The sequence below is a fragment of the Geobacillus sp. PK12 genome (assembly GCF_004123125.1).
Taxonomy (GTDB): Bacteria; Bacillota; Bacilli; order Bacillales; family Anoxybacillaceae; genus Geobacillus; species Geobacillus zalihae.
In genome coordinates this window covers 1-54,669 of the sequence record NZ_SDKL01000048.1, presented here as the reverse complement: position 1 = coordinate 54,669, position 54,669 = coordinate 1, and the positions used below count along the sequence as shown (strand labels likewise).

Annotated in this window: 67 protein-coding genes and 1 pseudogene (1 of these 68 only partly in view); 17 read left to right on the top strand and 51 right to left on the bottom strand. The window is 54.4% G+C overall.

The annotated features are described in order from the left end of the window. Both ETR37_RS14670 and ETR37_RS14665 read right to left on the bottom strand, forming a co-directional pair. A protein-coding gene (locus ETR37_RS14670) for a hypothetical protein (protein ID WP_011232390.1) crosses the window boundary here: on the bottom strand, positions 1-71 show its start. Its footprint begins 181 nt before the window's first position; 71 of the gene's 252 nt are visible here — the first part of the coding sequence; its start codon is at positions 69-71; its stop codon lies off the left edge, out of view. A gap of 57 nt (positions 72-128) precedes the next feature. Then, the gene (locus ETR37_RS14665) at positions 129-629 is read right to left on the bottom strand and encodes a GNAT family N-acetyltransferase (RefSeq protein ID WP_015375705.1); all 501 of its coding nucleotides are present in this window, start codon (positions 627-629) and stop codon (positions 129-131) included. Positions 630-728: 99 nt separating this feature from the next. On the opposite strand from ETR37_RS14665, the gene ETR37_RS14660 reads away from it, so the two are divergent. Continuing rightward, complete coding sequence (locus ETR37_RS14660; RefSeq protein ID WP_129447451.1) at positions 729-1,904, top strand: MFS transporter; 1,176 nt, start codon at positions 729-731, stop codon at positions 1,902-1,904. A 272-nt stretch (positions 1,905-2,176) separates the two neighbouring features. On the opposite strand, the gene ETR37_RS14655 is transcribed toward ETR37_RS14660, so the two are convergent. Continuing rightward, on the bottom strand, positions 2,177-2,365 hold the full coding sequence (locus ETR37_RS14655) for an H-type small acid-soluble spore protein (protein ID WP_013144368.1): 189 nt from the start codon (positions 2,363-2,365) through the stop codon (positions 2,177-2,179). Positions 2,366-2,476: 111 nt separating this feature from the next. On the opposite strand from ETR37_RS14655, the gene ETR37_RS14650 reads away from it, so the two are divergent. After that, positions 2,477-3,472: a potassium channel family protein gene (locus ETR37_RS14650; protein ID WP_033006333.1), complete on the top strand. Its 996-nt coding sequence runs from the start codon at positions 2,477-2,479 to the stop codon at positions 3,470-3,472. Here ETR37_RS14650 and ETR37_RS14645 read toward each other — a convergent pair. The 3 genes from ETR37_RS14645 to ETR37_RS14635 form a co-directional block, all read right to left on the bottom strand. Beyond that, complete coding sequence (locus tag ETR37_RS14645) at positions 3,469-3,873, bottom strand: YugN-like family protein (RefSeq protein ID WP_013144366.1); 405 nt, start codon at positions 3,871-3,873, stop codon at positions 3,469-3,471. The genes ETR37_RS14650 and ETR37_RS14645 overlap by 4 nt on opposite strands. A gap of 275 nt (positions 3,874-4,148) precedes the next feature. Then, positions 4,149-5,498: a glucose-6-phosphate isomerase gene (locus tag ETR37_RS14640; protein WP_011232395.1), complete on the bottom strand. Its 1,350-nt coding sequence runs from the start codon at positions 5,496-5,498 to the stop codon at positions 4,149-4,151. Positions 5,499-6,012: 514 nt separating this feature from the next. Next, complete coding sequence (locus ETR37_RS14635) at positions 6,013-7,176, bottom strand: iron-containing alcohol dehydrogenase (RefSeq protein WP_129447450.1); 1,164 nt, start codon at positions 7,174-7,176, stop codon at positions 6,013-6,015. Between the two features lie 148 nt (positions 7,177-7,324). Here ETR37_RS14635 and ETR37_RS14630 point away from each other — a divergent pair, with 148 nt between their 5' ends. Beyond that, positions 7,325-7,558, top strand: a complete 234-nt coding sequence (locus ETR37_RS14630; protein WP_011232397.1) for a DUF378 domain-containing protein — start codon at positions 7,325-7,327, stop codon at positions 7,556-7,558. A gap of 103 nt (positions 7,559-7,661) precedes the next feature. Here the strand turns inward: ETR37_RS14630 and yugI are convergent, their stop codons facing one another. The 4 genes from yugI to ETR37_RS14610 all read right to left on the bottom strand — a co-directional run bounded on the left by yugI (position 7,662) and on the right by ETR37_RS14610 (position 10,120). Further along, positions 7,662-8,027 (bottom strand): S1 domain-containing post-transcriptional regulator GSP13, encoded by a 366-nt coding sequence (yugI, locus tag ETR37_RS14625; RefSeq protein WP_015375709.1) that lies wholly within the window; start codon positions 8,025-8,027, stop codon positions 7,662-7,664. Between the two features lie 105 nt (positions 8,028-8,132). Continuing rightward, positions 8,133-9,305, bottom strand: a complete 1,173-nt coding sequence (locus tag ETR37_RS14620) for an aminotransferase (RefSeq protein WP_129447449.1) — start codon at positions 9,303-9,305, stop codon at positions 8,133-8,135. Next, positions 9,302-9,802: an Lrp/AsnC family transcriptional regulator gene (locus tag ETR37_RS14615; protein WP_129447448.1), complete on the bottom strand. Its 501-nt coding sequence runs from the start codon at positions 9,800-9,802 to the stop codon at positions 9,302-9,304. The genes ETR37_RS14620 and ETR37_RS14615 overlap by 4 nt, the downstream gene beginning before the upstream one ends. A 54-nt stretch (positions 9,803-9,856) precedes the next feature. After that, positions 9,857-10,120: a YugE family protein gene (locus tag ETR37_RS14610; protein ID WP_013524508.1), complete on the bottom strand. Its 264-nt coding sequence runs from the start codon at positions 10,118-10,120 to the stop codon at positions 9,857-9,859. Between the two features lie 154 nt (positions 10,121-10,274). Here ETR37_RS14610 and ETR37_RS14605 point away from each other — a divergent pair, with 154 nt between their 5' ends. Then, a complete protein-coding gene (locus tag ETR37_RS14605; protein WP_060788712.1) occupies positions 10,275-11,435 on the top strand; it encodes a MalY/PatB family protein in 1,161 nt (386 codons plus the stop codon). A gap of 245 nt (positions 11,436-11,680) precedes the next feature. Here the strand turns inward: ETR37_RS14605 and ETR37_RS14600 are convergent, their stop codons facing one another. The 3 genes from ETR37_RS14600 to kapD form a co-directional block, all read right to left on the bottom strand. Continuing rightward, positions 11,681-12,205, bottom strand: coding sequence for a superoxide dismutase family protein (locus tag ETR37_RS14600; RefSeq protein ID WP_013524510.1), 525 nt, complete (start codon positions 12,203-12,205; stop codon positions 11,681-11,683). Positions 12,206-12,260: 55 nt separating this feature from the next. Next, positions 12,261-12,476 carry a hypothetical protein gene (locus ETR37_RS14595; protein WP_013144358.1) on the bottom strand — a complete coding sequence of 72 codons (216 nt, stop codon included), beginning with the start codon at positions 12,474-12,476 and terminating at the stop codon, positions 12,261-12,263. Between the two features lie 76 nt (positions 12,477-12,552). Next, positions 12,553-13,173, bottom strand: coding sequence for a 3'-5' exonuclease KapD (gene kapD / locus ETR37_RS14590; protein ID WP_033006327.1), 621 nt, complete (start codon positions 13,171-13,173; stop codon positions 12,553-12,555). Positions 13,174-13,528: 355 nt separating this feature from the next. On the opposite strand from kapD, the gene ETR37_RS14585 reads away from it, so the two are divergent. From ETR37_RS14585 to ETR37_RS14570, 3 genes are all read left to right on the top strand, one after another. Further along, positions 13,529-13,966 carry a hypothetical protein gene (locus ETR37_RS14585; protein ID WP_060788707.1) on the top strand — a complete coding sequence of 146 codons (438 nt, stop codon included), beginning with the start codon at positions 13,529-13,531 and terminating at the stop codon, positions 13,964-13,966. 20 nt (positions 13,967-13,986) lie between these two features. Beyond that, the gene (locus tag ETR37_RS14580; protein ID WP_020756143.1) at positions 13,987-15,309 is read left to right on the top strand and encodes an ArsB/NhaD family transporter; all 1,323 of its coding nucleotides are present in this window, start codon (positions 13,987-13,989) and stop codon (positions 15,307-15,309) included. Positions 15,310-15,429: 120 nt separating this feature from the next. Further along, positions 15,430-15,780, top strand: coding sequence for a YuzC family spore coat inner layer protein (locus ETR37_RS14570; RefSeq protein ID WP_020756145.1), 351 nt, complete (start codon positions 15,430-15,432; stop codon positions 15,778-15,780). Between the two features lie 335 nt (positions 15,781-16,115). On the opposite strand, the gene ETR37_RS19215 is transcribed toward ETR37_RS14570, so the two are convergent. From ETR37_RS19215 to ETR37_RS19210, 3 genes are all read right to left on the bottom strand, one after another. Next, positions 16,116-16,292 (bottom strand): hypothetical protein, encoded by a 177-nt coding sequence (locus ETR37_RS19215; protein WP_164978008.1) that lies wholly within the window; start codon positions 16,290-16,292, stop codon positions 16,116-16,118. Between the two features lie 21 nt (positions 16,293-16,313). Beyond that, positions 16,314-16,973 (bottom strand): hypothetical protein, encoded by a 660-nt coding sequence (locus ETR37_RS14565; RefSeq protein ID WP_240673909.1) that lies wholly within the window; start codon positions 16,971-16,973, stop codon positions 16,314-16,316. Positions 16,974-17,946: 973 nt separating this feature from the next. After that, a complete protein-coding gene (locus tag ETR37_RS19210; RefSeq protein WP_013524517.1) occupies positions 17,947-18,105 on the bottom strand; it encodes a hypothetical protein in 159 nt (52 codons plus the stop codon). Positions 18,106-18,278: 173 nt separating this feature from the next. Here ETR37_RS19210 and ETR37_RS14555 point away from each other — a divergent pair, with 173 nt between their 5' ends. After that, a complete protein-coding gene (locus tag ETR37_RS14555; RefSeq protein ID WP_053413977.1) occupies positions 18,279-18,884 on the top strand; it encodes a biotin transporter BioY in 606 nt (201 codons plus the stop codon). A gap of 109 nt (positions 18,885-18,993) precedes the next feature. Here the strand turns inward: ETR37_RS14555 and ETR37_RS14550 are convergent, their stop codons facing one another. The 3 genes from ETR37_RS14550 to ETR37_RS14540 form a co-directional block, all read right to left on the bottom strand. After that, positions 18,994-19,992 carry an inorganic phosphate transporter gene (locus ETR37_RS14550; protein ID WP_015375716.1) on the bottom strand — a complete coding sequence of 333 codons (999 nt, stop codon included), beginning with the start codon at positions 19,990-19,992 and terminating at the stop codon, positions 18,994-18,996. 17 nt (positions 19,993-20,009) lie between these two features. Further along, positions 20,010-20,630: a DUF47 domain-containing protein gene (locus tag ETR37_RS14545; RefSeq protein WP_033016305.1), complete on the bottom strand. Its 621-nt coding sequence runs from the start codon at positions 20,628-20,630 to the stop codon at positions 20,010-20,012. Between the two features lie 270 nt (positions 20,631-20,900). Beyond that, positions 20,901-22,394 carry a leucyl aminopeptidase gene (locus ETR37_RS14540; protein WP_129447453.1) on the bottom strand — a complete coding sequence of 498 codons (1,494 nt, stop codon included), beginning with the start codon at positions 22,392-22,394 and terminating at the stop codon, positions 20,901-20,903. Positions 22,395-22,577: 183 nt separating this feature from the next. Between ETR37_RS14540 and ETR37_RS14535 the strand changes: the two genes are divergently transcribed. Next, positions 22,578-23,390 (top strand): cobalamin-binding protein, encoded by an 813-nt coding sequence (locus tag ETR37_RS14535; RefSeq protein ID WP_129447447.1) that lies wholly within the window; start codon positions 22,578-22,580, stop codon positions 23,388-23,390. 17 nt (positions 23,391-23,407) lie between these two features. Here the strand turns inward: ETR37_RS14535 and ETR37_RS14530 are convergent, their stop codons facing one another. From ETR37_RS14530 to ETR37_RS14515, 5 genes are all read right to left on the bottom strand, one after another. Further along, a complete protein-coding gene (locus tag ETR37_RS14530; RefSeq protein ID WP_033006734.1) occupies positions 23,408-24,046 on the bottom strand; it encodes a 3D domain-containing protein in 639 nt (212 codons plus the stop codon). A 358-nt stretch (positions 24,047-24,404) separates the two neighbouring features. Beyond that, on the bottom strand, positions 24,405-24,728 hold the full coding sequence (locus ETR37_RS14525) for a YuiB family protein (protein WP_063193230.1): 324 nt from the start codon (positions 24,726-24,728) through the stop codon (positions 24,405-24,407). Between the two features lie 126 nt (positions 24,729-24,854). Further along, positions 24,855-24,992, bottom strand: a complete 138-nt coding sequence (locus ETR37_RS19205; RefSeq protein ID WP_013144343.1) for a YuiA family protein — start codon at positions 24,990-24,992, stop codon at positions 24,855-24,857. Between the two features lie 123 nt (positions 24,993-25,115). Next, positions 25,116-25,619: an NUDIX domain-containing protein gene (locus ETR37_RS14520; protein ID WP_041470750.1), complete on the bottom strand. Its 504-nt coding sequence runs from the start codon at positions 25,617-25,619 to the stop codon at positions 25,116-25,118. Between the two features lie 119 nt (positions 25,620-25,738). Then, the gene (locus tag ETR37_RS14515) at positions 25,739-26,962 is read right to left on the bottom strand and encodes an NAD(P)/FAD-dependent oxidoreductase (protein ID WP_033006735.1); all 1,224 of its coding nucleotides are present in this window, start codon (positions 26,960-26,962) and stop codon (positions 25,739-25,741) included. A 276-nt stretch (positions 26,963-27,238) separates the two neighbouring features. On the opposite strand from ETR37_RS14515, the gene ETR37_RS14510 reads away from it, so the two are divergent. Next, positions 27,239-28,237 (top strand): NAD(P)/FAD-dependent oxidoreductase, encoded by a 999-nt coding sequence (locus ETR37_RS14510; protein WP_011232424.1) that lies wholly within the window; start codon positions 27,239-27,241, stop codon positions 28,235-28,237. Positions 28,238-28,398: 161 nt separating this feature from the next. Here the strand turns inward: ETR37_RS14510 and ETR37_RS14505 are convergent, their stop codons facing one another. From ETR37_RS14505 to ETR37_RS14490, 4 genes are all read right to left on the bottom strand, one after another. Continuing rightward, a complete protein-coding gene (locus ETR37_RS14505) occupies positions 28,399-28,701 on the bottom strand; it encodes a LapA family protein (RefSeq protein ID WP_011232425.1) in 303 nt (100 codons plus the stop codon). Between the two features lie 218 nt (positions 28,702-28,919). Next, positions 28,920-29,285 (bottom strand): HesB/IscA family protein, encoded by a 366-nt coding sequence (locus ETR37_RS14500; RefSeq protein ID WP_011232426.1) that lies wholly within the window; start codon positions 29,283-29,285, stop codon positions 28,920-28,922. A gap of 151 nt (positions 29,286-29,436) precedes the next feature. Further along, positions 29,437-30,309, bottom strand: coding sequence for a diaminopimelate epimerase (gene dapF / locus ETR37_RS14495; RefSeq protein ID WP_129447446.1), 873 nt, complete (start codon positions 30,307-30,309; stop codon positions 29,437-29,439). Positions 30,310-30,442: 133 nt separating this feature from the next. Then, the gene (locus tag ETR37_RS14490) at positions 30,443-30,682 is read right to left on the bottom strand and encodes a YuzB family protein (protein ID WP_011232428.1); all 240 of its coding nucleotides are present in this window, start codon (positions 30,680-30,682) and stop codon (positions 30,443-30,445) included. A 171-nt stretch (positions 30,683-30,853) separates the two neighbouring features. Here ETR37_RS14490 and ETR37_RS14485 point away from each other — a divergent pair, with 171 nt between their 5' ends. Next, entirely contained in the window at positions 30,854-31,924 is a 1,071-nt protein-coding gene (locus ETR37_RS14485) for an NAD(P)/FAD-dependent oxidoreductase (protein ID WP_011232429.1), read from the top strand. Between the two features lie 38 nt (positions 31,925-31,962). On the opposite strand, the gene ETR37_RS14480 is transcribed toward ETR37_RS14485, so the two are convergent. Further along, positions 31,963-32,316 carry a YuzD family protein gene (locus ETR37_RS14480; RefSeq protein ID WP_011232430.1) on the bottom strand — a complete coding sequence of 118 codons (354 nt, stop codon included), beginning with the start codon at positions 32,314-32,316 and terminating at the stop codon, positions 31,963-31,965. An 84-nt stretch (positions 32,317-32,400) separates the two neighbouring features. Between ETR37_RS14480 and ETR37_RS14475 the strand changes: the two genes are divergently transcribed. Then, on the top strand, positions 32,401-32,643 hold the full coding sequence (locus ETR37_RS14475) for a NifU family protein (RefSeq protein ID WP_011232431.1): 243 nt from the start codon (positions 32,401-32,403) through the stop codon (positions 32,641-32,643). A gap of 236 nt (positions 32,644-32,879) precedes the next feature. Here the strand turns inward: ETR37_RS14475 and thrB are convergent, their stop codons facing one another. The 6 genes from thrB to ETR37_RS19200 form a co-directional block, all read right to left on the bottom strand. Continuing rightward, positions 32,880-33,794, bottom strand: coding sequence for a homoserine kinase (gene thrB / locus ETR37_RS14470; RefSeq protein ID WP_020753743.1), 915 nt, complete (start codon positions 33,792-33,794; stop codon positions 32,880-32,882). Continuing rightward, positions 33,791-34,852, bottom strand: a complete 1,062-nt coding sequence (thrC, locus tag ETR37_RS14465) for a threonine synthase (RefSeq protein ID WP_021321785.1) — start codon at positions 34,850-34,852, stop codon at positions 33,791-33,793. The genes thrB and thrC overlap by 4 nt, the downstream gene beginning before the upstream one ends. Beyond that, positions 34,852-36,150 carry a homoserine dehydrogenase gene (locus ETR37_RS14460; protein ID WP_060788232.1) on the bottom strand — a complete coding sequence of 433 codons (1,299 nt, stop codon included), beginning with the start codon at positions 36,148-36,150 and terminating at the stop codon, positions 34,852-34,854. Before ETR37_RS14460 ends, thrC begins: the two co-directional genes overlap by 1 nt. 92 nt (positions 36,151-36,242) lie before the next feature. Next, positions 36,243-37,217 carry a 2-hydroxyacid dehydrogenase gene (locus ETR37_RS14455; protein ID WP_129447445.1) on the bottom strand — a complete coding sequence of 325 codons (975 nt, stop codon included), beginning with the start codon at positions 37,215-37,217 and terminating at the stop codon, positions 36,243-36,245. A gap of 144 nt (positions 37,218-37,361) precedes the next feature. Next, positions 37,362-38,363, bottom strand: a complete 1,002-nt coding sequence (yutH, locus tag ETR37_RS14450) for a spore coat putative kinase YutH (protein ID WP_020753747.1) — start codon at positions 38,361-38,363, stop codon at positions 37,362-37,364. After that, a complete protein-coding gene (locus ETR37_RS19200; RefSeq protein WP_020753748.1) occupies positions 38,344-38,484 on the bottom strand; it encodes a hypothetical protein in 141 nt (46 codons plus the stop codon). Before ETR37_RS19200 ends, yutH begins: the two co-directional genes overlap by 20 nt. A 174-nt stretch (positions 38,485-38,658) precedes the next feature. Between ETR37_RS19200 and ETR37_RS14445 the strand changes: the two genes are divergently transcribed. Beyond that, complete coding sequence (locus ETR37_RS14445; RefSeq protein ID WP_011232437.1) at positions 38,659-39,156, top strand: phosphatidylglycerophosphatase A family protein; 498 nt, start codon at positions 38,659-38,661, stop codon at positions 39,154-39,156. An 83-nt stretch (positions 39,157-39,239) separates the two neighbouring features. On the opposite strand, the gene ETR37_RS14440 is transcribed toward ETR37_RS14445, so the two are convergent. Continuing rightward, positions 39,240-40,010 carry a TIGR01457 family HAD-type hydrolase gene (locus tag ETR37_RS14440; RefSeq protein ID WP_020753752.1) on the bottom strand — a complete coding sequence of 257 codons (771 nt, stop codon included), beginning with the start codon at positions 40,008-40,010 and terminating at the stop codon, positions 39,240-39,242. A gap of 24 nt (positions 40,011-40,034) precedes the next feature. Continuing rightward, a complete protein-coding gene (gene hepT, locus ETR37_RS14435) occupies positions 40,035-40,472 on the bottom strand; it encodes a type VII toxin-antitoxin system HepT family RNase toxin (protein ID WP_047758247.1) in 438 nt (145 codons plus the stop codon). A gap of 98 nt (positions 40,473-40,570) precedes the next feature. Between hepT and ETR37_RS14430 the strand changes: the two genes are divergently transcribed. Together ETR37_RS14430 and ETR37_RS14425 are read left to right on the top strand one after the other, a co-directional pair. Further along, complete coding sequence (locus ETR37_RS14430; protein ID WP_011232440.1) at positions 40,571-40,843, top strand: DUF3055 domain-containing protein; 273 nt, start codon at positions 40,571-40,573, stop codon at positions 40,841-40,843. A 58-nt stretch (positions 40,844-40,901) separates the two neighbouring features. Beyond that, on the top strand, positions 40,902-41,186 hold the full coding sequence (locus tag ETR37_RS14425; RefSeq protein ID WP_047758248.1) for a hypothetical protein: 285 nt from the start codon (positions 40,902-40,904) through the stop codon (positions 41,184-41,186). A gap of 38 nt (positions 41,187-41,224) precedes the next feature. On the opposite strand, the gene ETR37_RS14420 is transcribed toward ETR37_RS14425, so the two are convergent. After that, complete coding sequence (locus tag ETR37_RS14420; RefSeq protein ID WP_013144326.1) at positions 41,225-41,500, bottom strand: YutD family protein; 276 nt, start codon at positions 41,498-41,500, stop codon at positions 41,225-41,227. Between the two features lie 112 nt (positions 41,501-41,612). Here ETR37_RS14420 and ETR37_RS14415 point away from each other — a divergent pair, with 112 nt between their 5' ends. Then, a complete protein-coding gene (locus tag ETR37_RS14415) occupies positions 41,613-42,299 on the top strand; it encodes a YhcN/YlaJ family sporulation lipoprotein (RefSeq protein ID WP_033004697.1) in 687 nt (228 codons plus the stop codon). Positions 42,300-42,417: 118 nt separating this feature from the next. Here ETR37_RS14415 and lipA read toward each other — a convergent pair whose 3' ends face one another. After that, on the bottom strand, positions 42,418-43,314 hold the full coding sequence (lipA, locus tag ETR37_RS14410; protein ID WP_015375731.1) for a lipoyl synthase: 897 nt from the start codon (positions 43,312-43,314) through the stop codon (positions 42,418-42,420). 166 nt (positions 43,315-43,480) lie between these two features. On the opposite strand from lipA, the gene ETR37_RS14405 reads away from it, so the two are divergent. Further along, on the top strand, positions 43,481-44,470 hold the full coding sequence (locus tag ETR37_RS14405; RefSeq protein WP_081132914.1) for a M23 family metallopeptidase: 990 nt from the start codon (positions 43,481-43,483) through the stop codon (positions 44,468-44,470). On the opposite strand, the gene ETR37_RS14400 is transcribed toward ETR37_RS14405, so the two are convergent. The 12 genes and pseudogenes from ETR37_RS14400 to ETR37_RS19405 form a co-directional block, all read right to left on the bottom strand. Beyond that, the gene (locus ETR37_RS14400) at positions 44,467-44,640 is read right to left on the bottom strand and encodes a hypothetical protein (RefSeq protein ID WP_223810851.1); all 174 of its coding nucleotides are present in this window, start codon (positions 44,638-44,640) and stop codon (positions 44,467-44,469) included. The two genes, ETR37_RS14405 and ETR37_RS14400, sit on opposite strands and share 4 nt — an antisense overlap. A gap of 78 nt (positions 44,641-44,718) precedes the next feature. Further along, entirely contained in the window at positions 44,719-45,426 is a 708-nt protein-coding gene (locus ETR37_RS14395) for an ABC transporter ATP-binding protein (protein ID WP_011232446.1), read from the bottom strand. Between the two features lie 2 nt (positions 45,427-45,428). Beyond that, positions 45,429-46,208: an ABC transporter ATP-binding protein gene (locus tag ETR37_RS14390; protein ID WP_011232447.1), complete on the bottom strand. Its 780-nt coding sequence runs from the start codon at positions 46,206-46,208 to the stop codon at positions 45,429-45,431. Further along, a complete protein-coding gene (locus ETR37_RS14385; RefSeq protein WP_020753764.1) occupies positions 46,183-47,157 on the bottom strand; it encodes a branched-chain amino acid ABC transporter permease in 975 nt (324 codons plus the stop codon). The genes ETR37_RS14390 and ETR37_RS14385 overlap by 26 nt, the downstream gene beginning before the upstream one ends. A gap of 16 nt (positions 47,158-47,173) precedes the next feature. Next, complete coding sequence (locus ETR37_RS14380; RefSeq protein ID WP_060788234.1) at positions 47,174-48,052, bottom strand: branched-chain amino acid ABC transporter permease; 879 nt, start codon at positions 48,050-48,052, stop codon at positions 47,174-47,176. Between the two features lie 105 nt (positions 48,053-48,157). Continuing rightward, a complete protein-coding gene (locus ETR37_RS14375) occupies positions 48,158-49,351 on the bottom strand; it encodes an ABC transporter substrate-binding protein (protein ID WP_020753766.1) in 1,194 nt (397 codons plus the stop codon). A gap of 612 nt (positions 49,352-49,963) precedes the next feature. Further along, positions 49,964-50,710, bottom strand: a complete 747-nt coding sequence (gene yunB / locus ETR37_RS14365) for a sporulation protein YunB (RefSeq protein ID WP_129447443.1) — start codon at positions 50,708-50,710, stop codon at positions 49,964-49,966. 52 nt (positions 50,711-50,762) lie between these two features. Beyond that, the gene (locus ETR37_RS14360; RefSeq protein WP_011232452.1) at positions 50,763-51,065 is read right to left on the bottom strand and encodes a YunC family protein; all 303 of its coding nucleotides are present in this window, start codon (positions 51,063-51,065) and stop codon (positions 50,763-50,765) included. 61 nt (positions 51,066-51,126) lie between these two features. Then, positions 51,127-52,509 carry a bifunctional metallophosphatase/5'-nucleotidase gene (locus ETR37_RS14355; RefSeq protein WP_129447442.1) on the bottom strand — a complete coding sequence of 461 codons (1,383 nt, stop codon included), beginning with the start codon at positions 52,507-52,509 and terminating at the stop codon, positions 51,127-51,129. Between the two features lie 20 nt (positions 52,510-52,529). Next, positions 52,530-53,417: a sulfite exporter TauE/SafE family protein gene (locus ETR37_RS14350; RefSeq protein ID WP_081132913.1), complete on the bottom strand. Its 888-nt coding sequence runs from the start codon at positions 53,415-53,417 to the stop codon at positions 52,530-52,532. 23 nt (positions 53,418-53,440) lie between these two features. After that, a complete protein-coding gene (locus ETR37_RS14345; protein ID WP_031205997.1) occupies positions 53,441-54,289 on the bottom strand; it encodes a DUF72 domain-containing protein in 849 nt (282 codons plus the stop codon). Between the two features lie 158 nt (positions 54,290-54,447). Then, positions 54,448-54,669: pseudogene (locus ETR37_RS19405) on the bottom strand (hypothetical protein); the annotation flags it as partial.

Sequence of the window (54,669 nt, the reverse complement as noted above, 5' to 3'; positions counted from 1 at the left end):
CATTGAAACGCGTCAGCGACAAATCCTTCCCCATCTTGGATCGTAAACAGCCGAATCGGCATGACGTTCATATCCTTCCCTCTTTCCGTTCATCCTCATTACTTATGACTTCCCCGCCTCCCCCCATTCTATACAAGCCGTTTGCCGACAATGACCAAATCGCGTTCCACGCCGTCCAATTCCGCCACGCGCGGAAAATATCCCCATCGTTCAAATCCGAAGCGGGAGAAAAGCCGCAAACTTGGTTCATTATGCGCAAAAATAAAGCCGAGCAGCGTCTTGATCCCAAGTTCGGGCGCCCGTTCGACCGCCCGCTCGAGCAGCTTCGTCCCAAGCCCCCGGCCGCGGTGCGTTTCGGCGATATAAATGCTTACCTCCGCCGTATGGCGGTACGCCGGGCGGCCGTAAAACGACTGAAAGCTGAGCCAGGCGCAAACCGCGCCGTCGTCCTCGACGACCCAAAGCGGACGATTGTGCGGGTCATGGGCCTCAAACCACGCCCGCCGGCTTTCGACCGACACCGGCTCCAAGTCCGCCGTCACCATCCGGCTTGGGATCGTTTCATTATAAATGCGGACGATGTGCGGCAAATCCGCCGCGGCCGCATCGCGGATCAAACATGATTCCATCTTTCCATCTCCCCTTTTGCAAACAGTCATTTTATTTCCATCAGTGAAAAAAGCGAGAGTATAATGATACATATGTACAAACAAAGAAAGGGGAAAGAGATGAAACGCCAGCTTGTCGTCTATCTTGTGTCGCTCGCCGCGTTTCTCGGCCCGTTTACGCAAACGATTTACACTCCTATTTTACCAGAAGTGCGGGAGGCGTTTGCGACTTCTTCGTTTTTGATCAACTTGACGATTTCCATTTTCACGTTCTTCCTGGCGATGATGCAAATCGTCTATGGTCCGCTCACCGACCGGAAAGGACGGAGGACGGTGCTGCTTGGCGGCATCGTCATCTACATCGCCGCTTCGCTCGGCTGTTTTTTCTCGACATCCATTTCCGCACTTTTGTTCTTCCGCGCCTTGCAAGCCGTTGGCATCGCGGCCGGGTCGGTCGTCGCCGCCACGGTCATCGGCGACTTGTTCACCGGCAAAGAGCGCGGGCGGGCGATGGGGACGTTTCAAATGATGGTCTCACTTGGCCCTGTCGTCGGGCCGATCGTCGGCGGCTTTTTGGCAGAGCATTTTCCATTTCGCACCGTCTTTTTGGCGCTCGTGGCCGTCGGCGGCTTAGTTGGTGCCGGCAATTTCCTGCTGCTGAAGGAAACGAAACCAGAAACGGCCGTTTCGTCCCCGTTTCGCCTCTCCGACTTCGCTTCAGTGCTCCGCCGCCGTGCCGGGTCGTCGATCGTTCTGCTTGGATTTGTTCAATATTACTCGCTGTATAATTTTCTCGTCTTTTTGCCCAGCATCTTGACGGATCGGTACGGTCTGTCGGCGCAGGAAAAAGGGACGGTGTACTTGGCGATGTCGTCCATGATCGTCATCGGCAGCTTCCTCGGCGGGCGCCTTCAAGGACGCTTCCCGGAGCGGCGCATCCTCTTGGCGGCATCGTACTTGACCGTGCTGTCCATTTTCTTTTTCTTGATCGCGGCCCAACGATCGCTTTCGCTGCTTGTTTTGGCCATCGCCTTGTTCGGCTTGTTTTTAGGCCTTTCGCTCCCAGTGCAGACGACCGTACTGACGAACGTTTTTCAAGCGAACCGCTCGACAGCGATCGGCGTGTACAACTTTTTCCGCTATATGGGCATGGCGTTCGGACCAATGATCGGCAGCGCGCTGTTTGCCGCTGGAGGGTATCATCTCGTCTACGGAATCGATGATATTCTCTTTTTCGCCTGCGCCTTGCTGTTGACGGTGCGCGTTGCCCGGACGCGCCGCCAATCCGCTGTCTGACAAAACGAAGCCGCTTGCCCGACATGTCGTTCGGCAAGCGGCGGATTTCCCCGTCTTTCGCTCCATCAACGTTTCATCCGATGTCTACGTCCTTGCACCGACTCCCTCTGATTGTCGTCTGAAAAGCCGTCTTGTTCACGAAACAGACGGCGAACAACAACCGTTTTCTTGCGGGCCGCCCGGACGCTTCATGCCGGAAAACTCCTTTACTCGAACCAAGCGCGCTCGGGAAACGCAAGAAGGCTCCCGCACTGTCAGCCGGCCTCCCCTTTTCACTCCCGCTCTTCCGTCAATTCCGAAACCGGCACATCCCGGCGCTCATGAAGCCGGCCATCGCGCAAATGGACGGTCGCCGTCTGTTTTTCTTCATCATACCCGTCAATCCATACCGACACGCCGTTGTAATATACCGGGATATCGGCAGGGGAAGAAACGATTTGTTTGACACGGTTCATATCCATGACCACTGTCCCCTTTCTGTGATGTTCCGTTTCCTAGTATGGGAAAAAACAGGAATGTTTATGCAAAAACGGCTCACACTAAAAAAGACAAAAGCAAAAGAGGGGTGGACGATGAGAACAAGGAACGTGCTGTTATCGTATTGGCGCTGGCCGCCCGTGCTTCGTCTGTTTGTCTCGGCAAGCGCGTTGATCGTGCTGTTTGGCGCGCTGATGCGCTTCATTGAACCAGAGACGTTCCGCACGGTGTTCGACGGCGTGTGGTGGGCGATCGTGACGTCGGCGACAATCGGCTACGGCGACATCGTCCCGAAAACGGTCGCCGGAAAACTCGCGGCCATTGGGCTTATCATCCTTGGCACCGGCATCCTCACCGCTTATTTCGCTTCCGTCTCCGCCGCGGCCGCCGCCCGGGAAACCGCCTTTACAAGCGGACAGCTCCGGTATACAGAGCGCGGCCATGCGGTGATCGTCGGCTGGAACGAGCGGGCGCGCGAGGTGCTGCTCCGCCTCGCGCGGCACGACGCCTCCATGCGCTTCGTTCTCATCGACGCCACTGTTCCGTCCCACCCGCTTCTGAACGCGCCGGTTCATTTCATTAAAGGAACGGCAAGCGACGATGCGGTGCTGGAGAAGGCCAATATTCAAGAAGCGCGTTTTTTGCTCATCACCGCCGATCCGCATAAAGCGGAAGCGGAAGCCGATAAAGATACGATTGTCACGCTGCTTGCCGCCAAAAGCCTCAACCCGTCGGTGTACGCCATCGTGGAAATCCTAACGGGCCGAAACGTCCAGAACGCCTTCCGCGCCGGGGCGGATGAGGTGATTCAGACAAACTTGCTGGCGAGTTTCGCCATGGCCGCCAGCCTTCGCTCGCCGGGCGCCGCCAGCGTGTGGGAGACGGCGCTTTACCGCCTGGACGGACAGACGCTCTGCCTTCTCGAGCCAGACGAACAGCAAATCGGCCAGCCATTCGCCGCCGTTCAACAGCAGCTGCTCAAGCAAAACGTGACGCTGCTTGGCGTCATCCATGGAGATCACGGAGCGATTTCCGTTGCACCGGACCGCCCGATTCAACAAAGCGACCGCCTGTTTGTGCTTGCCCCTTAATCGAGCAGGCGGCGCTCCAGCTCTTGGACAAGCGCCTTTCCGACGGAAATGTATCGCTCGGGTACGGTCGCATCCGGGTCTTGCGGCTCGGCAAACTGATTGAATGAGGCGCTGATGTTGCCGACATCGGCGAAATCATCGATGCCCCGTTGGTATTTATGCGCAAGCAAAAACGGCCGCCCAAGCTCCACCGTCGTTCCGTGCGAATCAAGCTGCCCGTCGACCGCCCGAAACGGCACGCGCAAAAACTGATAGCCCGCGTCATCGGCGATTTTGTAGTCGAAATAGCCGTGATCGTAGTCCCACCCGCCGCCGATTGTATATCCCATTGGTTTTAATTGCTCTTCCAAATGGTACAGTTGAAATTGTTTTCCTTCCAAACGCGATGGCATTTCAATCATGCACAATCCCTCCTTTCTTTTATCGTTTCCCGTTCGGCGGGGATTATTTGTCCGCGGCAGCTTCAGACGCTTGGCGAAAAACGGCAGGGAGCAATAAACCCTCGTCCGGGCATTGTGAGGCCGGACGATCCGGTATGTATAACAAAACACCTCTTCCCCCACAAAAGGGAAGAGGCGCTTTTTCCGTCGTTCCGTCCGCCGTTTCGGGCGCGACTCGGGTCGAGCCGCGAGTCATCTCCCCCGAGAAAACAGCGGCTTGGCGATGGAACACGTTGTTATTTCAACCGTTTCTCCAGTTCTTCCTTCAACTGCTCATAGCCTGGTTTGCCGAGGAGGGCGAACATATTCTTTTTGTATGCTTCCACTCCCGGTTGGTCAAATGGATTCACCCCGAGCAAGTAGCCGCTCATGGCGCATGCTTTTTCAAAGAAGTAGACAAGGTAGCCGAACGTATATTCATCAAGCTTCGGCAACGTGATGACCAAGTTCGGCACGCCGCCGTCCGTATGGGCGAGCAGCGTCCCTTCGAACGCTTTTGTGTTGACGAAATCAACCGTTTTTCCCGCCAAATAGTTCAGCCCGTCGAGGTCGTTTTCTTCGGCTTCAATGATCAGCTCATGACGCGGTTCTTCCAGCTTCAACACTGTTTCAAACAAATCGCGGCGCCCTTCTTGAATGTATTGGCCGAGCGAATGCAAATCGGTCGAGAAATCAGCGGAAGCCGGGTAAATGCCTTTTTGATCCTTCCCTTCGCTTTCGCCGAACAGCTGCTTCCACCATTCGGCGAAATAGTGCAGCGCTGGTTCGTAGTTGACGAGCAGCTCGATCGTTTTCCCTTTGTTGTACAAAATGTTGCGGATGGCGGCGTATTGGTAAGCGGCGTTTTCCTCAAGCTCCGAGGAGCTGAAATCGTCACGCGCTTTGGCCGCTCCTTCCATCATGGCGTTAATGTCCGCGCCGCTTGCGGCAATCGGCAGCAACCCGACCGCCGTCAGCACCGAGTAGCGGCCGCCGATGTCATCCGGAATGACAAACGTCTCGTACCCTTCCTCATTGGCGAGCGTCCGAAGCGCGCCGCGCTTGCTGTCGGTCGTCGCGTAAATGCGGCGGCGCGCTTCCTCTTTGCCGTATTTCTCCTCAAGCAGCTTGCGGAAAATGCGGAAGGCGATCGCCGGCTCGGTCGTCGTCCCCGATTTGGAAATGACGTTGATCGAGAAGTCTTTCCCTTCCAAGAAATCGATGACGTCTTTCATATACGTCGAGCTGATGTTGTTGCCGACAAAAATGATTTGCGGCGTTTTCCGCTTTTCTTTTGGCAGGGCGTTGTAAAACGAATGGTGCAGCATCTCGATCGCCGCCCGCGCGCCAAGGTACGAGCCGCCGATGCCGATGACGACAAGAACATCAGAGTCCGATTGGATTTTTTTCGCCGCCTCCTTGATGCGCGCGAATTCTTCTTTGTCATAGTCGACCGGCCAGTCAAGCCAGCCTAAAAAGTCGCTTCCAACACCGGTTTTTTCATGAAGCGAATGATGCGCGACTTTCACGGCATCGCGCAAGTATGTAAGCTCATGTTCGCCAAAAAAGGCGAGCGCTTTCGAATAGTCAAAGCGAATGTGGGTCATCGATTTCCGCCTCCCCTTCAAGAATCATTGCCTTCTTTCACTTTAGCGGAATAAACAAGGGAAATCAAGCAGCCCACCTTTTTTGGAAACGGATTCATTTTTCGCCATGTTCGCCGTGCCGATTTCCTTGCGTAACGTCTGGAGGGATGGTGATGCAACGAAAAAGACAGCTTATCCCAGCCATTTTTCAATTAGAGAAACCTTGTGAAATCGGCTCTCTTTTCTGATGAAACGCCGCCGATTTGCGAACAAAACTCGTTTTTCACCCGCCTTCTAGGGGGCTCAGGCTACTCGCCTCAAGAAACGTAATCAACGTTGTGCTTTTTCCTCATTCGAGAACCATGGATTCGGGCGAGGCGGCTGTTTTTCGCGCCCTCCTCCCTTTCCGCCGTCCTGCGGGATCGGGAGCGCGCCCAGGCAAACCAAGAAAATAGGAAAAGCGCCAGCTCAGGCAGATTCCGTCGCCGAGCCGGCGCCATCATCGATCGATTCGCGAAGCCGCCGCATCGCCTCATTAAAGGGAAGCGCGCAAAATGGCGAGCACATCATCGCGGTTCAATGTTTTGAAACGGCCGAACTCGCCAAACGCCATCGCTTTATCGGCCATCAGCTCCAAGTTTTCCTCGCCGATGCCATAGTCCGCAAGCCGCGACGGCGCCCCGAGGCTCGACCAGAACTCACGCAGCCGCTCGATGCCTTCAAGCGCCACATCGCGCTCGGATTTGCCCGCCGGATCGACATCGAACACACGCACCGCGAGCTGGGCGAAACGGCTGACGTTTTCATCGAGCACATGCTTCATCCAGTTCGGGAACAAAATCGCCAATCCTCCGGCGTGCGGGATGTCATACACGGCGGAAACGGCATGCTCAATATTGTGCGTCGCCCAGTCGCCGCGGACGCCCATTTGCAAGAAGCCGTTTAAGGCGATCGTGCCCGAGTACATGATCGTCTCGCGCAGCTCGTAGTTTTCCAAATCGTTGATCAGTTTGGGCGCCGTTTCGATCACGGTTTTCAACACCGCTTCGCACATCCGGTCTTGCAATGGCGTGTTCGGCGTATGATGGAAATATTGCTCAAACACATGCGACATCATATCGACAATGCCGTAAACCGTATGGTCTTTCGGAACGGTCATCGTATACGTCGGATCCAAAATCGAAAATTGCGGGAACGTAAACGGGCTGCCCCAGCCGTATTTTTCTTTCGTCTCCCAGTTTGTGATCACCGAGCCGGAATTCATCTCCGACCCAGTGGCCGCCAGCGTCAAGACGGTGCCGAACGGCAGGGCGCCGGTGACGGGCGCTTTTTTCGTGATAAACTCCCACGGATCGCCATCGAATTTCGCCCCGGCGGCGATCGCTTTCGTGCAGTCGATGACGCTGCCGCCGCCAACCGCCAGCAAAAACTCGACGCCTTCCCGCTTGCAAATGTCCACCCCTTTTCTTACGGTCGAGACGCGCGGGTTCGGTTCGACGCCTGGCAGTTCGATGACCTCGGCGCCAATGTTCCCCAATATCTTCATCACTTCATCATACAGTCCGTTTCGTTTGATGCTGCCGCCGCCATACACGAGCAGCACTTTCTTGCCGTAGCGCGGCACTTCTTCTTTGAGCCGTTCGAGCTGCCCTTTTCCGAAAATCAGTTTCGTCGGGTTGCGGAAAATAAACTCTTGCATATGGATGCCCTCCTTTTCCTGAATCTATTATGGCAGCGCCTGCCACCGATTGTAAAGCCAACTGCTTTGGCGGCAAACGATGCATATTTTTCACGACTGCGATTCATCCTATAAGTTGAAAAGAAATTTTCCAAAGGAGGCAAACAAGATGGGAGCATTGCAGCGCATTGCGCTATTGTTGACCATTATCGGCGCCATTAACTGGGGACTAATCGGCTTTTTCCAATTTGACTTAGTCGCCGCCATTTTCGGCGGCCAAGACTCCGTTTGGTCGCGCATCATCTACAGCTTGGTCGGCATCGCCGGCTTGATCAACTTGGCGCTGCTGTTCAAACCGGCCGAAGAGCTTGGGCGCACCGAGCCAAAGACATCGCGCACATAATGAAACACAAAGGGACACGCACCGCTTGGCGGTGGGTGTCTTCTTTTTGCGCCTCTCCCGGCCCAAAAGCGTCATGGACTCTCGCCGCTTGGCGGCAGGGTTCTTATGGTTTCGGTCCATCTTCTTTCTTGGACTGCTCAATCCATTCGCGCAGTTTTTCCTTCAACGGGCGAAACCCCGACTTGAGCGGCATTTTCATGCGCATATGGCGTTTTTCCTTTTCCCCGGCAGGTTCGAGCGCCTTTAGGGACAGGCTCGCCCTCCTCGCCTTTCGATCGACGTCCAACACCTTGACCGTCACTTCATCCCCGACATGGACGTAATCGCGCACATCTTTCACAAATTGATGGGAAATTTCAGAAATATGGATCAGCCCTTGCATGCCGTCCTCAAGCTGGACGAACGCGCCATACGGCTGAATGCCCGTCACCTTCCCTTTCACGATCGCTCCTCGTTTGATCGTTGACAAGCGAAACACTCCTATTGATGAATTTCGTCTATGTTTCTGTATTATAACATAGACCGACAGCAAACCCCAAAAAAAGATGTCCCGCCGACGGCGGAACATCCCCAGTTACAGGCGCGCCAAAAACCGTTTCATTCGCTTAATGGCTTCTTGCAGCTGTTCGAGCGATGATGCGTATGAACAGCGGATATAGCCTTCCCCGCTTTGGCCGAAAACGTTGCCGGGGACAACCGCCACTTTTTCTTCGATGAGCAGCCGCTCAGCAAACTGCTCCGACGTCAAACCGGTCGGCTTGATGGACGGGAAAGCGTAAAACGCACCGCCCGGCAAATGGCACGGCAGCCCGATTTCATTGAGCGAGGCGACGAAATAGTTGCGCCGCCGCCGGTAGCTGTTGCGCATCTCGGCGACATCGCGCTCTCCGCTGCGAAGCGCCTCAAGCGCCCCATATTGCGCCATTGTCGGCGCGCACATCATGGCATACTGATGGATTTTCAACATCGCCTGCAAAATCTCGTCAGGCGCTGCCGCAAACCCGAGCCGCCATCCGGTCATCGCAAACCCTTTGGAAAAGCCGGAAATCAAAATCGTCCGCTCGCGCATGCCGCTAACAGCGGCCATGCTCGTGTACTCTCCTTCATACGTCAGCTCGGCGTAAATTTCATCGGCAATGACGAGCAAGTCGTGCGCCTCAGCCAGACGGGCGATCGCTTCAAGCTCCGTGCGGCTCTGCACCGTTCCGGTCGGGTTGTTCGGCGAGCAGATGATGACCGCCTTCGTCCGCTCGGTGATCGCCCGTTCAAGGTGCGCCGGATTGAGCTGAAACTTGTCTTCGCCAGACGTGCAAACGGCCACCGGCTTCCCGCCCGCGAGCACGACAAGCGGCTCGTAGGCGACAAAACTCGGTTCGACGATGATCACTTCATCGCCCGGGTTGATGATCGCCCTAAGCGCCAAGTCGATGGCTTGGCTCGCCCCGACCGTCACTAAAATTTCTGTCTCCGGACAGTAGTCGACATGAAACTTGCGGCGCAAATAAGCGGCGATTTCTTGGCGGAGCTCCAAGAGCCCGGCATTTGGGGTGTACGACGTATAGCCTTGCTCGAGCGACAAAATGCTCGCTTCGCGAATGCTCCAGGACGTGACAAAATCCGGCTCGCCGACGCCGAGCGAAATGACGCCATCCATGGTGGAAGCAAGGTCGAAAAAGCGGCGGATGCCGGATGGCTTCAAGCCCGCAACCGTCTTGGACACGTACGTTTTTCTCGTTTGCGGCTTCATGGCGACACCACGATGCGGCGATCTTGATCTCCTTGGTCAAAGACGATGCCATCGTGTTTGTATTTTTTCAAAATGAAATGGGTCGTCGTTGAAATGACAGAATCGAGCGTCGACAGTTTTTCCGATACAAATTGGGCGATTTCCGCCATCGAACGCCCTTCGATCACGACCGATAAGTCGTAGGCGCCGGACATTAAGTACACCGATTTCACTTCCGGGAATCGGTAAATGCGCTCCGCCACTTCGTCAAAGCCGACGCCGCGCTTCGGGGTCACCTTGACGTCGATCATCGCCGTCACTCCCTCGCGGCCGTCCGCCTTCCGCCAGTCAATGAGCGCCGTATATTGGACGATCACTTTCGCCTCTTCTAACTTTTTGACGAGCGCTTCCGTTTCTTCGACCGGCAAATCGATCATCTTCGCCAGCACATCGATCGGCGTTCGTGCATCTTTTTCTAATACTTCGATAATTTCCAGCTCTTTTTCGCTCAATTTCACGCAGCATCCCTCCATTTCATCGGTCGGTTTCGCCAAACCGGCCGCCTGTCGTCATCACGGGAGCGGACAGGACGCCGCTTGCTTCAGCTCAAGCAGCCGGCGGGCGAGTTTTAGGCAGTGGGGAAAAGGAATCGGCTCGTCAAAGGCGAATTCATATATGGACTGAATGCGGGCGGCCAACGTGCGGGCGTCTTCCGTCTCATACACCGCCTGGAGCACGCTGGCCGCCTCGACGTCGTAGGCGTCTTTTCCAAGGCCAAACGGGTCCCAGGCGCCGATCCATTCAAGAAGAAGCCGATTCAACTGTTGTCCGTCCATGCCGCCGCCATCCACCTTCTTTCTTGATGCTATGATATAACCCATTATAAGCCATCGATTCGAAAAAAAGAAGGGAGAAGATGCAACAATGTTTCCATTCGATGAAGGGAAAGGACCGCATCGTTCGCGTGCTGAGAAAGGAGAAGGCGCGATCATGTTTCCGTTCGACCGCGTCATCGACCGCCGGGGCACGCTGTCGGTGAAATGGGATGACGTTCATCGCGTGTTCGGCCGCGAAGACGTATGGCCAATGTGGGTCGCCGATATGGATTTTCCCGCGCCGAAAGAAGTGCAAGAGGCGCTGCGGCAACGGGTGGAGCACGGCGTGTTCGGCTACACCGTCATTCCCGATTCACTCAAAGAAGCGGTGTGCCAATGGCTTGAACGCCGTCATGACTGGACGATCGATCCGTCTTGGCTCGTGTTTGCCCACGGCGTTGTGCCGGCGGTCGCCGCCGCCATCGAAGCGTTTTCCGAACCAGGGGATCGCATCATCGTTTTTTCCCCGGTCTACCGGCCGCTGTTTGATCTCGTCCGCCGTCATGACCGCGCGCTTCTGTTCAGTCCGCTGCGCCTTGAGGAAGACAACTATGCGATCGACTGGGACGACTTGGAGCGAAAGCTGCCCGATGCCAAACTTCTCATCCTTTGCCATCCACACAACCCGGGAGGCAAATCATGGACAAAAGAAGAACTCGAACGGCTGGGAGAACTTTGCCTCAAGCACGGCGTCTTCGTCCTGTCTGATGAAATCCACGCCGATTTGACGCTCCCGCCAGCCAAACACACGCCGTTTGCCTCGCTCCACCCAGAGCTGGCCGCGCAAAGCGCCACGTTCCGCGCGCCGACGAAAACGTTCAACCTCGCCGGCTTGCAGGCGGCGGAAGTCATCATTCCCGACGAATCGCGGCGCCGGGCGTTCCGCCGCGTCCAGCAGCGGCACGGCTTTTTTACGCTGAATGCGTTCGCCATCGTCGGAGCGGAAGCGGCCTACCGCCATGGCGGACCGTGGCTTGACGCCTTGCTTGATTACTTGCGGCAAAACATCGACATGACCGCTGCCTATTTAGCGGAACACTTGCCGCCGCTCCGCGTGATCCGGCCGCAAGCGACGTATCTCGTTTGGATCGACTGCCGCGGCCTTGGCCTTTCCGAGGCGGAGCTGAAGCGTCGGCTCCTTGAAAAAGGAAAACTCGCCGTCGAATTCGGCAGCAAATTCGGTCCCGAAGGCGTCGGCTTCATCCGTTTGAATATCGCCTGCCCGCGCCCGACGCTGGAGGAAGGGCTGCGGCGGCTGGCGGCGGCGCTAGGCTAGCTTTGCGCCAAAGAAGAGCGGCCAAGCGGATGGCGAAAGGGAAAAGAAGCAGCGCCGAATCCGTTGCGGGGTTCCTCCATCCATGTAAACCAAAAGAGCAAATGAAGCCAAACGATCGTTCCTTTCCGTTCTCTGTTCTGCCAACCATGTGCAGCAGAAGCCGTGCGACCGCCAGTTTCTCGCATTTCCCATGCGAAGCGCTGCCCTGGCCACGTGAAACAGGGGCCCGCGCGCGAGCCCCTGTTTCACGACGACTTGATTTCCCCGCAGGCGATCCGTCCGCCGGCGTCTCCCGCCGGCTGGGTCATGCCGTCGTCTTTCTTGGCGTGAATGACAATCGATGTTCCGTCTTTTGTAAGCAGCGAGCCTTTCTCTCCTTCTTTCAGCGTCACATTGGGCGCCGTCAGCTCGACGTTGACCGTGCCGTCATCCTTCACAATAATGTTCGGCAAATCGCCGGCATGCGCCCCCTCCGGGTGTAAAAGGCCGTGCTTTTTCCCATCCGGATTGTAATGACCGCCGGCCGATTGGAAATCGGGGGGTTTGCAGCTTCCGTTTTCATGGATGTGAATGGCGTGCTCCCCCGGCGGGAGACCTTCTAGGTCAAGCTTCAGCCGCACCCCTTCCGCCTGTTCAGTCAACTCGATCGTACCGATCGAATCGCCGTCCGCATTGATCATCTCCACCGTCCGGCTCGTTCCATTCTCTTGGCCGCAGCCGGACAACACGAGCGCCGCAGCGAACACCACACCGTACGTTTTTCGCAACACGAACCACCCTCCAGCATCACTTGTTATCCGCCAGTATTGCCGGAGGGGGGCTCGTTTATACTCCGGGCGGCTCCTTCCGTTCCTCTCGTTTTCCAAGCAGCTGTTCTTCGAGTTGCTTCGCTTCCCTCTCTTGCCGCCGGGAGATAACGATGATGAGCCGCATCGTGAACACCGCCATCAAGAAAAAGACAGCAAACGAAATGGCTGCGGGAATGTATTCACGTTTGTCTTCCGGAAAGTACAAAAATAAATTCAGCACCGATGGCCACATAAGGAAACAACCTTTCTGCCTAAAAAATCGTCCACTTTCTATTATAACATAAAAAAGCCGCCGCCAACGCAGCAGGCTATAAAGCGAATTTTTTTCGCAGCTGGGTCAAATCAATCCGTTCTCCAATCGTCGGTGGCTTTGTCTTCGCCAAATATTTTTTGTCGTTTTCCACCAGCCGGAAAATCGTATACGCGGTGAACGCATCATCGAGCGCGCAATGGGCTTTTCCAACCGCCTCATTGCCGTACTCTTGCACCGCCTTGCGCAGCGCGGTTTGGTTTTTGTTGCCGAAAAACCGCTTATACTCCATGGCTAAATCACGATGCTCTCCAGTGAATGGGAATTCCACTTGCGCGGATTGGCAGTTTTCCCGGAGCACTTTCATATCCATGCTCCCCCACGTCATCACCGTCGTCGGGCGGTCGCGGTCATATTGCCGAAGCAAGGAAACCAACTCATAAAAACTCATTCCGCGGTCGATTTGTTCTTGGGTGATGTTGAGAAACGACTTGCACCGTTCCGTGAGTTGCGGAAAGCGGAGCGGCTTCACATAGGAAGAAAATTGGCCGATGATCTGATCGTCCACAACCGCGACAAGGCCGACTTCAATAATTTCCGGACAAAACCCGTTCGGGTTTGTTTTCGTCTCCGGCATCGTAAATTCAAAATCGAGAAACAAATATTGCGGGCTGTCCATCGTCGCTTCCCCCCTTTCCGGCACGTTGCTGCCGTCCGTCTTACTATTATTATATCACGCAGAAGCGATTGTTTATTTCTTTTTTCAGAAAATGGCGAAAAAGAGGCGGATGACGGAGGAATCAACGACAGCCTTGGTGAAAAAGAAGAAGGGCGGATGGACGCTTCTCATTCAAGCCAATCGTTTTTAAGATCGGCGAAAAACAATCATTTCCCCTAAACCGATGGTTCTTGAGTGAAGAGAAGAGCAGCATTTATAAGGTTGATCCATTGAAAAAAATGCGATGATTGAGCCGCATTTCCTGTTAAACCACCAGCCTTCTATGATATGATCAAGAAAAAGGAGGGTGGATGGGATGAAAAATGTCGTGATTCATCAGATTGTCACATGGATCTTCACCGAAGACCAACTGCGGGCGTATTGGAAAAAACAGAAGAAGAACCTTCCGTTCAGCGGGCTGACGGACCGCCAGTACATGAAACTGGCTGAAGACATGCTTGAACATTCCTCACACAGCCAGCTCGAGCAGCACTTGCTCGGCGGCAGGTGGCGTACGAAGGAGGAAGCGGAAGGAGCCATCCTCGCCGAAGACGAATCGCGCGATGACAGACATGTCGAGGTCATTGACACCGACGCCCCGGCTGAACCGAAACGGCGGATGCTGATCGATCGGGTACGCGAAATTCCTTGTCCGCATTGTTCCTTTACGTTTTACGTCCGTGAAGCCTCGAGCGAGCGCCGCGACTGGACATGCCCAGCGTGTGGGAGCGGTTTTCACGACATGACGACATAACTGGAAAAGGAGGAGTACAAATGGATCATGCTGCCGCACATGTGTCAAACGTTCAATATTATTTTGCCATTGCGGTTTTCTTGATTACATACGCGATGATCATCTCGGAAAAAATTCACCGCGCGGTCATCGCCTTGCTGGGCGCCGCTCTTATGGTCATCTTCGGCATCGTCGATGCAGAGAAAGCGTTTACTCACCATATTGAATGGGGAACGATCACACTGCTGATCGGCATGATGATTTTAGTCGGCATTACAAGCAAGTCCGGCTTTTTTCAATACATGGCCATTAAAGCAGCCAAGCTCGCAAAAGGCAGCCCGGTCCGCATTTTAATCATGCTTTCACTGTTGACCGGACTGCTGTCGGCGTTTTTGGACAACGTTACGACCGTGCTGCTTGTCGTGCCGGTGACGTTCTCCATTACGCGCATACTTCAAGTGAACCCGGTGCCGTACTTAATCTCCGAAGTGCTGTTGTCGAACATCGGCGGCACGGCAACATTGATCGGCGACCCGCCAAACATTATGATCGGCTCGGCGAACAAGCATTTAGATTTCAACGCCTTTTTGTTCAACCTAACACCGATCGTCGCGGTGATCGCCATCGTCACGGTCGCGATGCTCGCGTTTGTGTACCGCAAGCAGCTGAAAGCCGATCCAACGTTGATTCAAAAGCTGATGGAGCTTCGCGATGCCGACTACATTCAAGACGCCAAACTGATGCGCAAATCGGTCGCCGTGCTCGGGCTGACCATCCTTGGCTTTATTCTTCATTCCGTCATTCATGTCGATGCGGCCGTCATCGCCATGACCGGGGCGGTCGCGCTCATGCTCATCGCCGTGCCGGAGCACGAAATCGAGGATGTCTTCCATTCGATCGAATGGGGCACGATTTTCTTTTTCGCTGGACTGTTCGTCTTGGTCGGCGGGCTTGTTGACATCGGCCTGATCAAATCATTGGCGGAAAAAACGCTTGAGATCACCGGAGGCGATATTTCCACAGCCGCCTATTTCATCCTTTGGTTGTCCGGCATCGCTTCGGCGACGATCGACAACATTCCGTTTGTCGCCACGATGATCCCGCTCATTCAAGATATGGCGGTCGGCATGGGGCTGTCTCCTGACGCTCCGCAAATTGACGTGCTGTGGTGGGCCTTGTCGCTCGGCGCCTGCCTCGGCGGGAACGGGACGCTCATCGGCGCCTCGGCGAACGTCATTGTCGCCGGCATCGCTTCGCGCGAAGGACATGGCTTTACGTACGTTGATTTTTTGAAAATCGGCGCGCCGCTCACGCTCATCGCCTTGCTTTTGTCGCATGCCTATTTATGGCTGCGCTATTTGTAGCGTCCCACCTGCGCAATGCATAAAGAAGGAGCGAAATCGCCGCTTGGCTTCGCTCCTTTTTGGCTGTTTGCACATATCGTAATATCGGATTCCATTTTCGGAAAGGAGGCGCAAGCAGCCATGTTCACCCCGTTCCCGCGGATGCCGGCCGGCCCGTACCCTCCGATCGACCCGGCGCTCTTTTCCCAGTCCGCCACTACGGCGCAGACGCTGATGAACGATGCTGCCACCGTTTTGAAAAAACTGGCCGAGTCCCGTTCGTTCGCGGCCTCGGTCATGTCGGCCGCCCAAGAAGGAAAAACGGAAGAAGTGAAACGCCTCATCCGCTCGCTTGGCATCCGCTCGCAAACCGAGGTGTATTTTAACCCCGACGGCATCCGCCTGACGTTGTCGCCGCCGCCCGGTTCGTTCCCGTGCTGCCAGCTTGCCATCGGCTTGCGCTGGAACGTGTTTTCGCCTTTTCACGGATAGCCTTCGCCATCGGGGCGGCGGGCGAAAAGGAAAAAACGGCCGTCAAGCAGCCTTCTCTCTTCGCATTCGCCGCTTTGGCGGCTGCCAACATCCGTTCACGTCGGCCGCACCTGATGCGATAGCGCCGTTTCCAGACGATGCACGGCGCTGGAAGCGGTGTTGTCGTTTGAGCCTTGCTGGGCCAGAAGCTCCTTTCACACCAAAACGGTTCTCGCCGCCGACCTTCGTGAACCAAAAAAAAAAGACAGCGATCGTCTCATCGCCGTCTGGCGCCTAAACAAACTTGCCGGGCACCCAACGCCCGGCGTCCCCTTCCATTCACTTTGCGCATCCGCTCACCTAGGTCGATAAATGAGATCCCCGACAATGATCGTGATCAACGAAATCAACATCGTCATCTTGACCACCTTATAGTCTAAAAAGCGCAGCACTTGTTCTTCAAACATGTAGACGAAAAAGAATATGACCATCAGCACGGCGAGAGCTAAGACAAATCTTTTTTTTCGATTCATGGACAATAGATTCTCCTTCTATCAGAATGTATCCAATACATTGCCCGTCGTTTTGATCATATCGTCGGAAATAAATACTTTTTTCAGATTGGTGCGCTTGCTGTCGCTATAGACAAAGTGATACGCGTCATATATATACTGATCATAATAATCACTGTAATATCGTATGATTTTCACTGTTGTCCAGTATGGTTTTAGATTAATATATTCCCCTGCCAATGTACAAATCGAAGCAATGGTTGTTGCCGCTCCAGGGCCAAACGTATATCCAGCTAATGTAGCGATAGCAGTTAATTCTGTTTTTAATACACTGCTTACAAATTTAGCGGTATCGTTATCAAAAGAATAATATCTAGTTCCGATAACCGTTCCATCTCCTGGGTTAGGGATCACTTGAGGCTTCACTTGGTTGCTGTTTAAAATAAAAGCATGTGATGTATTCAATAATTCTGAATCAATCACTTTCTTCGCAATGATCATTTTTTCAGGTGTAATCATACTGTTAGAGGAATTAATAATAATTTCAACTCCTTTATACGAAGTTCTATATATATCTTCCACTGTTGTTAAGGCTTCCTCTTTTCCCTCCTGATCTGATTGTGTTTCAGCGCCTGCTATTGAAACATTAAATGGTATAAAAAATAAACTCATAGCAATGATCAAATAAAGTATTTTCCTCATCAATCATTCCCCCAATGATTAACTAATGTTTCTTGACTATAATGCATCCATATAGCCATGAAAAAAGGTGTTCATACAGAAGTCATTACTTTAAAGTGCATGTATATAGAGAACGGAACAAACAGACGAATAGCGGAATGACGTGAACAAGCAGCGAAAGGCCAATAAACGTTGTGGGAATCCCAAGGTTGTAAAAATATCGAATGCTTTCATTTTTCTCAATCAGCCAATATCCAAGGCCAACAGAAACGGCAGACATGCAAACAACACTAAAGAGGATTTGTCGAACCGATCGGCAGATGACCGTCAAGCAAACGACGACCAACAAATAGAGAGTCCAAAAGATATAATCCGGATATTCGTCCTTTTTCATGTTTATGCTTTGATAATAGTTAATCAGAAATAATGACGGAGAAAAGAACAAGGTGAACAGTATAAACTTTATTCTCTTGGTCATAAAGATTCTCCTTAATCAATTCCATGAAGAAGAACCCGTTTTTGACTTTCTTTTGTATCATATCAACGTCTTTCTAGAAGGCTCGTGATTTAATAAAAAAGAAACCAAATCCAGTACTTTTTGATTCTAAAATAATTTAGTTTACCACCTTTTTTCACCACCCCCTCATTCTCAATCGTTTAACAAGAACATGTTATGGTAAAACAACTATATATTTACAATTAAAATTTTACTGTAAATAAAAAAAAAAAAAAAAAGGAACTTTATTACCATATCAAAAATAGGCATTTATTCATAAAAATCAATCCATTCGTTTCCTGCTATTCCTTTCATGCCGAAAAAACACTGAAAAGCGAGTACAGCATTCGAGCCCGCAGCATTTTATCAGAACGACAAGACCACTCTAAGGGAACACGATTGGGAGGCGGCCATCTTTTTTCGCTCGATCCCCCGGCTTTTTCGAGGCGCGGAGCGGTCCAAGACGTTTTTCTTTCCCATCCATCCGCGCCCCTTCTTTTACGCATTGCCGTTTTCATCCGTCGGCTGCCGAGCCCCGATTTCCGCCGGGGTGCGCAAATCGTAGCCGTCGTCGTGTTTGCTTGTGTGGATGATGTCTTCGTTCGCCCCGATTTTGCTCGCCCGCTTCAACTCTTCATCCGGCACGAACCGCTCCATTGACAAGACCTCCTTTCACGCTCCTCGCCGCGTTGTCCGCATGAAGCGCTCGAGGAGTCGTTTTTCTTATCATCCCCCCCAAGCCGCTTTATCATCCGCCGAAAAAAGAGAATTGACAGCCTAGCGGTTGTTCGGTACGATTTTGTTAACGGACAAAAAAAGGGGGTTTACATATGGAACGACGGAGTTCCCTTCGACCGATTGACATGACGCTCGCCGCCATGTTCGTCGCCTTGATGGCGATCGGGGCGAACATTACGTCGTGGGCACCGTTTTTGGTCGTCGGCGGTGTTCCCATTACGCTGCAAACGTTTTTCTGCGTCCTTGCCGGCGCGGTGTTAGGGCGGCGGCTCGGTGCGGTGGCCATGATTGTGTATATGCTCGTCGGCCTCGCCGGCGTGCCGGTGTTTGCTAAATTCAACGGCGGACTGTCGATGATTTTCCAACCGACATTTGGCTTCATTCTTTCCTTTATCGTTGCCGCTTATGCGACCGGATGGGTCATCAACCGCGGCCCGCAGCCGGCGTCCAAGGCCCGTTTCGTCACCGCCGCCTTGGTCGGCATGGTCATCAACTATGTCATCGGCACGAACTGGATGTACATGGCGTACAAACTATGGGCGGAAGCGCCGGAAGGGCTTTCGTACGGCATGGTGTGGGGCTGGATGCTTGCCCCGCTGCCGAAAGACATTTTGTTGTCGATCGTCGCCGGCTTGATCGCCCCAAGGATTTGCCGGGCGATCGGACGCTCCTCCGCCGCGGACCGTTCGGCGGCCTAAACACGAAAAGAGTCTGACCCAAAAGGGAAATTTTCCTTAAACAAAACACAACATAGGAAAAACAATAAGAAAGGGTGTCCCGATCTGTTGGGACACCCTCTTTCATTCGTTAGAAAAATAAACGGAGAACCTGGTACACAAACCCCGCAATCAACGCTGACACTGGCAAGGTGATGATCCATGTCAGCACAATGCGGCGGGCGACGCCCCATTTGACGCCTTTCACCCGTTGGGCGGCGCCGACCCCCATGATGGCCGAGGAAATGACGTGCGTCGTACTGACTGGCAAATGCAACAACGTGGCGGAAAAAATGACGAGCGCCGAGGATAAGTCCGCTGCCGCCCCATTGACAGGGCGGATTTTCATAATTTTTCCACCGACCGTTTTGATGATCTTCCATCCGCCGACAGCCGTCCCCAATCCCATGGCTAAGGCGGCAGAAATGCGCACCCATTCCGGCACGACATCTGAGTGGTGCATTTCGGCAGCGATCAGCGCCATCGTAATGATGCCCATCGTTTTTTGGGCGTCATTCGTTCCATGCGTATACGCCTGCAATGCAGCCGTTACAACTTGAAATAGACGAAACCCTTTGGTTGTTCTTGTTAAATTGGCGTCTTTAAATAAGAAACGAAACAAACTCATAATGACAAACCCAACACCCATCGCCAAAAATGGAGAAATAATCAATGATTCCAAAATTTTAAGAAAACCTTGGTAGTGGATTACATCCCAGCCAGCGGCGGAAATGGCTGCCCCAGCGACCGAACCGATGAGTGCATGCGACGAGCTGCTCGGAATGCCATAATACCACGTAATTAAGTTCCAGGCAATGGCAGCAACCAGCGCTGCCAAAATGACGAGAGAACCGTTCTCAAGGGTGAATGGATCGACAATGTCTTTCGTAATCGTTTTCGCGACGCCGGTAAAGGTGAGCGCGCCGATAAAGTTCATCGTCGCAGCCAAAATAATGGCTTGGCGCGGCGTGAGCGCTCTCGTCGACACCGACGTCGCAATGGCGTTCGCGGTATCGTGAAAGCCGTTAATAAAGTCAAACGCCAACGCGAAAACCACAATGAATATCGTCAAGACTAAAATCATATCCATAAAAACAACGTCCCCTTTTACGCGTTGCGCATAATGATCGTCTCGAGCGTATTCGCGACATCTTCACAGCTGTCAGCAATCTCTTCCAACATTTCGTAAAGCTCTTTGTATTGGATGAGCTTAATCGGGTCTTTTTGCGTCACAAACAAGTTTTTGATCGAAGCGCGCAAAATTTCGTCGCATTTCGTTTCGTAATCCTTGATTTTAATGGCGTGCTGGCGCATGTCAAGCAACTTTTTGTGCGACAGCAGTTCGAGCGCATGAACGATTTCGATCGTGCTTTGGTAAATATAGTCGAAGAACTTCACCATATGTTCGTCAATGTCCGTGAATGAGAACATTTCAAACCGGGCGGAGCATTGTTCAAGCCCGTCAAGCACATCATCCATTTTCATCGCCAGCTGATGGATGTCCTCCCGTTCAATCGGCGTAATGAACGTTTTGTTCAATTGGACGACAAGCTCATGGATGAACGAATCGCCTTTCCGTTCATACTCTTTCATGACGCGGGCGAATTCTTTCAAGTCGCTCACGCCTCGGATTTTATACTCAACAAAGTATTGGGCTGCTTCCTTGACATTTTCCGAAATCTTAAACAACATGTCGAAGAAAACGTCCTTTTTTGGGGAAAAGATCATTGAGGCCACCCTCCATCTCAGAAATCGAAAATCACCGATACTTATTGTAGTAATTTACACAGCATTTACAATAAGACAATCAAAAATTTTACACAAAATTTACATTACCTTTACATTTTGTTCGCTTTTCCTGCCCATGTATTATGTAGCATGCCAAACAAAAGCCGAAGCTATGCACATTTGCTTCGGCTTTCCCATTCGACATCGCGCGGCCGCCGGCTCAGCCCGTCCTGCTTGAATTAGGCGATCGCAGCGCCGCTTGCGTCTTGCTTATTCAAACCGTTCAACAAACGCGGTGAGCGTGCGCACCATCACGCCTGTCGCCCCAGCCGGACCGAGGTCGCCGTCTTTCTTTGTGGCGGCTGTTCCGGCGATATCCAAATGCACCCACGGCGTATCTTCCACAAATTCGCCGATGAACGCCCCGCCCATAATGGCGTGCCCTTCCCGCCCCGGAGAATTGTTCAAGTCGGCGATTTTGCTGCTTCGCACCCGCTCGCGGTCGTGTTCCGTAATCGGCAGCCGCCAAATGAACTCTCCGGTTTCCATCGACGCTTCAAGCAATTGCTCAAACAGCTCCTCATTGTTCGTCATCGCGCCCGTTTTGTCCGTGCCCAAGGCGACGATCACTCCGCCCGTCAACGTAGCGACATCGATGATATAGCTGGCGCCGTGCTGTTTCGCATAGGTCACCGCATCGGCCAAAATGAGCCGTCCTTCCGCATCCGTGTTTTTCACTTCAATCGTTTTTCCGGACAGCGACGTAATGACATCGTCCGGCTTGAACGCCTCGCCGCTGATCATATTGTCGGTCGCCGGAATGACGGCGAGCACGTTTTGTTCCGGCCGCAGTTCGCCGATCGCTTCCATCGCCCCGAGCACCGCCGCCGCGCCGGCCATATCGGTTTTCATGTCGACCATGCTGTCGCGCGGCTTCAAACAATAGCCGCCCGTATCGAACGTCACCCCTTTGCCGACGAGGGCGATCACGTCTTCCCACTCGTCTTTTCCTTGGTATTTTAAGACGATCAGTTTGGGCGGCTGTTTCGAGCCTTGATTGACGGCCAAAAGCGCTCCCATGCCGAGCCGCTCCATGTCTTCTTTCTCCAAAACTTCATAGTCAAAATCGTATCGGTTCGCGAGCTTCACGGCATAATCAGCCAAATCCGACGCCGTCAGCAAATTCCCCGGCGTATTGACAAGCGTGCGCGCCGAATTCGTCGCCTTCCCGTATACCGAACCGACAAACAAGCTCGCTTCAATTTCCGCCGCTTCGGCCGCCGTGTAGACGATGAGCGATTCGAGCTGGTAGTCCGGTTGTGACTTTTTCTGCTTATACCCAGGGAATTCATACGTCGCCAAGTGATAGGCTTCCGCCAAGGCGTGCGCCGCTTCGTTTCCATCGACGGCCTCGGTCGTAAACGTGTCCAGCGCGACCGCCGCTTTCGTCCGCTTCGCCTGCTTCAACGCGCGAAACAGCTTGCCGAACACCTCGCGCAGCCGCTCAAACGTCAACTCTTCTTTTTTGCCGAGACCGACGAAATACAGCCGCTTCGCCCCCATCGGCAAAAATGGATGAACGGTGGCGATGCGCCCCCGCTTCGCGGAAATATCGCCTTCTTTCTGCAGTTCCGACAGCCGTCCGCCAAGACGAGCATCGTATTCGCCGGCAAGGCCGCTCCATGAATTCGCCCCTTCAAACAAACCGACGACAAGCGCTTCATCCCGTTCCTCTGCCGACGGCAAAGGTTTTACCGTAAACATCGTCTCATCCCTTTCCATGTTGATTCATTCCCACCTTCATTATAGCGAAGCAAAGCGATTCTTTCGACTATCTAACTTTCTCTCCTTGCGTTCACGCAAAAAAATCAGCTGAAACGGACAGGAAATCACGCGGGGCAAGGCGAATCCGTAATCATCACGATGATTTAGAAAGGACCGACGCTGATGAGAATCGTTTCCCTTTGTCCAAGCAACACCGAACTGCTCGCCTATCTCGGCCGCCTTGACGATGTCGCCGCCGTCGACGATTCGTCCGACTGGCCGCCGGAAGTGAAGCAGCTGCCGAAAGTCGGGCCGGATCTGCGCATTGATATGGATCAAGTCGAGGCGCTCAAACCGGATCTCGTCGTCGCATCCCTAAGCGTGCCCGGCATGGAGCGCAACGTCGAGGAGCTCAAACGGCGCGGGCTCCCGCATCTCGTGCTGGCGCCGAATTCGCTCGATGACATTGCCAACGACCTTCTTCGGCTTGGCGAGGCGCTTGGTGAAACGAAAAAAGCGGCCGAACTCGTCCGCCGCTATCATGACGTGCTTGATTGGCATCGCGAGCGGGCCGCAACGGTGGCGGAGCCGGCTCGCCTCTATTGGGAATGGTGGCCGCGGCCGATTTTCACGCCGGGCGGGGCAAACTGGCTGAGCGAACTAAGCGAACTCGCCGGCGGGCGCAACATTTTCTCCGACATCCCGCAAGCGAGCGTTCAAACGGAATGGGAAGACGTTCTCGCCCGCAACCCGTCGCACATCTTGCTCGTTTGGGTCGGCGTGCAGACAAAAAAAATGAGCCCGAAAGCCGTCACGGCGCGCCCGAATGCCCAACAGGCCGAGGCGGTCCGCACCGGGAACATCCACATTTTAGAAGAATCGCTCTATTGCCGGCCGTCGCCGCGCCTTTTAGTCGGATTAAAAAAATTGGCGCCGCTTTTGCATCCGGCGCTGTTTCCTCCCGCTGACGACAGCGATCCGCTTCTTGGCCGCTGACGGGCGGGAGCCCTTTTTCAGCTTTTCGATTCCAAATATTGCTGCCGGAACACTTGCATCGTTTCATCCTCGTTCAACCGCGTCAATTCTTCCTCCGACAGCGTGCCGTCCCCTTTTTGGATAATGTAAACTTGCACTTTCCTTTTTCCCCAATATTTATAGACATCTTCCACGGTTTCGTAATATAAATCAAGACGATGGCCTTTGATCGCCCCGCCTTTGTCGGCGACGACGCCGAATCCGTATCCAGGGATGAACAAAATCGTGCCGATCGGAAAGATCGATAAATCGGCAGCAATCGTCGAATACAGGTCGCGCTTGACGCGGACGCCGGAGTAGGTGATGCCATACTCAGGGTGATCGGGCGTTTTCCCGGTCGATTCAATGCCGGCTGTATAGCCGGTGGCGATCACTTCAACAGATGGATATTTTGACCAGTCAAAATGATCCTCAAGCCGCAAAACGGAGCGGCCCCCGTTTTTCGCGAGCTCTTTCATTCCCCAAATGGGCTGATGATCCATCGATAAAGCGCTCGGAAAGGGATGGAGAACCGTCTTCGCGTCAACCCCGGAAACGGACTCGAATGTCGCCAAGAGCGCCGCCAAAAACAGCAGCGTCATCGCGGTTCGGCGCACGAACTGCCTAAATCCATTCAATGCTCTCAACTCCTCTCACACCTCTATTTATCTCCATCCAAAATCGAAATATTCATTGCGAAGACGGCAAAAAACGAACAAGCCGCCAGCTTCACCACGTCGATGAACGGCTTTGGCGCAAGCATCCTCGGCAACGGCTATTGCCCGACACATCCGCTCCGCACAAACGCCATCATCAGCCTGTCCGCCAAAAAGAGTCCTCACCGCAACATATACTGGACAAGCGATATCGTTTCCGGAGCAAGGATGCCGAAGTCATTGCTCAATTTTCCCTGCAAAAGGGCATGTTCTGAAAAAATCAAGCGCCGCTTCCGACGAAAAGCCAAAAAAAAAAACGCCTCTGCAGGGCAGAGACGCTTTAAAACATTTGATACCCTTTCGCCCGCAGCGTGCGGATCGCCCATCCGGCGCAAAGAGCGCCGGCAAATCCGCTTGACAAAATCAACAGATCCGCCGCCGCCAGCGAAGTGATTTTCCGGCCGAGCGCGGCGAACGCCTCGGACGGCGCGGTGAAATAGCGCGTCAACGGCACATCATCAATAATGAAAACCGCAATCAACGGAAAGCAGACCGCCAAAATCCACGTCATGCGCAAAATCATGTTCAACAAAAAACCAATGCCAAAAAACAAAACGAAAAACAATACCATCGAAATCAATACGACTGGCAAACTCATTTGCATCCGCCCTTCACCTCCCGTACACCCGTTTTCAGTGTACTGGATCGGGCGGATGACCGTCAATGTTCGTTCTCTTCTTTATGATCGCCTGATTGTTTCCAAACGATGTTTCATATCCTCAGACGAACGTCAATGGTCGTCATCCTCTTCGCCATCGCTTCCGGTTCCTTGGCAACTGTAGCACGTTTCCGATCCGCCCAAAAGCAGCTGAACGTATCCATGCCCCTCGCAGTACGGGCAGTCGTTTATGGTCCATGTTTTTGTCATCGATGTTCCCCTCCGTTTCTTTTTTGTTAATATATCAAAATTTTCTGTAAAAACAAACGGCGATTCTCCCCCATTTTCGTCCGTGTAAGCGGATACATCTTTCGATCGCTTTTATTTTCTTGACTATTCTTTCAATTTCGATGATTCGAAGTAAAGGCGGTATTTCGTGTAGCCGAACGGATCGCCGGGATTGAGTCCATCATGCAGCGAAAGGGAATCAAGCGGCTCGAGCGCCAACAAATAGCGAAGCAAGCCTGATGTGTTCGGATCATTCTGAAGCGCCGTTTTGCTTAAAAACGCGGCGGCATACAGCTCATCCGTCTGCACGACGATGTCGCGCGAGAGCGGGCGCAACAGAAAAATCGCCATATTGTCGCTGATCTCCCCAGCGATGACGCCGGTGCGCAAGCCAAGAAGCGCGACCGGTTCGGCGTCGATCCCCGTTTCTTCCTTCACTTCCCGAACCGCCGCCTCATCAAGCATTTCCCCCGGCTTTACGAACCCGGCCGGCAGCGACCATTTGCCTTTTAGCCCGCTGTATTTTTTCTTGACAACGAGCCATTCCCCGCTCTCGTTTATGACCAGTCCGGCCGCCGCAATCCAAACGTTTCCTCGTTTGTTGTCCATCGTCCTCATCCTTTTCTCCCGATCGTTATGCACTGTTTGTATTTCGACAATCGAGCGGCGGATCCCTGTTTCGTTGCCATGCAAAAAGCTCCCGCCATCACGGGAGCTTTTTGGATCGATTAGAAAAATTTAAATTTGCCTTTTTTCATCACAAGCGACGAACCGCCGATCAAATACAGGGCGCGGTTGTCAATCACTTTTTTCATGAAGCTCGCTTTGGCGCCCCACAGCTTTTTGCCGAACACGACGCCGATGGCATCATCATGGCCAAGCGAGCAAACCGTCCCTTTAATATCCGGCTTAAACGGCTCCAGCTCCCCTTGTCCACGGATGAGCACCGCCAAGTTTTTCGCGCACAGCTGGCCTTCTTGCATGGCGATTTGCGCCGTCGGCGGATACGGGCGGTTCGTTTCTTCATCAATCACGAGCGAACAGTCGCCGACGACGAAAATGTCTTCATGCCCCGGGACACGCAAGTACGGGTCCACTTTAATGCGCGCCCGCGCCGCTTCAAATCCAGATTCCTCGATGACGCGGCTGCCGCGCACGCCGGCCGCCCAAATGACTGTGCCGGCTTTAATTTCCTCGACATCATCACCTTTGGCGACAATGATGCCATCCGGCGTGCATTCCTTAATCGCCGTGCCGATTCGAAACTCGACTCCTTTGCGCTCAAGCTGGCTGACCGCGTACTCGACGAGCTCCGGATCGAAGCCCGGCAGCGCCGTGGGCGCCGCCTCCACGCAAATGATGCGCACTTTGTGCGGGTCGATGTCATACTCGCGGCACAGCTCCGGCATCCGGTTGGCGAGCTCGCCTAAAAATTCAATGCCGGTAAATCCCGCCCCGCCGACGACGATCGTCAATCGCTCCTCTTTCTTTTCCTCTTCCGCGTTGTACGTCGCAAACTGGTATTCGATATGTTCGCGGATTTGCCGCGCGGCGTCGACATTGGCGATCGAAAATGCGTATTCCTTCAACCCTTTGATGCCGAACGTTTCTGATTCAAACCCAAGGGCAATGACGAGATAATCGTACGTCAGCTCGCCGTTTTCAAGCAGCACTTTCTTTTCGTTTGGAATGATTTTCGTCACCGTATCTTGGATGAATTTCACTTTGTTCCGGTCGATGACATCGCGGATCGGATAGCGAACGCGGTCATGATGCAGCGTCCCAGCCGATGCCTCATGAAGCCATGTCGTCTCATAATGGTAATCGTGCTTGTTTACGAGCGTAATGTTCGCTTCGTTCACGCCGATGAGCTTTTGCAGGCGAACGGTCGTCATCAACCCGCCATAGCCAGCGCCTAAAATGACAACGTTTGGTTTTCTCACCTGAATCACTTCCACCCTTTTTCATTTTTTCTCATTCATTTGTTATAGCTTTTGCGGCCGCCCCCGTTTTTATTGAGCGAAGTTTGTGAAATAATTCACGTTAACCGCCAAAAAAATGTCGAGGGACTGTCACAAAAAATTAACAATCTCTCCACAAAACATATTAGTCCTTTTTCTTTCCCTTTTCAAGTTTTTTTTTCTGTTCGTCCAACAAAAAGGATCGTTATAACCACGCCCATTTATGGTAAGATAAACTTGTAATGCCATGACTTCGCGCAGGGAGGGATGTCGGTGAAAGAAGATCGCAACGTCTACGATGTCACCATTATCGGCGGCGGGCCGACCGGGATGTTTGCCGCGTTTTACGGCGGCTTGCGGCAAATGAAAGTCAAAATTATCGAAAGCCTTCCGCAGCTTGGAGGGCAGCTGGCCGCGTTATATCCGGAAAAATACATATATGATGTCGCCGGATTTCCGAAAGTGCGCGCCCAAGAGCTTGTCAACCAGCTGAAAGAGCAGATGGACCTATTTTCGCCGACCGTCTGCCTGAACGAGTCGGTCGACACGCTCGAAAAGCAGGAGGACGGAACGTTTAAACTCGTCACCAATCAACAAATCCATTATTCGAAAACGGTCATCATCACCGCCGGAAACGGCGCCTTTCAGCCGCGTCGGCTCGAAATCGAAAGCGCTTCCCGCTATGAAGGAAAAAACTTACATTACTTCATCAACGACTTGGGGCAGTTTTCCGGAAAGCGCGTGCTCGTCTGCGGCGGCGGCGACTCGGCTGTTGACTGGTCGCTCATGCTCGAACCGATCGCCCAAAGCGTCACGATTGTGCATCGCCGCGACAAATTCCGCGCCCATGAACATAGCGTCGAGCAGCTCAAGAAGTCCAGCGTGCAAGTGAAAACGCCGTTTGTGCCCGTTGAACTCGTCGGCGATGAACACGCCATCCGCCAAGTCATCCTCGAGCATGTGAAAGAAGGAACGAAAGAAACGATCGATGTCGACGCCGTCATTGTCAACTACGGCTTTATTTCTTCGCTTGGCCCCATCAAAAACTGGGGGCTTGACATCGAAAAAAATGCGATCAAAGTCAACTCGCGGATGGAAACGAACATCCCCGGCGTGTATGCGGCGGGCGACATTTGCACGTACGACGGGAAAATCAAGCTGATCGCCTGCGGCTTTGGCGAAGCGCCGATCGCCATCAGCAGCGCCAAAACGTACATCGACCCGACGGCGCGGATGCAGCCGGCGCACTCGACATCGCTGTTTTAATGGCGCTCCGTCGGGAAAACAAGCGGAAGCGAAGGGGCGCTCGGCATTTCGCCTTAACGCCGCATCCCGACTGATTGGAGCCATTCATATAGCCCGCCCCGTCCACACCCGTTTTTCAAGCAAAAGGCGCCCCTCTTTGTTGGGGGCGCCATACTCATGCCTCATCCCTCTCGCTCCAGCGAAACCGACTCGCCATCAGTATTCCCAGCCTTGTTTTTCGTCCATTCCTCCCGCTCTCTCTCGAGCAGCTTCACCTGCCGGCGCAGGCTGAACAAACGCACCCATCCGAGCATGCCGACGACAAGGCCGCCAAGGACGGCCGAACCTAAAATGACGATAATGAGCGGCAAGCGGGTTTCGCCGACTAAATAATGGATCGTCACCTGCTCGACATTCGCCACCGCCAGCAGCGCCACAATGAGCGCCAAGACAAGCGCCAAGATGACATTGATTTGTCCTTTCATCGTTTCTCCTCCTTTGGCGCTCCCGAAAAGGCCGATGTTGGAGCGCGGCCGTTTTCCCCAATTTCGTGAGGGAAAGACCACCCTTCCAACATTTCGCCAGTCGGTACACGCCCGCGTTTTCAACCGGCCGTGCGGCGAAAACCGGCCTTCTCAAGAGCCCGACGATCACGGCAAGGCAGGCCGTTTGCCTCTGCCGGGCGGATGGAGGTCAACCCCGCTTAGCATTGCTCCGGCGTGCCGGCATTGGTCGCTGTGCGGAACGAGGAGCCGCAGCCGCATGTCGCAATGGCGTTCGGATTGTTGATCGTAAACCCGCCGCCAAGCAGCGACTGTTTATAGTCGATGACCGTTCCGCGCAAAATCGGCGCGCTGTCGCGGTCCACCAAAATTTTGATGCCGTGCTGCTCAAATTCGATGTCATCCTCACGCCGCTCATGGTCAAAGCCCATGCCGTACGACAACCCGCTGCAGCCGCCGCCATGGACGCCGACGCGCAAGTACGCGCCCTCTTCTTCCTGCTCTTTCATCATATCTTTGATTTGAAACGCTGCCGCTTCTGTCAGCGTAATAACTGCCTCTGCCATCCATGATCCCTCCTTTAACGGTTGACACTGGCCAAACAGCTTGGCCGTTTTTCGACAGGTTCGCCCGCTTTCACCCGACGGCTCAGATGGGGCGAATCCCTTGAATGATTCCGATCTTACTTCATAGTATACCGTCTTTGCCTTTCGATGCTCAACCGTTCCGCCCGCCTCGGTAGTAATAAACGCCGGTGCACACGGTCTCCGCCGGACCGGTCATGCGCACGCGCCCGTCGTGCCCCCATACGATCGTTAAATCGCCGCCGGCCAAATGGACGACCGTTTCCTCCCCGCGCGCCGTTTTGCCGTTTAACACGGAAGCGACGACCGCCGCGCACGCTCCGGTCCCGCACGCCTGCGTCACGCCGGAGCCGCGCTCCCAGACGCGGAAATGAAGCTCGCGCTCGTTCACCACTTCGACAAACTCGACGTTCACCCCTTCCGGAAAGCGCGGGTCCTTTTCCACGAGCGGGCCAAGCGTCGTCACCGGCGCTTTTTGGATGTCATCAACGTAAAAGATCACATGCGGGTTGCCCATGGACACCGCCGTAATTTCATATTCGCCCCCAGCGATGGCAAACGGCTCGGCGACGACCCGCTCCGCTTCCGGACCAAGCATCGGAATGGCGCTCCGCTCAAGGCGCGGCTCGCCCATATCGACCGTCACGCTTGTCACTTCGCCATCTGCTACTGCAACACGGGCTTCGACAAGCCCGGAGAGCGTTTCAATCAAAAAGGTGCGGTCGCGGACGATGCCGTGCTCGTACGCGTATTTCGCCACGCAGCGCAAGCCGTTGCCGCAGTTTTTCCCTTCCGAGCCATCGCTGTTAAAAATGCGCATTTTGACTGGCGCTTTCTCCGATGGACAAATGAGAATCAAGCCATCGGAGCCGATGCCTGTGTGGACATCGGCGACGCTGCGGGCGATCGCCGGCAGCTCCTCCTCGGGCAATGTTTCCCTGAACAGATCAACGTATATGTAGCTATTACCCAATCCATGCATTTTCGTAAACAAAAAAGAACGCACATGACTCCCTCCTGAACATTTTTTGCGCTTCGCATGTATAATGGCGGCATCTCCTGGGCACAATGGGAATATCCCCCGTTTTTTCATTATACATTGAAGAGGATGCCGCATCGCGGACATCCTCCTTTTTTCGTTAAAACATTGGGTTTTCCTCGAGATGCCGATAAATATTTTCCACGAGCTGCTCAGGCGTTTCGCCGCTGACAAACTCGCCGTTGACGAGCGCAAACAGCGTTTCCGCGCAGCGTGTGCAATAGCTTAAGCAACTGTATTCAATGATGTCCAAGTTCGGATCCTTTTCCAACATTTCCATTGCTTTGTACGACCCGCTGGCTAAGTTGCTGATGCAAAATTCGATGATTGGCAACATCATGCGCATGTTCACCTTCCTGCTTCCCATCGTAGCGGTTTTCCGGCGCGGCGTCAATGAACATGCTCGTTCGATCGAGGAAGCGGAAAAATGATTGTTCTTTTGTCACAATTTCGTTATACTTTTCTATGGCATTGTCGGCTTTAGAAACTCGACAAAAGGGGATTTTTCACGATGAGACAACTTGTATTGCTTGGCGGAGGATACGGCAATATGCGCATTTTGCAGCGCCTCCTCCCGGACGAATTGCCAAACGACATTCATATTATCCTCATCGACCGCGTTCCGTACCATTGTTTAAAAACGGAATATTACGCCTTGGCCGCGGGAACGGTCAGCGACCATCACATCCGCGTCCCGTTTCCGGAACATCCGCAGCTTGTGTACCAATTCGGCGAAGTCGTCTCGATTGATCTCGACCAGCAGCTCGTCCATTTAAAGGATGGGAGCAGCGTCCGCTACGATGATGTCGTGATCGGATTGGGCTGCGAAGACAAATACCACGGGGTGCCGGGCGCCGAGGCGCATACGTACAGCATCCAGTCGATCGATAAGGCGCGCGCCGCCTATGAAGCGCTGAACAATTTGCCGCCGAAAGCGACGGTCGGCATCGTCGGCGCGGGATTGAGCGGCGTCGAGCTGGCCAGCGAACTGGCGGAGAGCCGTCCGGACTTGCACATCAAGCTGTTTGACCGCGGTGAGCGCATTTTGCCGATGTTTCCGAAACGGTTGAGCGATTATGTGGAAGGATGGTTCGTTGAACACAAGGTGGAAATCGTCCGCAACTCCAACGTCACGAAAGTCGAACCTGGCGTCTTGTACAACCACGACGAGCCGGTCAAGTGCGACGTCATCGTCTGGACGGCCGGCATTCAGCCCAACCGCGTCGTCCGCGAACTGAATGTCGAAAAGGACAAGCAAGGCCGCGTGGTGCTGACGAAGCGCCATCACATCCCCGGCTATGAAAACGCCTACGTCGTCGGCGACTGTGCGAGCCTGCCGCATTCCCCGAGCGCCCAGCTCGCTGAAGCGCAAGCCGAGCAAATCGTCCAAGTGCTGCAAAAGCGGTGGAACGGCGAAGAACCACCGAGCGAATTCCCGCCGATCAAATTAAAAGGCATTCTCGGCTCGCTCGGCAAAAAGCACGGCTTCGGCTTGCTCGCCGACCGCCCGCTCACCGGCCGGGTGCCGCGTTTGTTGAAATCAGGCATTTTGTGGATGTACAAGCATCACCATGGGTACTGACAGCACAACTGGCCCTTATTCGGCGAAAAAGGCGGAGTTCATTCCGCCTTTTTCCCTTCCGGCGTCGACGGTTGATACCCGAATTTTTCCATTTCTGCACAAATCGCTTTGAGCCGCGGGTTGCCTTCGGCGACGACGTTTCCTTCGATCACCACGACCGGATACACCCAATCTTCTTCGACGATCGTCTGCGCGAGCTCCCGCTTCTCCTCGTCATCGGCCGGCGGCGCAAAAATGTCGACGTACGTCATCACAAACGGCTGATCCGGATACTTGCGGCGCAGCGCGGCCTCGAGCCACTCGTACGTTTCTTTCGACGACGGCAGCTGCACGCATGCCGGGCAAATGACGTCGGCCCCGTACACACAAATTTCAACCGGCTTGAATGTCATCGTTGTCACCCTTTGCAAAAGCAAAATTTATCATTAGATTTTTTTTGTCACTATGATTATAATAAAAACTAAGGAAAGGAGTCGATGGAAATGACGGATCAAGAAATCAAAGAACAAGTGCAAGAAGTGTTGGATAAACTGCGTCCGTTCCTGCTTCGCGACGGCGGCGACTGCGAACTCGTCGATGTCGAAGACGGCGTCGTGAAACTTCGCCTCCTCGGCGCGTGCGGCAGCTGCCCGAGCTCGACGATTACGCTCAAAGCCGGAATTGAGCGCGCCTTGTTTGAAGAAGTGCCGGGCGTCGTCGAAGTGGAACAAGTGTTTTAATATGAAAAATCCGAACAGCGGCCGCTGTTCGGATTTTTTTATCGCCAGCGGGGCGGCGAGCCGACGGGGAGGCTTTTGATGGGCAGCCACAACCCGCCTGATCGGGCGCTTCTCCGTTTTCGTTTCCTTCCAATTGTGCAAGGAAAACCGTCATATCGTTCGCCCGCTCCCAAGCGCGGCGGCGAAACGGCCAGGCCGCTGAACGGACTTCTGTTCGCGCCGGCGCCCAAGAAGGTTCAAGCTTCAAGCGCCAGCTTGTAGACGCAGCTGCCGCGCGGCTCGACGGAAAGACGCGCGATGTCGCACGTCGGAAAATGCGGGCGCAGCCGGCGCGCGAGCCGCTCTCCTTGGCCCGGTTCGGCAAAGACGAGCACCGTCGGCCCCGCTCCGCTCAGCGCTGCACCGATCGCTCCGTATTCAAGAGCGAGCGCCTCGGCCCGCTCGAGTTCCGGAACGAGCTGTCTCCGATACGGCTGATGGAACAGATCGGCGGCCATCATCCGGCCGGCAAGCTTCCAGTTTTTCGTGAGCAACGCGGCGACGAGAACGTTGCTGACGGCGCTCGCCTCGACCGCCCTCTCTCTCGTCCATTGTTCCGGCAGCTGCCCGCGCGCTTTTTTCGTTTCCAGTTCATACTCGGGAATAATGGCGACAAGCTCTACATCCAATTCGGGAATATGGACGACATCCACGCCCGCCTCGCGGCAGCAGCCGATGACAAGCCCCCCGTACAACGAGGCGCCGACATTGTCCGGATGTCCTTCGTATCGAGTCGCCAACTCCATCTTTTGCTCGCGCGGCAACTGAAGCCCAAGCAGCGCGTCGGCGAGCTCAATGCCGGCGACGACCGCCGCCGCGCTGCTCCCGAGCCCGCGCGTAAACGGAATGTCGCTGTACACATCGACCGCACAGCTTGGCAGCCGGCGGCCGTAAACGTCCGCCGTCTCCGCCGCCACTTGGTACACCAAATTGTCCGTCCCGCGCGGAATACCGCTCACTTCCGCTGTCTTTGGCGCAAACGACCACGCATCCGCCAAGCGGACATCAAGCGTCAAATAGCGATTGACCGCGAGCCCAATCGAGTCAAATCCTGGACCTAGGTTCGCCGTGCTTCCCGGAACGACGATCTTCAACATCTCGTCTTCTTTCATGCCCGGACAACCCCTTGCAAATGCTCCAAGACAACTTGTTCATCGTTCGGCAGCACGATCGGTTCGATCGCCGCGGTCTCCAAGGCGATGGCCGGGTCTTTCAATCCGTTGCCAGTGAGAACCGCGACGACGAGGCTGCCGCGTTCGATTTCGTTCCGTTCGCGCTGCTTGATCACCCCGGCGATCGCCGCGCATGACGCCGGTTCGGCAAAAACGCCTTCCGTCCGGGCGAGCCGCTTGTAGGCGGCCAAAATTTCTGCGTCGCTCACCTCATCAATTTTCCCGCGCGACTCGCTCGCCGCCTCGACCGCTTTGTCCCAGCTCGCCGGATTGCCGATGCGGATCGCGGTCGCCACCGTCTCCGGCTGTTCAATCACCCGGTTGCGGACGATCGCCGCCGCTCCTTCCGCTTCAAAGCCGCGCATTTGCGGCAGGCCCGTTCCTTTCGCTTCATGGTACTCCTTAAACCCTTTCCAATAGGCGGTGATGTTGCCGGCGTTGCCGACTGGAATGGCGAGCACGTCCGGGGCGCGCCCAAGCTGGTCGCACACTTCAAACGCCGCCGTTTTTTGCCCTTCGATCCGGTACGGATTGACCGAGTTGACGAGCGTAATCGGCGCCGTTTCGCTCAACCGGCGCACCATCTTCAGCGCCTCGTCAAAGTTGCCGTCAATCGCAAAAATTTCCGCGCCATACATGGCGGCTTGCGCCAACTTGCCGAGAGCGATCTTGCCGTTCGGAACGACGACGAGGCAGCGCATGCCGGCGCGCGCCGCATAGGCGGCCGCTGAAGCCGATGTATTGCCGGTTGAGGCGCAGATGATCGTATGGCTTCCTTCCTCTTTCGCCTTGGCCACCGCCATCACCATGCCGCGGTCTTTAAACGAACCGGTCGGATTCGCCCCTTCGACCTTGACATAGAGCGCAATGCCGAGCTCCTCCGACAAGCGCGGCAGCGGGATGAGCGGCGTATTCCCTTCGCAAAGCGACAGCCTCGGCGTCGCCGCAGAGAGCGGCAAAAAATCGCCGTAGGCGTCAAGCAGCCCTTTCCATGCCATTACCGTTTCTCTCCTTCCACTCGATACGAGCTTTGCACCCGTTCGACAATTTCCAAATCGCCGAGCTGCTGCAAAATGTCTTCGTAGTCTTGCTGCGAGGCGTCATGCGTGACGATGACGATTTCCGCTAGGCCATCCTCTTTCAGCGGCAATTGCAAAATTTTCTCAAAGCTCACCCCGCGCTCGGAAAACAGCGTCGTAATTTTGGCAAACGCGCCGACCTGGTCTTTGACGTGAATGCGCAAAAAGTATTTCGAGAAAATTTCCGCCGGAGTCTTCAACTGCTTTTCATATTGCGGCGCGACGGCATAGCGGCCGTTGACGCCAAGGCGCATATTTTTCATCACCGCGACCAAGTCGGAGACAACCGCCGTGGCCGTCGGCAAGCTCCCGGCCCCCGGCCCGTAAAACATCGTCTCTCCGACCGCTTCGCCGTATACGTACACCGCATTGTATTCGTTGTGCACGGACGCCAACGGATGCGAATCCGGCAAAAACGTCGGCTGGACGCTCACCTCGACCTTCTGCCCGTCGCGCTGGGCGATGCCGATCAATTTCATCGTGTAGCCGAGCCGCTTCCCGTAGTTCAAGTCTTCCTCCGTCACTTGGGTGATGCCTTTCACTTGCACATCGTCCAAGTCGATGTCCATTGAAAAGCCCAGGCGGGCCAAAATCGCCATTTTCCGCGCCGCATCCAGCCCTTCGACGTCTGACGTCGGATCGGCTTCCGCAAACCCGAGCGCCTGCGCTTCGGCGAGCACGTCCTCATAGGAAGCGCCGTTTTGCGACATTTTCGTCAAAATGTAGTTCGTCGTCCCGTTCACAATGCCCATGAGCTTCGTAATCCGGTCCGACGCCAAGCCGTCGACCAAGCTGCGCAAAATCGGAATGCCGCCGGCGACGCTCGCTTCATAAAACAAATCGCAGCGGTATTCCGCCGCCGCCCGAAGCAGCTCCGACCCGTAGACGGCCATTAAGTCTTTATTGGCGGTCACGACATGCTTCCCTTGGCGCAGCGCCCGCAACAGCCACTCTTTTGTCTCCTCAATGCCGCCCATCACTTCGATGATGACATCAATGTCCGGATCGTCAATCACCTCAGCCGCACTCGTCGTAAGGAGCGACGGGTCAACGGCGACATCACGCGGTTTCTGTACATCCCGGACAAGGATTTTTTTCACCTTCACCGGGCAGCCAACCTGATGCATCAACTTTTCCTGATGGTTTTCAATAATTTTGACTACGCCGCTCCCGACCGTTCCTAATCCTAACAATCCGACCAAAATTGGTTTTTCCATGATTCCCGCCCCTTCTGTTTACGCACAGTAGACATTTGTATTTTTATAGTAGACATTATAAAAGACGATCGGCCATTTGGCAATGAAAATTTTTACGAGATCCGGTTTACCGGCGTCAACGGCGGCCGTCCTTCGAGCACGGCGATGATGTTGTCGCGCGCCAACGTCATCATGGCGCGCCGCGTTTCGTACGTGGCGCTGCCGATATGCGGCAAGGCGACGACGTTCGGAAGCGAAACGAGCGGATGATCGGCCGCGACCGGCTCGTGTTCAAACACATCCAATCCCGCCGCGGCGATCTCCCCGACGACTAGCGCCTCATACAGCGCCTGTTCATCGACGACCGCTCCGCGCGCCGCGTTAATGAAAATCGCGGACTTCTTCATTTGCCGGAACGCCTCGCGGTTGAACAAATGGCGCGTCTCGGAGGTGAGCGGCGTCAAGCAGACGACAAAATCGCTCTCCGCCAGCAAGTCGGCAAACGGGCGGTAGACGGCGCCCAGCTTCTCTTCCGCCTCCGGACGGCGGGAGCGGTTGTGATACAGCACGTTCATGTCAAACCCCTTCGCCCGTTTCGCCACGGCCTGCCCGATGTTGCCCATGCCGACGATGCCAATCGTTTTATGATGGACATCGGCGCCCGCAAGCAAAAACGGGCTCCAGCTTTTCCATTTTCCTTCCTTCAAAAATTCAGCCGCTTCCACGAGGCGGCGGGCGGTGGCCAATAAAAGCGCAAACGTCAAATCGGCCGTCGTATCGGTCAATACATCGGGTGTATTGCAAACGAGAATGCCGCGATGGGTCGCCGCCGCTACATCAATGTTATCGTAGCCGACGCCCATATTGGCGACGACTCGGAGCACCGAACCGGCGGACAAGACGTCTTCATCGATCGGATCAGACACCATCGGCAAGATGGCCGTCGCCCGTTTCGCCTTTTCCACGAGCACATCGCGCGGCACGGCCATATCTTCATGGGGCCACATCTCGACTTCAGCGATGGCCAAAAGCGGCGCGACCACGTCCTCGGGCAATTTTCGCGTAATGAATACATACGGCTTCGTCATGGTGCAGCCTCCTGCATCGTTTTTTCTAAATCTTATCACAACTTTGGCCGAAAAAAAACGGGAAGTTGTCCTTAGGGTGTAACGGCAGGGAAGCGGTCGTTTTTTCGTTTGGGCCAAAAAAAGCGGGAGGCTGTCTTCCCTGCGTTACGCCGGCGGCAGCCACTCGACCGCCGGCAGGCGGATGCGGTTCGAGATGCCGGCGATCTTGGCAAACGAAGCCAAAAACCGCTCGTACTCGTGCGATCGATCGAGCAAGCGCCGCAACTCCCCCTCCCGCCTTGTCCGTTCGCTCTCATCCACAGCGATATAATATGCCTCGACACATTCAAAATAGGAAAGCGGAAACAACAACCTGGCGTAAACAAGCCGCCACGCAAACGGCGACAGCGGCGCCGCATGTTCATACTCTTGAAAAAACTGCCGCACCGCCCGCTGACAGCCAAGTCCGCTCTTTTCGTACAAATGGCGCACCCATTCCGCCAAATCGCGGGCGCAATGGTCATACACCCAGTCGGTCGGCAGCTTCGCTTCTCCCCCCCCAACCCACTTCGCCTCGGGGAGACGCTCATGGCAAAATGCCGCGTAATCGATGCGCCCTGGTTCTTCGTCAATCTCCGTGTCCGCCACGTATTGCACCGCGTTTTCCGCCAAGCCTAAATAATACGGGAACGATTCGATAAACAGACGATCAAACAGCGACGACGGCCCGGAAGCGAGCTTGCTCGACCAAAACGCCTCCATTTGATCGATCCGCTTCGCCCACAGCTCCCGCCATTGGCCGATGCGCCGGCAGGCGACGATCGGCCATGGACATGTTCTCCCGCATTCATGCATCACCGCCAATTCCCTTCCGAGCGAACGAAAGCGAGCCGCCGGAAGCGGAGCGCGAACGAGCGCCAACGGCTGTCCATTATAGGAAGCGATATACGTTCCGGACGTCGTTTTGACCAGTTCTCCGACGCCGTCCACTCCTTTTGCCCGCAAATAGCGGCTCATTTGCTGGCGCTCTTCCATTTCCGCTTCGCTTTGCCCATCGGCGGGAACGAGCAAAAAACGCTCCTGCCGATGCCAAAAGGCCGCATGCCGTCCGCTTCGCTCCAACCTCTCGACGCGCATGCCATACTGTTCACGCACCCATTCTTCCATCGCCGCGCCTCCTTTTTCCTTTTTGCCGAAACCAGTCATTCCGCTCGTTCCACACCTTCATCTCATCGCCGCCCCATCGATGAGCCGATTCCGCCTCCGCTCCAGCATGAAACGGCCCCATTCACGCGCCTATGCTGATCAGCCAGCGCATGGCCGCGGAAAAAGAGGGATACTTTTTATATATGACAGCGGGCGCCAAAAAAGCCGATGAGCATTTTTCTTTATATGACGGACTGATTTATGACATGATACATATATATAGAAAACGACTTTCTAAAAGAAACAGGTGAAGTTCATGAGCGAATTCATTATGAACAATCTGGAACAAACGGCTCGGCGCTGGCTTGAGGAACGGGGGGTGACCGTGGAAAAAATTGCGGAGCTCGTTTATTACTTGCAATCAAAATATCATCCCGATTTAACGATGGAGGAGTGCATCGAAAACGTCAACCGCGTCATTTCGAAACGCGAAGTGCAAAATGCGATTCTAACCGGCATCCAATTGGATAAACTCGCCGAAGACGGTCGGCTCGATGAACCGCTGCAGTCGATCATCCGCCGCGATGAAGGGCTGTATGGCGTCGACGAAATTTTGGCGCTGTCAATCGTCAATGTGTACGGATCGATCGGGTTTACGAACTACGGATATATCGATAAGCAAAAACCGGGCATTTTGCAATATTTAAATGATAAATCGACCGGAAAATGCAACACGTTTTTGGACGACATTGTCGGGGCCATCGCCGCGGCGGCGTCAAGCCGCCTGGCGCATCGGGCCGCCAATGCGGAGTAACGCCGGCGCCGCCCATGCGCGCCCTCCATCCGCGCCAAGCAACATGAAACGCCGCTTTGCCAAAAAAGGCAAAGCGGCGTTGTTTACAAGCGGTCAAGCCATTCCAAAAGCGAATCGGCCGTATACGTCGGCATCCGTTCGTAGCGGGCGAGCATTTCTTTTGTCGTAACGCCCGTATGGACTAAAAGCGTATCGATGCCAGCGTTCATGCCGGCTAAAATGTCGGTTTCATAATAGTCGCCGATCATCAGCACGTCCTCCTTCGGGACGCCGAGCACTTTGAGCGCCTGCTCCATAATGATTTTTTCCGGCTTGCCGATAAATGTCGGCTTCACCTGCGTCGATACGGCGACGACCGACGTCAGCGCCCCGTTGCCCGGCAAAAGCCCCCGCTCCGTCGGCAAAGCGATGTCGCCGTTGGTTGAGATGAACATCGCTCCATTTCGGACAGCGAGACAAGCGACAGCGAACTTTTCGTATGTAATTTGCCGGTCAATCCCGATGACGACGACATCCGCATCTTCGCCGGCCAAACGGAATCCTTTGTCCGCCAAGGCGGTTTGGAGCCCTTCTTCACCGATCACATACACGGAAGCATCCGGTTTCTTTTCAAAAATGTAATTCGCCGTCGCCTGGCTTGTCGTAAACACATGCTTCTCCTCCGCCGGCACGCCGAACGAACGCAATTTTTCCGCCACTTGCGCCGGTGTGCGCGACGAATTGTTCGTGACAAACAAATACGGAATGCCGCGGCGGTGCAGCTCGTTGACAAACGTACGCGCCTCAGTGATGCATTCGGTGCCGCGGTACATCGTCCCGTCCAAATCGATGAGGTAGCCGTTGTATCGTTTCAATGCATCCGCTCTCCTTTCCCGCCATCAATTGCGAAACGCCGACACCGGGCCGAGCTCGTTTTCAAGGTAAGCGCGCACCGCCTTCGGATACGCCTCCAGCGCCGGCAAATGTTCGTTCAGATCGGCGAGCAATTTCGCGTGATCGACGCGCGCATATTCGTGCACAAGCATTTTCCGATGGGCAATGAACGCTTTCAATCGGTCAGCATCCGCCGGCGAGATCACCTGTTCGTCAGCCAAAATGTCGATGATGTCGTTGTAGCTGCCTGGGTCGCGCATAATAAACCCATCGATCATGGCGTTGCCGACGTCCAACACCGCCTCGATGACGATATGAGCGATCCGTTCGAGCGCCAATTGCCGAAGCGGCTCGTCCCATCGCTTCTCGGCCTTGTAACGGTCCAGCATTTGTTCCATGTAGCTGAGTGTTTCTTCCAGTTTTTTGCGATCGACAAAATACATCCGTCATCCCTCCTCGTTCCTTTGTGCGATTTTCTGTCTCCCGTTTTCGCCGCCTGTCTGCTATGATGGACATAGACGAAAAAACAGGAGGGGCTCAAATGATGGGCGAACGGTTTTATTTATACGACGACACCGTCGAAGCGGCCGTCCGCTTCGTCAGTTTTGTCGGCGAGCGGCAGCGGTTTGATTTGGCGCTCATCGAAACGGATCGTTTTTACGGGAAGTGGCTCGTGCTCGATTTGCAAAGCAACCGCTTTGCCATTCTCGGGCGCGACGATTTGGAGGAGCCAGGCTATATCGAGCACGCTTACCAGCTTCATGAACAAGATGCCAACGATTTGCGCGCCTTTTTGGAGGAGTATCTCTCATAACCTTCCTCGGTTTCGGGCATCTTATGAAACAGCCCACGAACGAAGGAAGGTGAGACGAATGGCGGAACGGGAAACATACGCCGATTTTTCCATCGTCGAGAAACAGCGCAATTTCTTGACCGCCGAAGAGTTCCCAGAAGGGCCGTACGGCTCGCCGCGCCGCGACGACGCGCCGGTCGAAAACAAAAGCACGCCTTGGAAGGAAGGCCAGCGGCATTACAGCGCCTTCAACTACGAGTTTAAATCGTTCCACCAAAACATTCCAAGGCGCGACCCAGCCGCCCACCCGCCGCACGACGATCCGCATCAGAGTGAACAGTTTCCGTACAACGAAGGCGAATGACGAGGCAGCCGCTCGCGGCAAGCGGGCGGCTGCCGTGCTTACCGTTTCACCTTGCGCAGCACAAAATACGCGCAGCCGAAGTTGCAATATTCATACAAATATTCGGACAGCGTGCTGATTTTCGTATCGTACGTCGCTTTTTGGTTATGGTCGTCAAAAAACCCGCGCAACCGGAGCTGGTTGTATCCCCAATCCCCGACAATGTAGTCGTACTTCGCCAAAATGTCCGCATATCGGGCGCGAAAGGCTTCTTCATTAAAGGCGTTTTTCACATTTTCCACCAGTTCGTAACAATGATTGTTAATGCAAATCACTGTTCTCACCTCGCCTTTCCACTTCCATCATAAACGATGCATCGCCCCCAATCAATTACTGTCATCAAACCATCATCCGTGTGCCACCCTAAAAGCGAAGGGGGTGCTGACGATGAGACGACCATGGTTGGCCGTTATGTTCGGAACGGCCGTCGCCCTAGCCGGCTGCGCACAGACGGCCGAGGACGACAACACCGATATTTACAAGCGGAGCGGCAACACGATCAATGTCACCGACCGCAACGAGCTGTACAATGAAAACGGGGTGCCCAACGGCGATGACACGCCGATGAACAACTTCGGCTACGTCCGCCATCAAAAAAGCCCGATCCTCGGCGATGCAAACGGCTATAACGACATGCCGTCCTTCAACCGCGAGAAAGCGGCTGATTTAATCAGCAAATTGTGCACCCAGCTACCGGGCGTCAAAGACGTCGCCACGCTCGTCACGGATGAGGAAGTGCTCGTCGTGTATGACGCGGACACGAACAATCGGCAGCAAACGGCCGATCAAGTGAAAAAAACAGCGCTTTCCGTCGTTCCACGCTACTACCATGTGTATGTCGCCGACAATCCGCAGCTGATGAAGGACATTGAGCGCTTCGGGCGCCTTGATTCGAACACGCGCAACATCGACCAAATTCTCGATGCGACGATTCAGCGGATGTTGAAATATCCGCAAGGGAAAAAACTGAGCGACGGGGAAAATGAAAACGGCGAAATGATCAACGAAACAAACGATGAATTAGACCGCGATTTCCGCGACGGCACGCCGCGGGCGACGAAAGCGGGGCGCTAGGGAAAAGAAACGGTCTGCCTTCTTGATGAAAGGCATGACCGTTTCTTCGCGTTCATCCGGCCGGGATGATGCTTTCAGCCGCTGAAACAACGCTTGCTTTCGCGCCGTTCGTTGGATGTTACGCTTTCAACTGCCGCGCTTTCGCCGCCTCGCTCACCTGCTCATCGGCATGGTACGACGAGCGGACGAGCGGCCCCGCTTCACAATGGCTGAACCCTTTGCTCAACGCGATTTCTTTCAGCTCTTGAAACTCATCCGGATGGTAATATTTTACGACCTTCAAATGTTTTTTCGTCGGCTGCAAATACTGGCCGATCGTCAAAATGTCGACATGGTTGGCGCGCAAGTCATCCATCGCTTCCATGATTTCCTCTTTCGTTTCCCCAAGGCCGACCATGATGCTCGATTTCGTCGGAATGTCCGGCTGCAATTCTTTCGCGCGCCGCAAAAACTCAAGCGAACGTTCGTACGTCGCGCGGGCGCGCACCCTTGGAGTCAAGCGGCGCACCGTTTCGATGTTATGGTTTAAAATGTCAGGGCGGGCATCCATCAAAATTTTCAAGTTTTCATACACCCCGCCCATATCCGACGGCAGCACCTCGATCGTCGTAAACGGGTTTTTCCGGCGGATGGCGCGCACTGTTTCGGCGAATACCGCCGCCCCGCCGTCTTTTAGGTCATCGCGGGCGACGGCGGTGACGACGACGTGTTTCAAGTTCATGATGCGCACCGATTCCGCGACGCGTTCCGGCTCCTGCCAATCGAGCTCGGTCGGCAGCCCGGTTTTGACGGCGCAAAAGCGGCAGGCGCGCGTGCAGACGCTGCCTAAAATCATAAACGTCGCCGTCCGCCGTACGGCCCAGCATTCGTGAATGTTTGGGCACTTCGCTTCCTCGCAAACGGTATGTAAACGGTTTTCCCGCATCAGCTTCTTTAAACCGATATAATTCTCGTTCGTGTTCAACTTGATTTTCAACCAGTCCGGCTTGCGGACGTGTTCTTCTTTCGTCGCCATCGTTCTCACTCCACTTGTCGATGATTGTTCATTTCTCATTATAATGAAAAGCGCAGGAAAACACAAAAAAATCGTCCATCAGACGATTTTCCTCCTTTTAACATTTATGAAATTCCCGTTTCTCCCCAAACTAAACATATGAAACGGGCGGAAAGGGGGAATACGCGTGCATCGATGGCTTGCCGCCATATCGGCGGCAGCGATGCTGTGGATCGCCGCCGGCGCGGCTTCGGCGGCGGAACAGGAAGAAGCGGTGTATGAAAAGCGAATGGAGCTGTACAAAAAGGCCGAGGCCGTTTCCTTGATCCCGTGGTATTACTTTGCGGCCATTGACCAGTATGAGCGAAACGTCCGGCAAGTGCGCCGCGACTTGCCCAAACCGACCGGCGTTCTCGGCATTTATATGAAGCCGGAAATATGGGCCGGGCCGCTGAACAAAAACCCGCATGATACAGACCCGTTCACCATCTCCCAGTTTGGAGGCCTCGGCGTGGACGGAGACGGCGACGGCTATGCGCGGGCGGATGACGATGACGATGTGATCATGGCCATGGCCCGCTATTTGCAGACGTACGGCATCGATCACCGCCATATCAAAATCGCGCTTTGGAACTATTACCAACGCGCCAAAACCGTCGACTTGATTTTAGGAAAGGCGAGAATTTATAAAAAGTATCAGACGTTGAAATTGGACAACCACGTGTTTCCGCTTCCGCTAGAGGCCAATTACAGCTACCGCGATACATGGGGGGATGCGCGCGGCTGGGGCGGGCGGCGCATTCATGAAGGAACCGACATTTTCGCCGGCTACGGCGTTCCGGTGCGCTCGACGTGCTATGGCATCGTCGAGCTGAAAGGGTGGAACAAATACGGCGGCTGGCGCATCGGCATCCGCGACATCAACAACACGTACCATTACTTTGCCCATTTGAACGGCTTCGCCGCCGATCTTCGCGAGGGGCAAATCGTCGAGCCGGGGACGATCATCGGTTCAGTCGGCAGCTCTGGCTACGGTCCGCCCGGCACGGCGGGGAAATTTCCGCCCCATCTTCACTACGGCATGTACAAAGACAACGGCTATACCGAATGGGCGTTTGACCCGTACCCGCACCTAAAAGCATGGGAGCGGGCCGAGCGGCAACAACGGCGCCGCTAGCCGCGCGGGGGCTGGCGCGACGGGGGTCTCTCCGCCAACGCCAGCCGCCCAAATAAGCGGCATGTTTTTTCAAGAGCAGAGACGTCCCGGACGCCGATGTTTCCCGTCCGTCCATCCCAGCCGGCGTTCGCCGGCCGAAACGGCAATGACGGAAAAAGGCTGATCTCCAAGTTGGAATCAGCCTTTTTTCCACGGCGGCACAACCGTCCGAAACGGCTTTCCGCTGACGTTCTTCCGCCTATCGCTTCTCAATGCCCGCCCAAATACGCCTGCTTCACCTGCTCGCTCGCCTGCAGCTCGCTCGCCGTTCCCGACAAGACGACGCGCCCCGATTCAAGGACATAGGCGCGATGGGCGATGGAGAGCGCCATATGGGCGTTTTGTTCGACAAGCAAAATCGTCGTCCCCGACTCGTTGATTTCCTGAATGATGCGGAAAATCGTTTTGACCAAAAGCGGCGCGAGCCCCATCGACGGTTCGTCAAGCAAGAGCAGCTTCGGGCGCGCCATGAGCGCGCGGCCGATGGCGAGCATTTGCTGCTCGCCGCCCGAAAGCGTGCCGGCCAGCTGCTTGCGCCGCTCCTCAAGGCGCGGGAACAGCTGAAAGACTTTGGCAAAGTCTTGTTGAATGCCTTCTTTGTCTTTGCGCAAAAACGCGCCGAGCTCCAAGTTTTCCTCGACCGTCATATTGGCGAACACGCGCCGCCCTTCCGGCACGTGGGAAATGCCTTGCTTGACGATCGTCTGCGCCGCCTTGCCGGCGATCGAGGCTCCCTCATACACGATGTCGCCGTTTTTCGGCCTAAGCAGCCCGGAAATGGTTTTCAGAAGCGTCGTTTTGCCGGCGCCGTTTGCGCCGATCAGCGTGACGATCTCGCCTTTGTTCACCTCAAGCGATACGCCTTTTAAGGCATGAATGTTGCCGTAAAACACATCGATTCCATCCACTTTCAACATGGTCACGACACCTCCTCGCCAAGGTAAGCCTCGATCACTTTCGGGTTGCTGCGCACTTGTTCCGGCGTGCCTTCGGCGATCAGCTGGCCGTGATCCAACACGTAAATGCGCTCGCATATGCCCATCACAAGCGACATGTCATGCTCAATCAACAAAATCGTCAACGCAAACCGTTCGCGAATGAACGCAATCAACTTCATCAATTCTTTCGTTTCTTGCGGGTTCATGCCGGCGGCCGGCTCGTCAAGCAAAAGCACTTTTGGCTGCGCCGCCAGCGCCCGGGCGATCTCAAGCCGGCGCTGCTGGCCGTACGGCAAGTTTTTCGCTTTCTCGTGCATGACGCCGTCAAGCTGAAAAATGTTCAAAAACTCGATCGCCTTTTCTTCCATTTCCTTTTCCCCGCGGAAATGGGACGGGAGGCGGAGAATGGAGCTCGCGATCGAATGGCGGGCATGCGCATGGTAGGCGACTTTCACATTGTCGAGCACCGACAGCTCGCCGAACAGGCGAATGTTTTGAAACGTCCGGCTGATCCCTTTGCGCGTAATTTTATACGGCGGCAGTCCGTTCAACGTCTCGCCGTCAAGCATAATCCGCCCGTCAGTCGGCACATACACGCCCGTCAACAAGTTAAACAGCGTCGTTTTCCCCGCGCCGTTCGGGCCGATGAGCCCGACAAGCTCCCCTTGATATAGCTCCATCGTCACACCGGAGAGCGCCTTCAGCCCGCCAAACTGGATGCCGACGTTTTCTGCTTTAAGCAACGGTGTTTTTGCCGCCATGATTCATTCCTCCCTGCGCTGCCTTCCGCCATTTGAAGAGCGAAGATAGTTCTTTCGTCCCCATCAACCCGGTTGGACGGTACAGCATCACCAAAATCAAGACGATGCTGTAAATGATCATCCGCGTTTCCGGATAGTTTTGCAAGAACGTCGAAACGATCGTCAGCAACACCGCGGCCACCACCGCGCCGGATAGGCTGCCGAGCCCACCGAGGACGACGAAAATCAAAATGTCGAACGATTTCAGGAAGCCAAAGTTCGATGGCTGAATGATGTAAAAGTGGTGCGCATACAGCGCTCCGGCGATGCCGGCGAAAAACGAACCGATCACAAACGCCGCCACTTTGTAATACGTCGTGTTGATCCCCATGGCATCGGCGGCGATTTCATCTTCGCGGATCGAGATGCACGCCCGTCCGTGCGTCGAGTTCGTGAAGTTGGCGATCACCAAAATGGTGGCAAACAGGCAGGCGAACACCCACGGCCATGTCGTCATATGCGTCACCGTCATGCCGCTCGCCCCGCCGACGTAATCGATGTTCAAGAGCGCGATGCGGACAATTTCGCCAAAGCCGAGCGTGGCGATCGCCAAATAATCGCCTTTTAAACGCAAGCTCGGCACGCCGATGATGAGGCCGGCGAGCGCCGCCGCCACCCCGGCAGCCAAAACGCCGGCCGCAAACGGCAGCTGCAGCTTCATCGTCATAATCGCGGAGGCATAGGCGCCAACGGCGAAAAAACCGGCATGGCCAATGGAAAATTGTCCGGTGATCCCGATAATTAAATGCAGGCTGACGGCCAAAATGACATTAATCGCCATAAAAAAGAGGGTATTCACATAAAAGATGTTTAACGTTCCGCTTGCAATCAGCCACTCGACAACAACGAAAAAGGAGAAGGCCAGTATGACGGAAACCCAAAATCCACGCGTCCGCTTCCAAGTTGCCATTGTTCCCTACCATCCTTTACACTTTTTCTCGTACGTTCTTGCCAAACAATCCGGCCGGCCGGAAAATGAGGATGAGAATTAAAATGACAAACGCCACTCCGTCGCGCCAAAGCGAGTAGCCGAGCCCGCTGACGAGCGATTCGATGACGCCAAGCAAAAGCCCCCCGACCATCGCTCCCGGAATGATGCCGATTCCGCCCAACACGGCGGCGACAAACGCTTTTAATCCGGGAAGAATGCCCATCAATGGCTCGATTTTTGTATAATAAATGCCGAAAATAACGCCTGCCGCCCCCGCAAGCGCCGAACCGATGGCGAACGTGGCCGAAATCGTATTGTCGACATTAATCCCCATTAACCGGGCCGCTTCCGCATCATGAGAGACGGCGCGCATCGCTTTCCCGATTTTTGTCCGGTGAACGATGAACTGAAGAAGGACCATCAAAACGAGGGACGTGCCGAGGATGAACAGCGACTGGCTGCTGATGACAACGCCAAACAGCTCCAAGTTCCGATCTGACAGCAACGTGCTCGGATACGCTTCCGGCTGCGCCCCGCGCAAATAAATCGTGACGTACTCAATCAAGAGCGATACGCCGATCGCTGTAATGAGCACAGCAATGCGCGTCGCGTTGCGCAGCGGCTTGTACGCAATCCGCTCAATGACTACCCCGAGCACGGCGCAGGCGGCCATCGCCAACAACAGCGCTGGGAAAAAACCGACGCCGAGCATCGTCACAGCGTAAAAACCGACGAATGAACCAATCATAAAGACGTCGCCATGGGCGAAGTTAATGAGCCGGACGATGCCATACACCATCGTATAGCCAAGCGCGATGAGCGCATAAATGCTGCCTAGCGAAATGCCGTTGACCAGCTGTTGAATGAGTTCCATGATTGCACGCTCCTTAACGAAAACTCGTCGTTGGCCAAAAGAAATGCCGGATGGGAGGGCGCCCCTTAGGGGCCTCCCCTGTCCACGCATCCATCCAGCCTTTTATTACGGATTCACTTTTGTTTTAAATTGCTGCTGCCCGTCTTTGTATTCCAAAATAATGGCCGATTTGACAGGATTGTGGTTTTGATCGACCGTAAATGTTCCCGTGACAAGCTGCAAATCTTTCGTTTGCGCCAGCGCGTCTTTAATTTTCACCGGATCGGCGCTGCCAGCCCGTTTGATGGCATCCGCCAAGAAGTATGCCGTATCGTAGCCAAGGGCGTTAAAGGCGTCCGGCGCTTTATTGTATTTCGCTTGGAACGCTTTGACAAATTCTTGAATTTTCGGGTCCGGGTCGCCCGACGAATAATGGTTCGTAATGTACGTATTGTTCAACGCGTCTTTGCCGGCAAGCTCAATCAGTTTTGGCGAATCCCAGCCGTCGCCGCCCATGATCGGGACGTTCAACCCAAGCTCGCGCGCTTGTTTGACGATCAAACCGACTTCTTCATAGTAGCCCGGCAAGAATAAAAATTCCGGATTGGCCGATTTAATGCTCGTCAGCGTGGCGCGGAAGTCGGTGTCTTTCGCCACATACGCTTCTTCGGCAACAATTTGGCCGCCGCCGGCTGTAAATGTTTCTTTAAATGACGCCGCCAGCCCTTTCGAGTAATCGCTCGCGCTGTCGATCAAAACAGCCGCCTTTTTTACTTTCAAGTCGTTCAGCGCAAATTTGGCCGCCACCGTTCCCTGGAACGGGTCGATAAAGCACGTCCGGAAGACGAACTCGTTCACTTTGCCATCTTTGACGGTCACCGTTTCGCTCGTCCCAGACGGTGTAATAATCGGAACTTTATTGTCATTGGCAATTTGCACTTGAGCGAGCGTGTTCGTGCTCGTCGCCGACCCGATAATGGCAGCGACTTTATCTTGACTGATCAGCTTGATGGCGCCGTTTGTCGCTTCGGCCGCTTCCGATTTGTTGTCGACTTTCACCAACTCCAACTTTTTGCCGTTGATTCCTTCTTTGTTGATTTCCTCAAACGCCAGCTCTACTCCTTCGGCGATCGACTGTCCATACGAAGCGACCCCGCCGGAGAGCTCAAGGTTGGCGCCGATTTTAATGACATCGCCGCCTCCTCCGCCACCGTTTCCGCCTGAAGAACTGCCGCTTTGTTGGTTGCCGCCGCAGCCGGCCAAAAGACCTGCCGTCAGCATCAATGAGAAAAAGACACCTGCTGTTCTTTTTTTCTTCATTTCTTGTTCCCCCCATTGTTCAAAATGTTCTGTCACCAGAGCGCACACCTTTCTCTGCATACTATATCGACAGAGCCCGTCTGCCTTGTGCGCTCGTCCGCCGCGCCGGATGGCGCCGCAAACTGATGCATGCCTTCCGATGCCGGCCGTTCATTCCCCCTTTCAAACTGCTATGTAAATAATAAAACTATTTTCAATTTAATATAATATTACAAAATTCGAACCAACTCGTCTAGTTGTTTTCTATTTGAAAAACAAAAAAAGCTGTTTCCTCTTGACAAACGCCAGAGAAACAGCCAAAGCCCCTTCGCCGGGAAGAACACTTTTTTTGCATAACGTTTCCATGTTTCTGTCAAAACCATTCCCAACGGCTGACGCGGGCATCCGTCAACCTAACGGAACTATATAGATGCAATTTGAAGCTTTACCATTTGCAGCTTTTACCGAGTATTTGGTCGACTGTCGGGTGACCGAACAACGCCGCTTAAAGACCCATATATGGGTCTGTGAAGCAGGCGGTTGTTCGATCCTTCGAAAGTCGAACGAGAACGATCGATTTAGGAAGATGACAGTCGCCGGCCTTTTAGAGGCGCGCATTGACAGCCTTTCCCACTACCGATTCGGAAGCTGGATGGACGGGCCGACTTGACCGCCGTTTTTGTTGTAAAATTGCGGCACTTCTCCCGGAATAAAGCGCATCACAACTGGAATATCTGTTGTCACATTGGAAATTTTCGATGCAAAAGGAATGACGACTTGGATGTCGACCGATACATGAATATCAATTTCAATAAAAAAACTGTTAATATCATACGCTCGAATTTCTTTCGTCACTTCCGAATCGACATTGCCAACGATCTGAAACTGCACTGGAACGCGCGGGCCGAGATTGGCGAGCAGCACGTTGTTCGTCACTTGGCCGAGCGGGATATAGTAAATGATCCCACGGCTGTCTCCTTGGCCGGATTCGACCTCAGGCAGCACCATCCGTTCGATCCGTCCTTCTGTCGCCGCCTTTAAACTCGCCATCACATGGTCATCTATTTCTTCCAAAATGCGGTTGATCGCCTCGGCGTTAAAATCGACGGACACGATTCTCCCGCTGTTGTCTTGCTGGACAGTCACGAGCTCCTGGAATTTCGGATTTTCTTCTTCAAATTGTTTCTCAAGAGCGTTATTGATAATCAAATTGGCGATCCGTTTCGTTTCCGTTTCAGCAATTTCCATCAGCACCGGCTCAATGCCTTTATTCACGATCCAAAGCCCGGCCGCTGTGGAAAACATAAAAAAAACGAATGTCAATAAAAACACGTAGCGGAACGGAAGCGGCCCTCTCCGCACAAATCGGGGGCGCAGCAAAATGAAATCCCTCCTTTACAAGCTATATGTATGCTTGCAAGGAGGGATTTTTTCACCGCATTTTCAACAGCGCCTCTCTTCCTTTCATTCCCTCTTCAATGCCGAGCTCCAAAGCGGCGACTGTCACCGATTCCAGCGGCGCCTCAAGCAGCTGTTCAATCGTGCGCACCCCGACCGCCCGCCCGGCGATAATGCCGCGGTCGCGCAATTTCTCATTCAACAGCGCCACATCGAGCGCCCCGCACATAATGTACCCTTTTTCACCCGCCACCGCCAACAAATTCGTTTTCGGCAGCTGGACGGACACAGCAATAAACGGATGCCCGTCAATGATGATCGGCTTCACTTCGACCATCGCCGCAGTCACTCTCCTTTCCATACTCCAATGTATGAAGCATGGAAAAAGAAGTGCCTGCCTATTGGGCCAATTTCCAAGCGAGAAGATCGCGCAAAAACTCCGGCATGTAATACGTTTTTTCCGCCGCCCGCTGAATTTGCGGATAAAAGTGGCCGATCGCAAACATATCGGTCGTCGCCACCTCATACGTGCGCTCGGGATTGAGCGGCTCGCCGTTGATCATAATGCGGCGGATATGCCATTGGCCGTCCTCCTCGAGCCCTGCCTCGATGTCCACGCCGTCGTACACCATTTCCCCCATCACTTCGCCGCGGAAGCCAAACCCTTTAAACTGCCAATGCTTCATCCGTTCCGTGTTGGCCTCAAGGATAATCTCTTTGAGCTCCGCGCCGCGCAGCTTCACCTTGCACGGGTTGAGCGGATGCGGGCAAATGCGATGCAAATCTTTTTTCGTCACCGGTCCTCTCGCAAGCGGTTCAAGCAGCACCCCGGCGTTCACCATCCCGATGTCCGCCTGGCACCATTCGCGCAGCGCAGACGCAAGCAAACGGGCAAGCGGCGACGGAGCGAACCAGTCAAGCGGCAAGTCATCATGGAGCACAGCGACTTGTTCCGCTTCAAGCCGCGCCAAACTTTTCTGTTCAAGGGAGCGAAGGCGGCACGCCACTTCTTCGGAAAACGGCATCACACCAGCATCCACCACCTTCGCAGACGCCCGCCCAAGACGTCGCCCTTCCACTTCCAGCTTAACGACGCCGACATATTGTCCGTATTTCCCAGCCGCGCAAAGAAGCGCACCGTTTACTTCCTTGCCTTCTGGAAACACATGGTGGGTATGAGCGCCCAACACAATATCCACGCCCGGAATCGTCGCAGCGATTTTTTCATCTTCATTCACCCCAAGATGGGATAAGACAACGACACAATCAGCTTTTCGTTTCACTTCCTCCACCGCTGCGGCCAACAAATCAAACGGTGGGGCAATTTTCCAGCCAAGCAACTCGTAAAAATGGGAAAACGGGGCGGTGGCACCGACTACGCCGATGCGGAACGTCTCTGTCGCCGGGATAACGACATACGGAAGCGCCCAATGCGGCCGCTCGCCGTTGCGGCGGAACAAATTGGCGACCACGACCGGAAACCGAGCCTGTTCGTACAACGTATCCAGTTCATCATGATCAAGGGTGATCCCTTCGTTGTTGCCGATCGTCACCGCATCATAGCCAAGATCGTTCAACAAGTCCACATTCGCCTTCCCCCGCGTCGCCTCGGTAATCGGGTGCACGCGATCGAGAAAATCGCCGACATCAAACAAAAGCATCGCCTCGTTGCGCGCGCGATGCTCCCTTCTCCGTTCTGACAAAAAGCGGGCGATTTGCGGCCAATGTTCAAAATGGCTGTGCACGTCGTTCGTATGGTAAATATAAATAGTTTGCTTCAAAACGCGCGCCCCTCCTTCCATTACGCCAAACTTCCCCATACAAGCCGGGCCCCGAGCAGCACAAGCACTAGCCGCAGCACGACGACAAGCGTCCGGCTTGGCATCCGCTTATTGATCCACGCTCCGGTTTTCGCCCCGATCCACACCCCAGGAATGAGGGCCAGGGCAAACGACCATTGCACGTTTCCCATCGCGACATGGGTGAGAGAGCCGACGAGCGAGGACAAAAAAATCATCAACATCGACGTGGCGACCGCCACATGGGGCGGAAAGCGAAACAGCACGATCATCGCCGGCACCATGAGCGAGCCGCCGCCAATGCCAAACAGCCCGCCGAAAAAGCCGACGACAAACGCGATGGCGACCGCCATGAGCGGCTGATAGCCGTATGTGAATACCTCACCGTTTCGGTCCGTGTACGTTCGCACAACACGCCGTCGCCACCATGGCGCCGGCCGCGCCTGCTCCGCCGCCGTTCGTTCGGCCCCGTTTTCTTTCGTCGCCGCCGTCTCGTCAGCCGAACGCTTCGTTTTCTTTTGACTCAGCGACAAAAAAACCGACATGGCGATTAAAAACAGCCCAAAATACAATGAAAAATGAGCGGCGCTCAGCGTATTGTTCACCCAAGCGCCGATGACCGCCCCGGGAACGCTGCCGATGCAAAACAGCAAACCGCTTGGATAGTCGACCATTTTGTCTTTCATATACGACAATGTGGACGATAAGCCGTTGAAAATAATGACGACAAGCGACGTGCCGACCGCCACTTGCGGCGTCACCGCCGACAGCCAGCCGAGCGCGCCGAAAAACAGAAGCGCCGGCACGATGATCACCCCGCCGCCAAGGCCGGCCAAGCTGCCCACCGTCCCCGCGATAAAGCCGATCAAGACAAGCAACGCATACGCCATCCTCCATCCCCCTCTTTCTCGCTTCAAAACAAACCAAGCTGCCGCGGCGCAAGGCCCGTGTACTCAATGCCAAGCAAATCGATCAATTGTTTGGCGTTGTCGGCGGCATCGCCGCCGGAGTTGTTGTTAAACAGCACGTAAATTTGTTTCGTTTTTTGCTTTAATGCCTCGATATGGCGCGCCCACTCGCGCAGCTCGCGCTCGTTGTATCGATACAAGTAGCGGACCGCCCGCCAGTTCTCGCCGGCCGTCGCCTTGTTCCAGCCGTGGACATTCCGTCCGTGCAGGCGGATGAGCGTCTTTTCCCGGTCGGTCGGATGCAACACCGTCGGCACCGACCCTTCCCCCGCCTGCGGCTCGTCGCAAATCGCGTGAATCCACCCTTCCTCTTCCATAAAGCGAAGCGTTTTGTCATAAAAGCGCGGCGAAAACCACGATTGGTGCCGAAATTCGAGCGCCGCCGGCACCTCCCCCATCCGCGCTTTCACCCAGCGCAAGTACTCCACATGCTCGCGCCGGCAGTCAAACCACGGCGGAAACTGAAACAGCACCATCGCCAGCTTCCCCGCTTCCTGAAACGGCGCGATCGAGTCCAAAAACGCGGCAAACATCGCTTCCTTGCTTTCATACGGAATCGGGCCGCGCTCATGCCCAGTCATCCCTTGGTACGCCTTCACAATAAACTGAAACGACGGTGGCGTCTCGCGAATCCACTTTTCCACGTTCGAACGCGGCTGAATAGCGTAAAAGTACGAATCGACCTCGACTGTCGGAAAATGAGCCGCGTATTCCAGCAGCTTGTCTTTTGCCGCAAGACCTGGCGGGTACAAGCTGTCATGATCCCCCCAACCAGTCAGTCCGATGTAAATCATCACGATCACCAATTCGTTCGATTTCCAGCTATCTTCACTATACCATAAGCGCGGGCGGCGCGAAATAAAAATGACCGCCGCACCATCAAGGGCAACGACGGTTCCTCACATCCATATTTACAATCGAGGAACGGTTGCAAACGTTCCATCTCGCTTCATCACGGTCGGATGGAGATTCGGATCACCGGAGACTTAAACATCACCGCGTCAGCCTTCTCATTCCAGTTATAAACATCTTGGAAAGAAAACAAATCCTTTTCTCTCCATGTCCGATTAGCGTCAACTACCCCCACTTCGCTAACACTTGAAGTGGGGGCTTGCAACTCCCCAGAAGTACGAGCGGACTTCGTCCTCCTTCCTTGACTTGGGGTTGCATCAGG

Coding starts and splice junctions, on each gene's coding strand:
- ETR37_RS14665 (WP_015375705.1), bottom strand. CDS start 629: ATGGAATCATGTTTGATCCGCGATGCGGCCGCGGCGGATTTGCCGCAC.
- ETR37_RS14660 (WP_129447451.1), top strand. CDS start 729: ATGAAACGCCAGCTTGTCGTCTATCTTGTGTCGCTCGCCGCGTTTCTC.
- ETR37_RS14655 (WP_013144368.1), bottom strand. CDS start 2,365: ATGGATATGAACCGTGTCAAACAAATCGTTTCTTCCCCTGCCGATATC.
- ETR37_RS14650 (WP_033006333.1), top strand. CDS start 2,477: ATGAGAACAAGGAACGTGCTGTTATCGTATTGGCGCTGGCCGCCCGTG.
- ETR37_RS14645 (WP_013144366.1), bottom strand. CDS start 3,873: ATGATTGAAATGCCATCGCGTTTGGAAGGAAAACAATTTCAACTGTAC.
- ETR37_RS14640 (WP_011232395.1), bottom strand. CDS start 5,498: ATGACCCACATTCGCTTTGACTATTCGAAAGCGCTCGCCTTTTTTGGC.
- ETR37_RS14635 (WP_129447450.1), bottom strand. CDS start 7,176: ATGCAAGAGTTTATTTTCCGCAACCCGACGAAACTGATTTTCGGAAAA.
- ETR37_RS14630 (WP_011232397.1), top strand. CDS start 7,325: ATGGGAGCATTGCAGCGCATTGCGCTATTGTTGACCATTATCGGCGCC.
- ETR37_RS14620 (WP_129447449.1), bottom strand. CDS start 9,305: ATGAAGCCGCAAACGAGAAAAACGTACGTGTCCAAGACGGTTGCGGGC.
- ETR37_RS14610 (WP_013524508.1), bottom strand. CDS start 10,120: ATGGACGGACAACAGTTGAATCGGCTTCTTCTTGAATGGATCGGCGCC.
- ETR37_RS14605 (WP_060788712.1), top strand. CDS start 10,275: ATGTTTCCGTTCGACCGCGTCATCGACCGCCGGGGCACGCTGTCGGTG.
- ETR37_RS14595 (WP_013144358.1), bottom strand. CDS start 12,476: ATGTGGCCATCGGTGCTGAATTTATTTTTGTACTTTCCGGAAGACAAA.
- kapD (WP_033006327.1), bottom strand. CDS start 13,173: ATGGACAGCCCGCAATATTTGTTTCTCGATTTTGAATTTACGATGCCG.
- ETR37_RS14585 (WP_060788707.1), top strand. CDS start 13,529: ATGAAAAATGTCGTGATTCATCAGATTGTCACATGGATCTTCACCGAA.
- ETR37_RS14580 (WP_020756143.1), top strand. CDS start 13,987: ATGGATCATGCTGCCGCACATGTGTCAAACGTTCAATATTATTTTGCC.
- ETR37_RS14570 (WP_020756145.1), top strand. CDS start 15,430: ATGTTCACCCCGTTCCCGCGGATGCCGGCCGGCCCGTACCCTCCGATC.
- ETR37_RS19215 (WP_164978008.1), bottom strand. CDS start 16,292: ATGAATCGAAAAAAAAGATTTGTCTTAGCTCTCGCCGTGCTGATGGTC.
- ETR37_RS14565 (WP_240673909.1), bottom strand. CDS start 16,973: ATGAGGAAAATACTTTATTTGATCATTGCTATGAGTTTATTTTTTATA.
- ETR37_RS19210 (WP_013524517.1), bottom strand. CDS start 18,105: ATGGAGCGGTTCGTGCCGGATGAAGAGTTGAAGCGGGCGAGCAAAATC.
- ETR37_RS14555 (WP_053413977.1), top strand. CDS start 18,279: ATGGAACGACGGAGTTCCCTTCGACCGATTGACATGACGCTCGCCGCC.
- ETR37_RS14550 (WP_015375716.1), bottom strand. CDS start 19,992: ATGGATATGATTTTAGTCTTGACGATATTCATTGTGGTTTTCGCGTTG.
- ETR37_RS14545 (WP_033016305.1), bottom strand. CDS start 20,630: ATGATCTTTTCCCCAAAAAAGGACGTTTTCTTCGACATGTTGTTTAAG.
- ETR37_RS14540 (WP_129447453.1), bottom strand. CDS start 22,394: ATGTTTACGGTAAAACCTTTGCCGTCGGCAGAGGAACGGGATGAAGCG.
- ETR37_RS14535 (WP_129447447.1), top strand. CDS start 22,578: ATGAGAATCGTTTCCCTTTGTCCAAGCAACACCGAACTGCTCGCCTAT.
- ETR37_RS14525 (WP_063193230.1), bottom strand. CDS start 24,728: ATGCAAATGAGTTTGCCAGTCGTATTGATTTCGATGGTATTGTTTTTC.
- ETR37_RS19205 (WP_013144343.1), bottom strand. CDS start 24,992: ATGACAAAAACATGGACCATAAACGACTGCCCGTACTGCGAGGGGCAT.
- ETR37_RS14520 (WP_041470750.1), bottom strand. CDS start 25,619: ATGGACAACAAACGAGGAAACGTTTGGATTGCGGCGGCCGGACTGGTC.
- ETR37_RS14510 (WP_011232424.1), top strand. CDS start 27,239: ATGTCGGTGAAAGAAGATCGCAACGTCTACGATGTCACCATTATCGGC.
- ETR37_RS14505 (WP_011232425.1), bottom strand. CDS start 28,701: ATGAAAGGACAAATCAATGTCATCTTGGCGCTTGTCTTGGCGCTCATT.
- ETR37_RS14500 (WP_011232426.1), bottom strand. CDS start 29,285: ATGGCAGAGGCAGTTATTACGCTGACAGAAGCGGCAGCGTTTCAAATC.
- ETR37_RS14490 (WP_011232428.1), bottom strand. CDS start 30,682: ATGATGTTGCCAATCATCGAATTTTGCATCAGCAACTTAGCCAGCGGG.
- ETR37_RS14485 (WP_011232429.1), top strand. CDS start 30,854: ATGAGACAACTTGTATTGCTTGGCGGAGGATACGGCAATATGCGCATT.
- ETR37_RS14480 (WP_011232430.1), bottom strand. CDS start 32,316: ATGACATTCAAGCCGGTTGAAATTTGTGTGTACGGGGCCGACGTCATT.
- ETR37_RS14475 (WP_011232431.1), top strand. CDS start 32,401: ATGGAAATGACGGATCAAGAAATCAAAGAACAAGTGCAAGAAGTGTTG.
- thrB (WP_020753743.1), bottom strand. CDS start 33,794: ATGAAAGAAGACGAGATGTTGAAGATCGTCGTTCCGGGAAGCACGGCG.
- thrC (WP_021321785.1), bottom strand. CDS start 34,852: ATGGCATGGAAAGGGCTGCTTGACGCCTACGGCGATTTTTTGCCGCTC.
- ETR37_RS14460 (WP_060788232.1), bottom strand. CDS start 36,150: ATGGAAAAACCAATTTTGGTCGGATTGTTAGGATTAGGAACGGTCGGG.
- ETR37_RS14455 (WP_129447445.1), bottom strand. CDS start 37,217: ATGACGAAGCCGTATGTATTCATTACGCGAAAATTGCCCGAGGACGTG.
- yutH (WP_020753747.1), bottom strand. CDS start 38,363: ATGGAAGAATGGGTGCGTGAACAGTATGGCATGCGCGTCGAGAGGTTG.
- ETR37_RS19200 (WP_020753748.1), bottom strand. CDS start 38,484: ATGGGGCCGTTTCATGCTGGAGCGGAGGCGGAATCGGCTCATCGATGG.
- ETR37_RS14445 (WP_011232437.1), top strand. CDS start 38,659: ATGAGCGAATTCATTATGAACAATCTGGAACAAACGGCTCGGCGCTGG.
- hepT (WP_047758247.1), bottom strand. CDS start 40,472: ATGTATTTTGTCGATCGCAAAAAACTGGAAGAAACACTCAGCTACATG.
- ETR37_RS14430 (WP_011232440.1), top strand. CDS start 40,571: ATGATGGGCGAACGGTTTTATTTATACGACGACACCGTCGAAGCGGCC.
- ETR37_RS14425 (WP_047758248.1), top strand. CDS start 40,902: ATGGCGGAACGGGAAACATACGCCGATTTTTCCATCGTCGAGAAACAG.
- ETR37_RS14415 (WP_033004697.1), top strand. CDS start 41,613: ATGAGACGACCATGGTTGGCCGTTATGTTCGGAACGGCCGTCGCCCTA.
- lipA (WP_015375731.1), bottom strand. CDS start 43,314: ATGGCGACGAAAGAAGAACACGTCCGCAAGCCGGACTGGTTGAAAATC.
- ETR37_RS14395 (WP_011232446.1), bottom strand. CDS start 45,426: ATGTTGAAAGTGGATGGAATCGATGTGTTTTACGGCAACATTCATGCC.
- ETR37_RS14390 (WP_011232447.1), bottom strand. CDS start 46,208: ATGGCGGCAAAAACACCGTTGCTTAAAGCAGAAAACGTCGGCATCCAG.
- ETR37_RS14385 (WP_020753764.1), bottom strand. CDS start 47,157: ATGGCAACTTGGAAGCGGACGCGTGGATTTTGGGTTTCCGTCATACTG.
- ETR37_RS14380 (WP_060788234.1), bottom strand. CDS start 48,052: ATGGAACTCATTCAACAGCTGGTCAACGGCATTTCGCTAGGCAGCATT.
- ETR37_RS14375 (WP_020753766.1), bottom strand. CDS start 49,351: ATGAAGAAAAAAAGAACAGCAGGTGTCTTTTTCTCATTGATGCTGACG.
- ETR37_RS14360 (WP_011232452.1), bottom strand. CDS start 51,065: ATGGTCGAAGTGAAGCCGATCATCATTGACGGGCATCCGTTTATTGCT.
- ETR37_RS14350 (WP_081132913.1), bottom strand. CDS start 53,417: ATGGCGTATGCGTTGCTTGTCTTGATCGGCTTTATCGCGGGGACGGTG.
- ETR37_RS14345 (WP_031205997.1), bottom strand. CDS start 54,289: ATGATTTACATCGGACTGACTGGTTGGGGGGATCATGACAGCTTGTAC.